Below are 57,671 nucleotides of genomic sequence, written 5' to 3'. Positions count from 1 at the left end.
AGTTAGCTTAGAATTTTATTAAAGGATGTTTAAAATTAATGAATTAACCTTTTAATAGCATTACCTTTGTCAAAATCATTAAAAATACCAACTTTTGACGGCAGAAATTATCACAATTGGCGACGAAATTCTCATAGGCCAGACTATTGATACCAATTCGGCATTTATTGCAAAAGAATTTAATAAAATTGGTATTTCAATTTTCCAGATTACCACGGTTCAAGACGATAAGGAACATATATTAAAAGCATTAAAAGAAGCAGAAGATAATGCCGATATTGTTATTATTACCGGAGGCCTAGGACCAACTAAAGACGATATTACTAAGCGCACTTTATGTGAATATTTTAATGATGTTCTAGTGGAGGATAAGGCCGTCCTACAAAATGTAGAATACTTATTCTCAAAATATATAAAAACACCAATTTCAGATATTAATAGGCATCAGGCTTTGGTACCTTCCAAATGCAAAGTACTAATGAACAGATATGGCACTGCACCAGGCATGTGGATGGAGAAAAATGGAAGGGTATTTGTTTCTCTTCCTGGAGTACCTTATGAGATGAAGGCATTGATAGAGAATGAGGTCATTCCGTTATTGAGAAAAACCTATAGTTTTCCATATATAAAGCATAAGACACTACTAACTTATGGCTTAGGAGAAAGTGCTATAGCAGGCAGAATTGAAGATTTTGAGGATAGTTTACCAGACTTTATAAAATTGGCCTATTTACCAAGTTTAGGACGCGTAAAATTACGTTTGTCTGCTAAATCCATGGATGAAAAATTGGTTGAATATGAAATGGAAAAACAGGTGGATAAACTTATTCCCTTAGTAGAGGATATTTTTGTTGGTTTTGAAGATGATATGTCTATTGAGCAAATAATTGGCTCGCGATTAACTGATGTCGGTGAAACACTGTCCATTGCAGAAAGTTGTACGGGAGGGAGAATTGCCCAAGCTTTCACAGCTAATTCAGGCGCATCTCAATACTTTAAGGGTAGTTTAGTTACCTATGCAACCGAAGCTAAAATCAATGTTTTAAAACTTTCCGAAGAAGAAATAGAACAGAATTCCGTTGTAAGCCGTCAGGTTGCTGAAGCTATGGCCAATAATGTACGGAAACTTTTTAATACAGATTATGGATTAAGTACGACAGGAAACGCTGGCCCAACTAAAGGTGATTCTCATGCTGAAGTCGGTACAGTTTGGATTGCTATTGCAACTAAAGACAAGGTCATATCTAAGGTTTTTAATTTTAGTAATCATAGGGAGAAAGTAATAATGAAGGCAACCAACAAAGCCTTTGAAATGTTGCTCAAAGAAATTTCAAAAAAGTAACACTTTATGTTTGTTGAAACGTAAAGATTTACTAAATTTGCACCCTGTTAAAAATTAACGTACCTAAAGAAAGAATACAATGTCAAGAGTTTGTGAACTTACCGGGAAGAAAGCAATGGTTGGGAACAACGTATCTCACGCCATGAATAAAACAAAACGCAAGTTTAACGCAAACTTGATTAAGAAGCGTTTTTATATTCCTGAAGAAGACAAATGGGTAACACTCAAAGTATCTACTTCAGCTTTAAAAACTATAAACAAAATTGGTATTTCTGCTGCAATTAAAGAAGCAAGGGCAAAAGGTTTTTATAAATAATAGCAAACGCTAAAGTCAATAACCATGGCAAAAAAAGGAAATAGAATACAAGTAATCTTAGAGTGCACGGAGCACAAGGCTTCTGGTATGCCAGGAACTTCAAGATATATTACAACAAAAAATAAAAAGAATACGCCAGACAGAATGGAGATTAAAAAATTCAATCCAATTTTAAAGCGTATGACAGTTCACAAAGAGATAAAATAATTGAATCATGGCAAAGAAATCAGTAGCAACCTTACAGACAGGATCTAAGCGTTTGACAAAAGCTATAAAAATGGTAAAATCACCTAAGACTGGTGCTTACATGTTTGTAGAATCGGTTATGGCACCAGAACTAGTCAACGACTTTTTGAACAAGAAATAATTCGTTTTTAAAATATAGATTCATAAAACTGCTTTCGTTTGAAAGCAGTTTTTTTATGGCTATATTTGATCGCATCATGACAACTTTGCATTTATACCACAAAGGCAAGGTTGTTGCTATTTAATCAGCAAATTGATATTTAATGAGTTTATTTAAAAAAATATTTTCTTCTGAAAAGAAGGAAACACTGGATAAAGGGCTTGAAAAATCCAAAACATCATTCTTTACTAAGTTAAATAAGGCAGTAGCAGGTAAATCTAAAGTAGATGATGATGTTTTAGATAATCTTGAAGAAGTGCTAGTAACGAGTGATGTAGGTGTTGATACAACTTTGAAGGTAATCGAGCGCATTGAGGAGCGTGTAGCGCGTGATAAATATTTAGGCACTTCAGAATTAAATCAAATTCTTAGAGAAGAAATTGCATCATTGCTGTCTGAAACCAATGTTGGTGAGGCAACGGAATTTTCGGTACCTCAAGATAAAAGACCTTTTGTTATTATGGTCGTTGGTGTAAATGGTGTTGGTAAAACTACGACCATTGGTAAATTGGCGTACCAATTCAAAAAACAAGGACTTAAAGTAGTACTTGGTGCCGCAGATACTTTTAGAGCTGCTGCTATAGATCAATTACAAGTTTGGGCAGATAGAGTAGAGGTTCCTATAGTAAAACAACAAATGGGAAGTGATCCTGCTTCGGTAGCTTTTGATACATTGCAAAGTGCAGTTAACCAAGATGCAGATGTGGTAATTATTGATACTGCTGGTAGGCTACACAATAAGGTTAATCTTATGAATGAACTTACAAAAGTGAAACGGGTTATGCAAAAGGTTGTAGGTGAAGCGCCTCACGATGTACTTTTGGTACTTGATGGTTCAACTGGTCAAAATGCGTTTGAACAAGCTAAGCAGTTTACCGCTGCAACTGAAGTTACCTCATTAGCCGTTACTAAATTAGATGGCACGGCAAAAGGCGGTGTTGTTATAGGTATTAGTGATCAGTTTAAAGTTCCTGTAAAATATATTGGTGTGGGAGAGGGAATAGAGGATTTACAGGTTTTTAATAAGTTCGAATTTGTAGATTCCTTTTTTAAGTAGGCAAAGAAAATAAATATTGAAACCTGATTTACTCATGGCTTTTGAGTTTTTTTACTTTTCACTAAACGGCCTTTAATTCTAATTTTTATGAAAAAATCAACTATGCGAATTACCATACTTTTTTTGTTTCTATTTGCTTTTACTTCTTGTAAGAATGATAAAAATTCTGATCAATCTAAAACCGAGGCGTCTCAAGTCAATGACAATTCAGAATCTAAAGAAGAGGATTTAGACCTAAAAGCTATTTCTACTAAAGATTTCACTGAGTTTAAGGTTTTGGATTCCAAGATTATTACCAAAAAAGAAATCTGGGAAAGCATTAATCCTCAATTAGAAGATTTTTCAGAGGAAAATTATGATCGTTTAAAGCCCCTCATATTAGAACAAGATATTCCTAGTCTTCAAAAGCATATTTATGAAGGTAAATTTAACTATGAAGAACTGACCAAGTTTTATTTGTATAGAATTAGAAAATACAATAGAGAAAATCCGCTTTCGCTTAATTCAGTTATTTCTGTTAACCCTAAAGCAATTGAAAAAGCCAAACAACTCGATAATGAAAAAAGTCTAAAGGCTCATCCCATTTACGGCATGCCTATCTTGTTAAAAGATAACATAAATGCTTCTGGTATGGCAACTACGGCAGGAGCTGTAGCGTTGCAAGATAATCTAACCGAAGATGCTTTTATTGTTGAAAAACTTAAAGATAAAGGTGCCATAATTCTTGGTAAGGCAAATTTGAGTGAATGGGCATACTTTTTCTGCGGAGACTGCCCAAGTGGATATAGTGCAATAGGAGGACAGACCTTAAATCCTTATGGTAGACGTATTTTTGATACGGGAGGTTCAAGTTCGGGAAGTGGTGTTTCGGTATCGGTCAATTTTGCGGCTGTAACCTTGGGAAGCGAGACTTCAGGATCAATACTATCACCAGCGAGTCAAAATTCAGCCGTAGGATTAAAACCAACCATAGGATTGGTAAGTCGTTCAGGTATTGTACCCATCTCATCAACTTTAGATACAGCAGGTCCAATTACACGCACTGTTATTGATAATGCTATTGTATTAGATGCCATTTTTGGAGAAGATAAAGCGGATGGCAAATCTTTTATGATGATGTGGGAACCTGGATTTTACACTAAGAATTTAACAGAGGGTAGTATTGAAGGAAAACGATTTGGAGCTCCAAAACGATTGATGGAAGATACGTTATTTGTAAATGCTTTAGAAGTTTTGAAAGCGCAGGGTGCTGAAATTGTAGAAATTGAGGAAGAAGAACTTGGACTTCCTAACTTTTTACGTCTTTTAAATCTTGATATGAAAAAAGATTTACCAGCCTACATGGAGAACTATGCCAATACGGATATTGAACTTAGAACTGTAGCAGATATGATGGCATTTAACCTTAAGGATTCAGCTAATACAATGCCTTATGGGCAAAAGTTATTCAAGGGTATTGTTGAAGATGAAGGCGATGCTATTTTTCTAGAAAAAATAATCGATACCTTGCAGACCAACGGAAAGCAATATTTTGATGTCCCTATGGAAGAACACAATCTCGATGGGTTTTTATCCATAAATAACTATCATGCTGGTTTTGCTGCAGTGGCTGAATATCCTGCTATTACGGTTCCTATGGGTTACACTGAAGAAGGTAAACCAAAAGGACTTACCTTTATTGGAAAACGACTTCAAGAAAAGTTGTTGTTGGAATGGGCATATATTTACGAACAAGCTTCAAAAGCAAGAAAAGCTCCAGAAAACTACAATTAGTCAATAAATGCACTGAGCTTTTCCCAAAGTAGGTTGTCGTAACCTGAGGGCCCAAGTTGTCCCTCTCCACCATTGTCTCCTAGTCTTATAATAACTAGATTTCGACTTGGAACCACATATAATTTCTGGTCATTGGCGCCTAGTCCTGCGATTAAATCATTAGGTGCATTAGGGATAAGTTTACCAGTGAAATTTTCTGTAGAACCTGGCAAACGGTAAGACTCTTTGCCGTTGAGCCACCATAAATAACCATAGGCTTTGTTCAAATTTTGTGAAGTGTTAACCATAGCTTGAAAATAGTTCGTATCATTAAGTATTACCTCATTATTCCAAGTACCATTATTCAAACACAATAATCCAAATCGTGCCATACTACGTGCATCACTTCTGTAAATATTATTGTAGCCATTTTGCAACCAAAATCCACGCATGCCAATTTTGTCTCTGATTTTTTCGGCAAAATAATCTTCAAAATCCATAGCAACAGCTCCAGTTATGACATTATCCAGTAACGTATAAGGAGCATTATGATAATACCAGAATTCTCCGGGTTCATTTAAATAAAAAAGACAATCAGGGTCAGTACAAAACTGATTAAAGAAATCTGTAAAGTCTAAACCTGTTGTCATGGTTAAGTGATGAATTACTTTGATGTTAATTTCCTGCTCCGTTGTTAGACTAGACCAACCACTTCCTAAGTAATTTAACGATGAATCTTCCAAATCTAAATATCCTTCTTCTTGAGCTATACCAAGTGTCAATGCTGTAAGTGTTTTACCAGCTGAAGCCCAGTACCAAATATCATTTTGAGAGAAGTTGTTCATGTACCATTCTATCACAATTTTACCGTCTTTCAATATTAAGAAAGCGTTGGTATCAGAAGCTTCAAGAAAATTATAAAGTGCTTGTTCTTCAGAAATATTCCAATCCAGACTTTCAACTGTAAGGGTTTCCCACTCCTCAGAATCTGTTGGTGGAAAGTATAGTTCTTCGTTTACGGATGGATTTCCAGTATTTGAGTCATCTGATGAGCATGACAAACTGATTATGATGGTCATAATGATTAGAACTAATCTCATGTTTTTCATATTTCGATTTTCGAATTAAGACTTTTAAATATACTAAAGGTTTAATTTACATTGTATCTTTGCCAACTGATTCATAAACTGATGAGAACAAAGACGCTAAAGAAAAATAGAATCAATGTTGTAACCCTTGGCTGTAGTAAAAACGTTTACGACAGTGAAGTGTTAATGGGACAACTTAAAGCGAGCGGTAAGGATGTGGTCCACGAGCAAGAAGGTAATGTGGTGGTGATTAACACTTGCGGCTTTATCAATAACGCTAAAGAGGAAAGTATTAATACGATTCTTGAGTTTATGCAAAAGAAAGAAGCTGGAGAGGTTGACAAGGTGTTTGTTACTGGTTGCCTCAGTGAGCGCTATAAACCAGATTTGCAAAAGGAAATACCAAACGTAGATCAATATTTCGGTACAACTGAACTTCCAAGTTTGCTTAAGGCTCTTGGAGCGGATTATAAACACGAGTTAATAGGTGAACGCTTAACCACAACTCCTAAAAATTATGCATATTTAAAAATAGCCGAAGGTTGTGATAGACCATGTAGCTTTTGTGCCATTCCGTTAATGCGAGGTAAGCATAAAAGTACACCAATTGAAAAGTTGGTTACTGAGGCTGAGAAATTGGCTGCCAATGGTGTTAAGGAGCTTATTTTAATTGCTCAAGATTTGACCTATTATGGACTAGATCTTTATAAGAAACGCAATTTGGCTGAACTATTAGAGCAATTGGTAAAGGTTGAAGGGATTGATTGGATTCGCTTGCATTATGCATTTCCAACAGGTTTTCCTATGAATGTTTTGGAGGTTATGAAGAGAGAACCAAAAATCTGTAATTATCTTGATATTCCATTACAGCACATATCAGATGCTATTTTAAAGAGTATGCGCAGAGGTACTACCAAGGAGAAAACTACAAAACTATTGAAGGAATTTAGAGTTGCCGTACCAGAAATGGCGATTAGAACTACCTTAATAGTGGGTTATCCTGGTGAGACGGAAGAAGATTTCCAAACCTTGAAAGAATGGGTTGCAGCCATGCGTTTTGAGCGTTTGGGTTGTTTTACCTATTCACACGAAGAAAACACCCATGCCTATAATTTAGAAGATGATGTTCCTGAGGACGTGAAAATGCAACGCGCTAATGAGATCATGGAAATACAATCACAAATTTCTTGGGAGTTGAATCAAGCTAAAATAGGGCAGGAGTTTAAAGTAGTTATTGACCGTAAAGAAGGCAATTATTTCGTGGGACGTACCGAATTTGATTCACCAGACGTAGATAACGAAGTTTTAATTAATGCATCAAATACTTACTTGAAAACAGGAGAATTTACCAGAGTTAAAATTATTGATGCTGAAGATTTTGATCTCTATGCAGAAGTCGTTTAGATTTTAAAATGAATTAAATCACCTTTAATTTCAAATGGGTGGAAACGTGCAAAAAGTTCTTCTGAGTACCAACCCAATTCACGTGTTTTTTTTACCATATCTGCATGCTTTTTATTTTTATATGCATAGCTCATCATATCATCTCCATTGTTCCACAATGAAAATGTTGCCTGCATAAATATGGGCCATTCACCAATACCTTTTGAAAATATTAAACCTTTATGACCATCCATAGATTTTGAAACAGATGGAACGTATTTCCAAAACTTATGAGTGAGTTTTGGTTTTATCGTGGCCCTTGTAATTACACCTAAAGGTTTATTAGCATTATATTCAGTAGATTTCACAAATGGTTCTTCATCGCTCCATTTACCATGTGCTTTCACACCATGCATTAAGATATGGCTAAAGGCTTTTGCAGTATTGGTATATTCTTGAACTATTTTTGATTCCAAATAGTTTGTTGCATCAGCTTCTGATTTAAATACAGTAAGTAGTCCGAAAGTCGAAAAATCTGGCCAGATAGAAAATCCATTGCCACTGCCACTACCAAAAGATTTCCAAAAGGTTAGACCATCAATTGAAGCATTTAGTAAGGGCGGTCTTCCCATACGACCTAAGGCATCCCATTTGTGGCGAATACCTTTGTATTTAAAAAAGGAGATGACCGTTGTTTGTGGCATTAATTCTTTTCCGTTGCTTTTTACAAAGATAACGCCTACAGGATGGTATTTAAGTTATAAAAAAACTAAAATGTGACCTTTTTGAAAAGAAGGGTCTTAATTATAAATGGTGTAATACACTAATTATGAGAAATTCAGAAAAAAAGAATCAAACAAAGATAGTATTGCTTTCAATCTACACAATTATAAGTGTGTTTATTTGGAACATGTTACTGTAAACTACCTACTACTTGGATGGTTAACTATTTACGTAATTAAAACTACGTTTCAAATATTTTACCATCAGCCCTAAAGCCTCCCAAAACGACTCTGGAATCCAGCCATTGTCTCTCACTTATTGGAGTCTATGAATAAAAGTGACCAGTTTCGCAATCTTCCATAAACTTGACCGCTTTTTCTTTAAGTGATCTAAAGCCAATAAAAGTTGCCTTCCTTATTTATGATTAGACATGCTGATCTACTAGAATGGCATTTCCATCAGGATCTAGTATCACAAAACTTGCTGGACCAGAATCTGGCGCATCAATTTCGCTAGCGAAGGTAACATTTTTTGATTTTAAATGTTTTTGAATTTCTCTGACGTCGTCAAAATTGTCTAGGGTATTTGCATCTTGATCCCAACCTGGATTAAAGGTGAGGATATTATTTTCGAACATACCCTGAAATAAACCAATCAGTGTTGATTCTTTTTTCATTATGAGATAATTACTTTTTAAATCTCCAGCAAAAACAGAAAATCCCAAGTCTTCATAAAAGGATTTCGAAGCCTTTAAATTTTTCACGGCAAGACTAACAGAAAAAGCACCTAGTTTCATTTTAATTGATTTTAATTAGTACTTAAAGTTAATAAAATCAAATAAATAGAGTCAAGTAGAATCTTTAATTCTCCAAATTCAACAAAATAGGTTTGCCAAATCCGAGTGCTTCTAATCTATCTAATTGTGTCGCTGCATCACCAACAATTAAATAAATCATTTGATTTGGTTTTATGTATTTTTCAATAAGTGACTTTACATCGTCTACAGTCATATTTTTTACCAATGACTCACGCTGTTTTGCATAATCATCTTGTAATCCATAATTGCTAATATTGGTTAGCATGTTTAGTTTAGCACCTAAAGTTTCAAATGCTCTCGCTGTACTCTTAATGGTATAGCCCTTGGTCACCTCAAGATCTTCATCTTTGTAGTTTTTACCGTAGTCTTCAAGTATCTGTTTAACTAGACTAGCAGATTCATAAGTTACATTTGTCCTAACGCCACTGCTTATAGAAAACTCACCAGTGTAATTTGATCCTGAAAATCTAGAACGAATACCGTAGGTATAGCCTTTTCCTTCCCGCAGTTGTTGTGTAAGTTGCGATGCAAATCCGCCTCCTCCTAAACGATAATTCATAACGGTAGAAGCATAGAAATCTTTATCAGTGGCCTTTAAAGATGGATAACCAAAACGGATAACAGATTGTTTTGCGCCAGGCATATCATAGAAATACACCTGTGAAGTCTCAGGTATTAATGGCAGAGGTAATTCTGGTATGTCAACCTGTTTTGATTCCCATTGACTATTTAGTGTATGTAATGAGGCCATTACTTGAGATTTTGAAATGGCACCCACCACGTGCATTAGCACTAATTGAGGTGTAAGGTTTTTATTGTAATAATCTTGAAGATCTATCATTGAAATTAATTCAACCGATTCTTCGGTACCACTATTACTGTTAGCCAGGATGTTATTACCACCATAAAGCAGTTTTGCAAATTCATTAGATGCAATACTATTAGGATTACCCTTACGTCTTTTAATACTGCTCTTGGTACTTGCTTTAAGAAGCTCAAATTCATTCTCATCCCAACGCGGTTCTAAAAGAATTTCATTTACCAAAGCCATAGTTGCATCAAAATGCTTAGAAAGTGTGTTGCCTGAAATGATAATATTAGTATCTGTAGCATAGGCATTTATACTAGCACCTAAACTTTGAATGGCATTTTCTAGTTCTTCAGGTGTTTTGTTTTTAGTACCTTTAGTAAGCATGTTTGCTAAAAGATTTGAAACACCAATTTTTTCTTTATTTTCCAATAATAAACCACCTTCAATCTGCAATTCAAACTGTACTAAAGGAACTTCGTAATTCTCAATTCCAAATACCTTAATACCTGAATCTAGATTCTCCTTCCAGACTTCTGGAATATTTAATTCTGGACTTTCTCCATAAGGCGGTTCCATACTACGATCAAAACTGCTTGGCGTTTTTTCGTAAGAAGCTGCAACACTGGTGTCAAATGTCTCTTCGGCACCTTGAACTATCTTCTCCTCTACGACATTTGCTAGTATTGAATTGTCTAATACCAGATCAATTTGACCTTTAGGCACAAAACTTGTTGCGACATAGTTTTTGTCTTTGATATATTTATTATAAACATTCATAACATCCTCTGGTGTAACAGCCAAGATGTTTTTTACGTCTTGATTTATAAATGCTGGATCACCTGCAAAAATCTCATATTGCGCGAGTTGAAAGCCTTTACCGAGCACACTAGATAATCCATTATAAAAATCGGTTTCTTGGCCAGCTTTAATTTTATTAAGATCAGTTTCAGAAATTCCGTTTAATTCAAAGTCTTTAAAACCATCGTTTATAGCATTAGCCACTACGTTTAAATCGGTTTGGTTAAATGCGGTAACTGATAACATTATTTGTCCAGCTATTTCAGAATTGTATTGATAGAAACCTACATTATCCGTCAGTTTCTCCTGATCAATCAATATTTTATTAAGTGGTGCTTTTTTGCCTTTAGATAAGTACTCAATCAACACGCTCAAAGCATATGAATCTTCGTGATATTGGGGAACGCCTGGCCATGTCATGGATAATCGTGGCAATCTTGCAAAGTTATCTTCATAAAACAGTCGCTTTGAAGATTTTAGAATAACAGGTTGCTTTTCAATTTCTGGAATGTCTTCACCACGAGGTATTTCATCAAAATATTTTTTAACCCATTTCTTGGTTTGTGCTACATCCAAATCTCCAGCAATTGTAAGTGTAACATTATTTGGAACATACCAACGATTGTAAAATTCCTTGACATCATTTAAAGTAGCATTTTGAAGGTCCTCCAAGGAACCAATGACTTCCCAACTGTATGGATGGCCCTCTGGATATAAATTAGTATTTATCACATACGAGTTATGTCCATAAGGTTGATTGTCTACGCGTTGCCGTTTTTCGTTTTTTACGACTTGTTTCTCTTTTGCTAACACAGGTTCTGTTACTGTATTGATGAAAAAACCTAGTTTATCAGCTTCAGCCCAAATCATTTTTTCCAAGGCATCTTTGGGAACAGTTTGAAAGTAGTTTGTGCGATCTCTACTCGTTGAGCCATTTGCGCCAGAGCCACCAATTCTTGCACTCATTTGATCCAGACCACCTTTGCCTAAATTCTCTGATTCTAGAAACAATAAATGTTCAAACAAATGCGCAAACCCAGTACGTCCTTCTTTCTCCCTAGCAGAGCCAACATGTGCAGTGAGTGCTACAGCAACTACAGGATCTGATTTGTCTACATGCAATATAACCTGAAGTCCATTATCTAAAGTAAATTTTTCAAAATCAACTTTAAATTCAGTTGATTCTTTCGTTTCATTTTGCTGGCAAGCTGTTAAAAATGTAATACAACTAAAAACAAAGATTAAGGATTTTAAAGTTTTCATATTTTGGGTTTGATTGATATTTAAAATTCAAAAGCATTTATGTTTACAAAGAAAATGGAATTTACAAAAAAGAGTTTACCGTTATCCCAGAAATTCCTGAACAGTACATTATCTACAAAGTATATGATACTTCCATTGCCTTTGCGTTCTTCACCAAAAACTAAAGTATTTCGTAGTTTTTCAATTGTGTTTTTACCTGCAAATCCTGAAAATACTTTTGGTTCACTTATGTGTGCAATATTGAAACCACCATCAAGCAAATCATAGGTAGAGCTATTCAATTTTAATGTAAAATAGTGTTTGTTGTAACCAAATGCCAAAGGGTGCGTATTGTCTACCTTAGCCTTAAATATAGCTCCAGTTATCATATTATTCGTGTATTGACGCTCTCGATCTGCATATGGAATGAGGTTATTGTCCTCTCCCAAACTTTCTGAAACTTTGTATTTTAGGCTAAAACCTTCTTTTCCAGCCATGCTGCGCAAGGCACCATCAATTGCAATTAACGTGCCACCTGATTTTACCCAGTCATTAATTTTGCTAAAGTTGGATTCATTCAAAACCCTTCCATAATAGCCATTAGGTAAAATAAGAACATTGAATTTATCAAGATTTGTACGTCCTAAATCATCCGTATTAATAGAGGTCAATGGATACTCTAATTGATTTTCAAAAAAGTTCCAAATTTCACCATAATTCAAAGAAGAGGTACCATCACCAGATAATACAGCTACTTTTTGTTTATTGATTAGTTTAATATCTGGCGAACCAATATCTGGTGTGTTTTGTGAAAACCCAGAGAAGAAAGGTGTAAGTTCTTGACCATGATTCTTCATTATCTCGTTTAATAAAGTTGTGAAGTTCTCTAAGTGCTTATTGTCACCCTTGGTAATAATTAATGAACCACGTTCAAAATTTGTTCCGTTTGTGTTTAAAGGCTTTTCAGTAAATCTTACTTTAATATTGTTTTTTAATAGTGAAGCTAGGAACTTTGCGTCTTCCATAGAGTTCCACTTACTAATATATCCATAAGCCTCCGCAAGTGATACGTCTACCTTATTTTCAGATATAATCTCACTGTTCACTTTAGTAGTTGTAGCTATCCCTTGTAATCCATAAGCATATGGTAATGACCAAGCGGTGATGTCATAAGTTAGTGAATCAACCAATTTAGTATTTGGTTCAAATAAGACCTTTACCATTTTACCCTTTGGTTGATCGGAATGGACAACTAAATCCTCGTCAGAAAGCGACATGTTAGATTGTCTTCCTAAGGTATAATCATAACCAGAAACACGCGTACCTATTGGGCGCTCATATGTTATTTCGTGTTTATCCAATAAGGTCTTGAGTCTGTCCAATTTATCAGATTCCCCTTTGAGTACGTAGCTTTTGTATTTCAAATCCTCATTTTTGAAAAACTTCGAAAATTCTGTATTAAGCTTATTTGCATTAAAGGAGGCAATTTCTACGGTAGATAAACTTGTAGTGGTATGGTGTGTTAATCGTTCAATTAACGTTAAAACATGTCCTTCATCATTCAAAACACCTAAGCCAGCCATGCCATGACCTCCTTGTTCATAAGTCATTCCAATTGCTCCCATAAAAGTTGGATAGGTGTCGCCATAGCTTGGATAGAGTAAATCAAAGCGTTCACGTGTAAAAAACAGCCAACCATTAGCATCAAAATATTTTGCATGATTTTTTCCAATTTCAGTTTGGAACTCGCGTTGCCAATCTGTGATAATTTCGTGATAAGGTTCAGCTGCTGGAGCGAAATAATAAGGTTCATTCATGCCTTGTTCATGAAAATCGACATGAATATGAGGCATCCATTTGTTATATACTTTTAAACGATTTTGAGTTTCAATTTGGGTGGCCCAAACCCAATCTCTATTTAAATCAAAAAGATAATGATTTGCACGCCCTCCAGGCCATGGTTCATTATGCTCACTAGCTTGTCTGTCTATATCGTATGGTTTACTTGCGGTTTCATTATACCAATTTACATATCGGTCCCTGCCATCTGGATTTACACAAGGATCAATTATCACGATAGTATTTTCCAATAATTGGTTTTTCTCCGTAAGCAATTTGTATAGTGTGAGCATGGCGGCTTCTGAACTTGAGGCCTCATTACCATGAACGTTGTAACTCAACCAAACTATGGCTACGTCATTCTTGTTTGCTGTACCCCTTAATAAATCCGCTTGCCTAAGGTTGTTTTCTCTAATAGCATTCAGATTTTTAAGATTTTGTTCACTAGAAACAAATGCCAAAAAAAGAGGACGTCTTTCATTGGTTTCTCCATATTGTTCTAGTTTTACTTGAGAGGGAATGGCATTGGCCACATGTTTAAAATAATCAATAACCTGATGATGTCGGCTAAATTGAGTTCCGATTTCATAGCCAAGAAAATCAGTTGGTGTTTGTAAGGATTGTGAATTTATTAAAGAAAAAGAACTCAGCGCAATGAGTAACTGGCAAATAAATTGGCGCATAATTTAGTTGGATTTATATCAAAACCAGTAAATATAAATACTGTAATTTAGAATATTTGATTTGTGATTTTGAATTAACTAAAAATTAGCAGTTGCAAAATCCAAGAGCCTTATATTTATGGCATAATTATTTATTGTATGCCAACTAACTACATACCCTTTAGGGAAACCAACTATTTCTCTAAGTTTATTTGTGATTATGTGGAAGAAAAACCAGAATTGGCTCAGTTTTACAATCGCTTCCCAACTCTCAACAACTTCAAGAATCAGATTAAGGAGAAACAAGGCAATTACAATCAAGATAACAGAAAAGTTTTGGTTGATGTTCTATATAAGCAATACGGTGCTTTAGATACCTCAAAGGCAACAAGAAAAAACATAGCATCCTTGTTAGATAAGGACACATTTACTATAACTACAGGACATCAGCTGAATTTATTTACCGGTCCACTGTATTTTCTATATAAGATTATTTCTACAATTAATCTATGTAAAGAATTATCAAAAGCTTATCCCAACAAAAACTTTGTTCCTGTTTTTTGGATGGCTTCAGAGGACCACGATTTTGCCGAAATTAATTATTTTAATTTTAAGGGGAAAAAGATACAATGGAACAGTCAACAATCAGGCGCTGTTGGACGATTTAAAACAGAAGGCTTAGACGAGGTTTTTAAAGTTATAAAGGCAGAATTTGGATCTGGAAAACACGCAGAACAACTAAGTGGTTGGTTTTCAAAAGCATATCTTAAACACAATAATCTGGCAGACGCAACCAGATACATAGCAAATGCCTTATTTAGTGAATACGGGCTTGTAATAATTGATGCAGATCATTCGGATTTAAAAAGACTTTATATTCCACAAATGAAGGCTGAAATTCTGAAAAATTTGGCCTTTAAAAATGTCTCAAATACAAATTCTGAATTAGAAAAACTCAATCTAAAAATACAGGTTAACCCAAGAGAGATAAATCTTTTTTATATCAAAGGCAATGTACGTGAACGCATAATTGAAATAGACGGATTTTATTCAGTAATAAATACAGACCTAAAATGGAGCAAAACCGAATTACTAGATGAGCTTAACACATTTCCTGAGCGTTTTTCTCCAAATGTAATTTTGAGACCACTATATCAAGAAGTGATATTACCCAATCTTTGCTACATAGGCGGAGGAGGCGAAATGATTTATTGGCTACAATTAAAATCTAATTTTAAGGCTAACAATGTGGTATTTCCCTTGTTGTTATTAAGAAATTCGGTATTAATAAAAATGACTAAACAAGCTGACAAATTAAATAGGCTTAATATTTCAGACTTAGATTTATTTCTTGATCGAAATACTTATATTAATAAACGCGTTCGAACAATTTCAAATATTGACATTGATTTTTCAGATCAAATAAAGCATTTAGAAAAACAGTTTGAGGCGTTGCACAACCTTGCCCAACAAACCGATAAATCGTTTTTAGGAGCAGTAAAAGCTCAAGAAATGAAGCAAACAAAAGGCTTAAAACATCTAGAAAAGCGATTGTTGAAAGCTCAAAAGCGTAAATTAAAAGATCAAATTGAGCGTTGTACGGATTTGCAAGAACAATTGTTCCCCAATCAAAGTCTTCAGGAACGCAACTTGAACTTTTCAGAATTATATCTTGAATTTGGTTCGAGGCTTATTCCCAACCTAGTAAAAACTTTAGAGCCTTTAAAGAGTGAATTTATTGTGTTAACAATTTGAGGTAAATTTTATTAACACGTCTTTTAATATGATTTGCAATTATTACTTTTGCACATGCAACATAATAAAGTCCTTATTTTAGATTTCGGTTCGCAATATACACAGCTTATAGCGCGCCGTGTTAGAGAATTAAACATCTACTGCGAAATCCACCCTTTTAACAAAATTCCAACTGAAATTGATTCCTATAATGCCGTAGTGCTTTCAGGTAGTCCCGTTTCCGTCAGGTCAGAAGATGCGCTTCATCCAGATTTATCACTTATAAGAGGTAAAAAACCAATTTTAGCTGTTTGCTACGGAGCACAATATTTGGCACATTTTTCTGGTGGTGAAGTGGCAGAATCAAACACAAGAGAATACGGTAGGGCAAAACTAGCCTATATTAAGGAAGGTGAAGATTTTTTTGAAAATATCCATGAAGATAGCCAGGTGTGGATGAGCCATAGTGATACTATAAAAAAATTACCAGAAAATGGTGTTTTACTTGCTAGTACACATGATGTACAAAACGCTGCCTATAAAATTGAAGGTGAAGATATTTATGCCATACAATTTCACCCAGAAGTATACCATACCACAGATGGGCACCAATTACTGCATAACTTCTTGGTTAAAATAGCAAAAGTAAAACAAGACTGGACGCCAAGTGCCTTTGTTGAGGAAACGGTGGAGGATCTCAAAAATAAATTGGGTGATGATAAGGTTGTACTAGGTTTATCAGGTGGTGTTGATTCTTCTGTTGCGGCTATGTTATTACATAGAGCGATTGGTAAAAATTTGTATTGCATTTTTGTGAATAACGGTTTATTGCGCAAAAATGAGTTTGAAGATGTATTACATCAATATGCAGATATGGGTCTTAATGTAAAAGGTGTAGATGCTTCGGCACGCTTTTTGGATGCTTTAGCAGGAAAGAGCGACCCAGAAGAAAAACGAAAGATAATTGGTCGTGTCTTTATTGAAGTTTTTGATGATGAAGCACATCTTATAAAAAATGTTAAATGGCTTGCACAAGGGACCATATATCCAGATGTAATTGAGAGTGTTTCCGCTACCGGTGGACCAAGTGCAACTATAAAAAGCCATCATAATGTTGGTGGTTTACCAGACTTTATGAAGCTTAAAGTGGTTGAGCCTTTAAAAGCCTTATTTAAAGATGAGGTTAGGCGGGTTGGTACCTCAATGAATATGGATTCCCACTTGCTAGGAAGGCATCCATTTCCTGGACCTGGATTGGCAATTCGTATTCTTGGAGATCTAACACCAGAGAAAGTGCGTATATTACAAGAGGTAGATGCAATTTTCATTAATAACCTACGTTCTTGGAATTTATATGATAAGGTCTGGCAAGCAGGCGCAATGTTATTGCCTGTAAATAGTGTAGGTGTAATGGGAGATGAGCGTACTTACGAAAAATGTGTAGCGTTGCGTGCAGTAGAAAGCACAGATGGGATGACTGCAGATTGGGTTAATCTACCTTATGAATTTTTGCAGAAGACTTCGAATGAAATTATTAATAAAGTGAAAGGTGTAAATAGAGTTGTTTATGATATTAGCTCAAAACCACCTGCTACTATAGAATGGGAATAGATTGTGACCTTAGGTCTAAATATGTCTCTAATATCATATAGTCACGAGTATAATATGAAGAAAATTTTATCCCTCTTATTGTTTGTTTTTACAATTAGTCTTTTTGGTCAAAATTATAAGACTCACAAAGTATTGAAAGGTGAAACGATTGAAAGTATTGCAAAGCAGTACTTAGTAACACCATTTGATATTTATGCACTTAACCCAGATATTAAGTCACGCTTAAAACCAGACACCATTATAATAATCCCGGACTCTAAGGTTAAAAACGAACCTCAAAAAGAAGAATCACGCGATCTCATAGGGTATAAAAGTCATAAGGTTAAACGCAAGGAGACATTATACAGTATTTCAAAAAAATACAATGTATCTATAGAAGAAATAAAAAAAGCCAATAGATTTTTATACTCAGAAAACTTAAAAAAAGGAGATAAGCTTAGAATTCCAAAATTCAAAACAGTTATTTATAAAAAAACGTTTCGTAATACGGTTAAAAAATACGTTGTTCAACCTAAGGAAGGCAAATGGCGTATTGCATATAAATTTGGTATTACTGTTGATGAGTTAGAAGCTCTAAATCCCAATATGAAGGACGTGTTGCAACCAGGTGACGAACTTAATGTCCCTAATATCGCCAATAATGAAGAAAAGGTAATTGAGGAAGCCTTCAACTATTACGAAGTACTTCCGCAAGAGGGTTTTTACAGGCTTAAAATCAAGACAGGGTTAACTCAAGAGGAACTTGAAGAATTGAACCCAGGATTAAAGGAAATGGGGCTAAAGGCAGGTATGGTATTAAAATTACCAGCTAAACTCAATGCTGAAGCTGAGCTAACTGAGGTTGAGACTACAGCCTTGTACTCTAGACTGTCCAATTTCAAGACCAAGAAAATTGCCTTAATGTTGCCGTACCGTTTAAATAGGGTAGATACAGACTCTGTATCAGAGACTAAGGAAATGATAAAAAACAGTAGGCTTATGTCTGTCGTTTTGGATTTCCATGCAGGCGTCCTTATTGCTATGGATTCTGCGAAGCAACTAGGTATTTCTACCGATTTAAAAGTGCTGGATACACAATATCAAATTTCCAAAACCAGAGAATTATTAGAAGAAAATAGTTTCGAAGATTATGATGCTGTTATTGGACCGATGAATGCTGATTGTTTTGATAGAGTTGCCACAACATTGAGACGTGATGGTGTGCCTGTTATCGCGGCGATGACCAAACCTAAGGAGATATATTCTAACGTGTTTCAAACCATACCAGATGACAAACTTTTGCAACAAGCAATGATTGACTTTATCAAAGCAGATAGTTTGAAACGTCAAGTTGTGATCATATCAGATTTATCAAAATCGACAAGGAGTGAAATGCTCAAAAGCGAATTTCCAACAGCAAAACTTATTTATTCACGTAAAAACAGTAAAACAGGTAAAGACGGATTTTACATAAACCCTACAGATTTAGAAAATGTATTTCCAAAAGGCAGATCAATTGTCTTCTTAGAGACAGAAAGTAATGCTCTCGCCTCTAGTGTTATAAGCCTGCTTAACGGATTAAATAATGAAAATGAACAAATTGTCCTTGTAACATTAGATAAAAATAGTGCTTTTGAGGGTAAGAATATAGACAACTATCACCTGTCAAATCTTAATTTTCATTACCCATCGGTAAACAAGAATTTTGAAGATCAAAGTAATTCCTACTTTGTAAAAACTTATAGAAAACTTTATGGTGTCTCACCGAGTAAGTATGCCTCAAGAGGGTTTGATGTGACACTTGACCTTTTATTGCGTTTAGCTTCAGGAAAGGATTTGTATGAAGCATCAGCAGATGATATTGAGACGGAGTATATCGAAAATAAGTTTAGGTATAAGAAAGCAATGTTTAGTGGTTATGTTAATGAAGCATTATATATTGTTAGGTATCAAGATTTAAGAATTGTAGAAGTAGATTAATGACATCAAAAGTTATTTATCTTGGCGATTTAAGGACCAAGAGCACACATATAAAATCCAATGATACATTCCTTACGGACGCTCCTTTAGACAATAACGGTAAAGGAGAAGCGTTTTCACCAACAGATACGGTTGCAACAGGATTGGCAAGCTGTATGTTAACGGTTATGGGTATTAAAGCAAGAGACATGGGTGTAGATATGTCCGGAACGACAGCTGAGGTGACAAAAACCATGGCGAGCAATCCAAGACGGATTTCTAAAATTGAAATTGCCATAAATTTTTCATTTGATTCTGATAAAAAAACAAGAAAAATTCTTGAGCACACGGCAAATACCTGTCCTGTTCACTACAGTTTACATCCTGATATCATTAGAGATATCACCTTTAATTGGTAGTACATGCAACTAAAGCATTTTATACTTTGTTTCCTGTTTTTCCTATTGGGTCAAAACCCTGACGAGGAGACCATCACATGGAATGAGTCGCACAAACTTACTTGGGCAGATTTTAAGGGACCGATTAATCCTAGTTCAGATGCTATAGCCCTAACAGCTTCGGGAATAACATTTGGATTTTCAATTTCAACATCTGGTTCGAAAATTGTGGATTATGATACAACTGTTGAGGCACATTTTTACCCTAATAAATCTTGGTGCAATAAAAAAAAAGCCAATCAGTATATTCTTGGGCATGAACAATTGCATTTTGATATAACCGAATTATATGCACGCATATTCAGACAAAGGCTGACAAAGCTTAGGGTAAATCAGAATATAAAAAAACAATTAAAAACACTCCATAATGCTATTAATAGCGAACTCAACGAAACCCAAAAAAGATATGACGCACAAAGTGTACATTCCATAAATACAGAGGTGCAACACCAATGGCAAACTTTTATACAAGTTGAGCTCGAAAAACTCAAAGAATTTAAATCCTTTTGAATATGAAAGGCAGTAAAGAGTCGCTTATTGAGTTGGCACATTACAAAATGCCATTCGGTAAATATAAAGGTGAGTTTTTAATTGACATCCCAGAATACTATTATACTTGGTTCCTCCAAAAAGGTTTTCCAGAAGGAAAACTTGGTATGATGATGCAACAAATGCACGAGATAAAAATTAATGGCTTGGAAGATTTGATAAAGAAAGTAAAACGTGAATTTCCACGCTGAATTTTGGTTAAACAAAACATATAAACAAACCTTCAACAAATCGGCAAATACTCGTTTTATTTTGTAAATTTGCCTGCGTTTAACAGCGCAACATGACCGAAAACCCTAAGTATATTTTTGTAACAGGAGGTGTGTCTTCTTCTTTAGGAAAGGGCATTATCGCAGCTTCACTGGCTAAACTCCTGCAAGCACAAGGTTATAGAACAACCATCCAAAAGTTAGATCCTTACATTAATATAGATCCAGGAACACTAAATCCATACGAACATGGTGAATGTTATGTTACTGACGACGGTGCAGAAACGGATCTTGATCTTGGTCACTACGAACGCTTTTTAAACGTGCCCACTTCTCAGGCCAATAATGTAACCACAGGAAGAATATACCAAAGTGTAATTGATAAAGAAAGACGAGGTGAGTTTCTTGGTAAAACGGTTCAAGTCATTCCACATATTACAGATGAAATAAAGGGCCGTATCCAAATTTTAGGTAATTCTGGGGACTATGATATTGTTATTACTGAGATTGGCGGAACAGTTGGTGATATAGAATCACTTCCATACATTGAGGCTGTGCGTCAGTTACAATGGGAGCTTGGGGAGAATAATGCGTTGGTAATTCATCTTACACTTATTCCATATCTTTCTGCTGCAGGAGAGTTAAAAACAAAGCCCACGCAACATAGTGTGAAAACACTTATGGAGAGTGGTGTCCACGCAGATATTTTAGTTTGTCGTACAGAACATGAATTGAGTGAAAGCATAAAAGCAAAATTAGCGCGGTTTTGTAATGTGAGGCAAGAAGCGGTTATACAATCTATAGATGCCTCAACCATTTATGATGTTCCAAATTTAATGCTTGAGGAAGGCTTAGATAAGGTAGTCCTTGAAAAATTAAAATTGAAGAGCGTCACACCAGATTTAGATCAGTGGAACGAATTTCTAAAACGGCACAAAAACCCTAAAAGTACTGTCACTATAGGACTAATTGGGAAGTATGTAGAACTTCAAGATTCTTATAAGTCTATACTCGAAGCTTTTATTCATGCTGGAGCAGAAAATGAGGTAAACGTTAATGTAGAACCGATACATTCAGAATATCTAACACCAGGGAATATAGAATTCAAGTTGCAACACTTGGATGGTGTTCTTGTGGCTCCTGGTTTTGGCGAACGTGGACTAGAAGGGAAGATTGAAGCAGTTCATTTTGTAAGGGAAAATGACATACCTTTTTTAGGCATTTGTTTAGGTATGCAAATGGCTGTAATTGAATTTGCCAGAAATGTGGTAGGGATCAAAAATGCCAATTCTGTTGAAATGGACGAAAATGCAATGCATCCTGTAATATCCCTTATGGAATCCCAAAAAAATGTGGTTAATAAAGGCGGTACAATGCGTTTGGGTGCTTGGGACTGTAATATCGTTAAGGACAGTATTGCGTATAAGGTTTATAAGAAAGAAAACATAAAAGAAAGGCACAGGCATCGTTTTGAATTTAATAACGATTATAAGGAACAAATCGAAAAGGCTGGTATGAAGGCTACAGGTTTTAACCCTGAAACTGGATTGGTAGAAATAGTTGAAATACCAGCACATCCATGGTTTGTTGGTGTTCAGTACCATCCTGAATATAAAAGTACGGTTGCTAATCCACATCCTTTGTTTGTTGCATTTGTGAACGCTGCATTACAACATAATAAGAAAAAATAGTATCTGCCACTTTGACGTAAAGTGAAATTTGGATAGCTTTTTGGGACAAGCCTTACAACTAATCAAGATTACCGTAAATAGCGGATTAAAATATGGAAGAAAAGAAGTTAGATATTAATTCAATAATAGGATTCATCTTAATTTTTGGAATTCTCTTATACATCATGTATCAGAATCAACCTACTCCAGAGGAAATTGAAGCACAAAAGAAAGCGGAGCAGGAGCAGGTAGAAGCCGAGCCTAAATCAAGTAGTAAGCAGAACGAAGCAATCGTTACGACAGCTGAAGATTACACAAACACTCAAAATTTAGATTCTACACAACGCGTAGCATTACATAATAAATTAGGCGCATTCTCATATGCATTAACCCAATCAACTAATCTAGAGAAAACAAAGGTTGAAACCGATGTTTTTAAACTTACTTTCAATAATACTGGCGGTCATTTGGCCGAGGTAGAGCTGAAAAATTTTGTAGACTATGATTCTGTACCAATTTATTTGGTTAAGGACAATAACAGTAACTTTAATATTACTTTTGGTACTTCAGATAATCGAATTTTTAATACTCAGGATCTGCCCTTTCAACCATTTGTAACAAAAAGTGGTGAGAATACAATTGTATCTATGAAACTTAAGGTTTCAGAAAGTGCGTTTCTCGAGTATCGTTACGAGCTGAAACCCGATGACTACATGATTGATTTCTCCATTCGATCACAAGGTTTAAGTGGCGTCTTCAATACTTCCCAGCCTATTAATCTAGATTGGAGACAAAAAAATATTCGCCATGCTAAAAGTATTAGTTACGAGAACAGGTATACACGTTTAACTTACATGTATGATGGTGATAAGGTTGATAAGTTATCCCAGATGGGAGATGATGATGAAACTGTTAATGATTTATCTTGGTTATCCTACAGACAGCACTTTTTCAGTACCATACTAGTAGCTGGAGAGGGTACATTTAATGATGTAGCTATAACTTCTACTGACTTGGTGGAGGATGAAGAAGTTGATACACTTTTTACAAAAAAATATACGGCAAAAATGCCTTTGGCATTCAAAGGTGGCGAACTTAATGAGAGTTTTGGCCTTTACTATGGGCCAACAGACAGTAAGGTTTTAAAAACCTACGGTAAGAATCTTGAAGATAGTATACCTTTTGGTTGGGGAATTTTTGGCTGGATAAACAAGGCATTATTTATACCATTATTTGGTTGGTTAAGTGGTTTCTTACCCTACGGTATCGCCATTATTGTTATGACCATTTTGGTTAAAATATTATTGTCTTTCGTGCAGTATAAGCAATTCCTCTCTCAGGCTAAAATGAAAATATTAAAACCAGAACTCGATGCCATAAGACAAAAGTATAAGGACAATAAATTAAAGGCACAGCAAGAAACGATGGCTTTACAAAGTAAAGCTGGTGCAAGTCCACTAAGTGGTTGTTTGCCTGGTTTAATGCAAATACCAGTATTTTATGCCTTATTTATGTTTTTTCCAACTGCCTTTGATTTGAGACAAAAAAGCTTTTTGTGGGCAGACGATTTAAGTTCTTATGACTCTATTTTCGACTTACCATTTAATATACCATTTTACGGTGATCATGTAAGCTTATTCCCAATTTTGGCGGCAATAGCGATTTTCTTTTATATGAAAATGACTACTGGCCAACAAATGGCAACTCAGGCCCCTCAACAAGAGGGAATGCCAGACATGGGTAAAATGATGAAGTATATGATTTATTTCTCACCTTTGTTAATGTTAGTGTTCTTCAACAATTACGCCTCAGGACTAAGTTTATATTATTTTATTTCTAACTTAATTAGTATCGGTATAATGTTGGTAATAAAGAACTACATTATAGATGAAGATAAAGTACTTGCTAAAATAGAGGTAAGTAAGAGCAAGCCTAAGAAGGAAAACAGATTCCAAAGAAAGATGAAAGAAATGATGGAGCAAGCGGAGCAACAGAAGCAAATACAACAGCGTAAAAAGAAAAAATAGTATAATTAATTATTTTATAAACGACCTCAACAGAAATGTTGAGGTTTTTTTAGTCGTATGAATAGGCTTTATATAAGAAAACAGACACATCAAGCTTATATTATAAACGCGTATACAACTTAGAAAAGGATTGAAAATCATTGCTATGAACCACCAGCTAACTATGACGATTTAAAAGTCCTATCCTTTACATTTCGATATGGATGGGAGAAAAGTCATCGGTTTGCAATAGGACCTTAGAACGCATGTATGGTTATACACACCAGTTCAACAAAAAGGGATAATATAGGGATTGTGATAATGTTGGAGCGACGTTAATTACTGGCAATGAACATGGTGATAAAAATTGTGCTATGAACATATTATTTTTCTTATAAAATATTGGTTATACAATTCCACCACAGCCAGACGGTAGTTGGATAGGAGAAGCTAACCCAGGGCCATCAAATAGTGATGAAGGATCAGGGGTCCAGAAAATTATTTTACAAATAGAAATACCACATTTTTAGTTTGGAATTGTTTGCATTTAGCGAGAATGCTCAAATATAATGGTGGTGTACCTGCTTATGGGAACTTACCAGATGAATGGCAGGCAGGTTGCAGAGCTGGTTTTGATAGTCCAGAACATAAGAGATAGTTAGTAGAGCGTATCTTTTAAAAAAAGCAAACCCGGACTTTTGTCCGGGTTTCACTACTAACTAAATCAATCAATATAAAAATGAGGTAATCAGCCTCGACTTTCCTTAATTATAGACTTGGTAATATCACTCTATCAACAACGTGTACTACACCATTAATCCCTTGTATGTTTACTAATGTTGTTACGATATTAGTTACTCTGTCATTAGGGTCTGTTAATGTAAACGCACTGTTGTCTACTATTAAGTCTGTTCCACCAATTGTTGAAACAGTACCGTTTGGTAAACCTGAAGATTGTACATTTCCGCTTACTATATGTGCTAATAATACAGCATCAGTTGTTGCTGCATTTAATTCGCCTTGACCTTCACCGAAGCCAGTTAAGTTCAATTCTGCTAGTACATTTACAAATGCATCATTAGTTGGAGCAAATACAGTTAAAGGTGCACCTTCTTCGTCAAAAACAGTATCCACATATGGTACGGTTGGTGTTCCTTCATCATCAGCATAGATTAACGCATCTACCAAAATAGATAGAGCCGGATTTGACGTTGCAAATGTCCCTATGGTTGGTAATTCAATTACGTCATCAACAATGTGTATTACTCCGTTTGTAGCCGTATTATCAGCGTCTGTTACTTCTGAGTCGCCATTTATAACTACTCCATTTGTTGTTGAAAAATATAAGCTTAAGTTTTCTCCATTTGGTCCAGTCGCACCTGTATTCGTATATCCAGATCCTGCGGCAACTAAATCAGTAGATAATAAATTATCACCGATGATGACATGGTTTAATAAAATATTAGTTACAACTGCTTCTTGTTCCGTTGTTAAATTATCTAAATCAATGCCTTCTTCGGTTAAGAATGCTGTAAATGCGTCATTAGATGGAGCAAATACTGTAAATGGTCCAGTTCCTTGTAAAGTACTTACTAATCCTGTTGCTTCTAAAGCAGCAGCTAAAGAGGTTAAGTTGTTTTCTAAAGCAACATCAACTACTGTAGTAGCCTGTACACCGTTACCGTTATTGTCGTCGTCGTCACTGCATGCAGTAAGACCAAATACCAAAAATAATACTGGTATTAATTTGATTGTTTTTGAAATAAATTTCATTTTTTTAAGTTTTTAAATTTGTTCAACATTGCACAAACGTTTGTTACATTTGTTTAACAAAAATATAAAATGATTAAACAAACAATAATATTCACGTTAATTTTTACAATAACTTTAACAACTTGTTTAGGACAACAATCCGTCAATCAGTACGATAAAAACGGTGAACGCCACGGATACTGGACTAAAAACTATGATGGGACAGATCAGAAACGGTATGAAGGTAATTTTATAAACGGTAAGGAAGTAGGTACTTTTAAGTTTTATAAACTCAAAGATGGTAAAAGTGTGCTTAGTGCAACAAAAGAATTCAATGAAAGCGACGATATTGCCAAGGTAACATTTTACACTTCTGCAAAAAAGATTGTAAGTCATGGTAAAATGATCAGAAAGAATTTTATTGGTAAATGGATTTATTATCATAATAATTCTGATGCAATTATGATCGAAGAGCATTACAATGACAAAGGTTTGCTAGATGGGAAACGATTGGTTTATTATGAAAATGGCAACATTGCAGAAGACACGTATTACAAGAATGGAAAACTAAATGGGGAAGCGCAATGGTATACTAAAGCCAAGCAATATATCAGGACCGTAGAATATCTAAATGGTGAGCGCCATGGACAAACAATAAATTACGACGGTAAGGGCAATAGGGCTTCTGAAGGGATGTTTCAAAAAGACCAAAAGGTTGGTGTTTGGAAATATTATAAAGATGGTGTACTTTCCAAAGAAATAGATCATACTATAAATAAAGTGGTCTATGATAAGGATTAATAATGAAAAATTTCCTAAAAGCTTTTTGTATAATTTTTTTGTGTTTGTCTTGCGCAAAGAAGAATGTGAACCTAAAATCAAGTCAAATCACAAAAATTGATAGCATATCAAATTTAAAGGAACTACAAGATTTTGTAAAAACCGTGGACTCCTCGTTAATTGGATTTATCTGTATTCCACCACATGAGTACAAAAAAGTAGAACTTGCAAATTCAACTTTAAAACAACAATTAGATTCTTTAATACCAAAAACTGACTACATTAAGGCAGATTTTGATGGCAATGGGTTAAATGATTTGGTAATAACAGGAACATCTAATTTTTCCTTCAATGCCTTGGCAATTTTAGACCAAGGGGCTAACAATTATAAAGTCTTATCCTTAGTACCGTCCCACAGCATTGAACAATTTCCAATCTACACAAAATTGCTTCAAAAAAATGATTTATCCTTAGTAGAAATATATCGGAAAAATTCAGTTTTTGGAGGAAAGGAATTCATTAAATCAACTATGGTTTTTAAAAGCGGTAGTTTTATTGAATATGTGGAACGAACAGCAGATTACCAGATTGAAAAAATTGAATTTGGGACTACCGGCTGTTTTGGTACTTGCCCAGTTTTTGATTTAATCTTATTTCCTCGTGAAAAATCCAAATTTCACGCTAAATATTACAATTTTAAAAACACTCCTCAAAACGAAGATAAGGAGGAGGGTGTTTTTGAAACTGTCCTTAATCCTTCAGATTTCGAAGCTATTGTAAAATTGATGAATGAAGTTAATATCAAAGAACTCGAAAATAGTTATAAGGTTGGATGGACGGACGACCAAACCTCAGTGCTAAAAGTCTATTTTTCTGATGGTTCTTTTAAGTTCATTCAAGATTATGGCATGCGCGGCACACTTGGTTTACAATTACTTTACGAGAAACTACTAGCACTGCGCTTTAATCAAGATTGGAAGCCTTTGTAGTACTACTTTTTTTGATAATTACTGTCTTTTAAAGTGTATTTAATTTCGGTTTAGTATGCTGATATAAAATGCTTTTTTTATTTGTAATTTTGCTTCGGTTTTTGAGACAAAGTAGACATGAAACGCGTTATTGTTGGACTTTCTGGTGGTGTTGACTCTAGTGTTGCGGCCTATTTATTAAAGGAGCAAGGTTATGAGGTTATTGGATTATTTATGAAAAACTGGCATGATGACTCTGTGACAATATCAGACGAATGCCCTTGGTTAGAAGATAGTAACGATGCCATGCTGGTTGCCGATAAATTGGGTATTCCTTTTCAAACTGTAGATTTAAGCGTCCAATACAAAGAACGGATTGTAGATTATATGTTTAGCGAGTACGAGAAAGGACGTACACCTAATCCAGATGTATTATGTAACCGTGAAATTAAGTTCGATGTCTTTATGGACATTGCTATGGAACTCGGAGCCGATTATGTTGCTACCGGTCATTATTGCCGAAAGGGTTCTATTAATAAGGATGGCGAAACCATATACCAATTACTATCTGGAGTGGATGGTAATAAAGATCAATCGTATTTTCTTTGTCAATTATCACAGACGCAATTGGCAAAAGCTTTATTTCCGATTGGTGAATTGACAAAACCAGAAGTTAGGGAAATCGCTAAGAACCAAGACTTAATTACGGCTGAAAAGAAAGATTCTCAAGGTCTTTGTTTCATAGGAAAGGTACGTTTACCTGAATTTTTACAACAGCAATTAAAACCCAAAGAGGGTGTTATTGTTGAAGTGGACGAATCATTTCCAGCATATCAGCAAAAAATTCCACAGTTTGAAACCAAAGAGAACGAATTGGCTTACTTTTCAACCAAACCATCGTATAGCTTATCTGATGGAAAAATAGTTGGGAAGCACCAAGGTGCACACTATTTTACTAAAGGTCAACGCAAAGGCCTAGCTGTAGGTGGAACTAAAGAACCCTTGTTTGTTATTGAAACTGATGTAGATGAAAACGTCATTTACACTGGCCAAGGTAAAAACCATCCAGGTTTGTTAAGAAATGTTCTTTTTGTCACGAATGATGAATTACATTGGATTAGAGAAGATTTAGCATTGAACAACGGTGAAACCATGGCGGTTAAAGCACGAATTAGATACAGACAACCCTTGGAAGAGGCTACCTTACATAAGGTGCATAATGGACTTTATGTAGAATTTAAAAACAAACAATCTGCCATAACCGAAGGTCAGTTCGTTGCTTGGTACATTGAGGAAGAATTAGTCGGTTCAGGCGTAATTTCTTAACTTGCAATAAAAGAAAAGCCATGTTTAGAAATATATGCATGCTTTTATTGCTTCAAATTTCAATAACTGCAACAGCGCAACAAGATGCTTGGGTTTATTTGACCGACAAAGCAAATGTTGCTTCATCTTTGGCAAATCCAATTACTATTCTTACCCAAAAAGCAATCGACCGCAAACAACAGTACAGTATTGCGATTGATGAGCGTGATGTACCTGTTAACGAAGTCTATATTAGCAATCTAAAAACACAGACAGGAATAACCGTTATGGCTAAATCCAAATGGTTTAATGCAGTTCATGTCAGAGGAACAGAAGCAGATATTAATGCGCTTAATGCGTTATCTTATGTAGATAGTATTGATTTTGCAGACAAAAGTCTCAATTCTGGATCTCGTGACTACCACGCACAGGATAAATACGACAGTGTCGAAGTGCAAGAAGTTTTTACTTATGGTAGTACCCAGAATCAAGTAGAAATGATTAATGCTGATAATCTTCACCTAGAGGACTTTACAGGTGAAGGTATAACTATCGCTGTTATGGATTCTGGTTTTCCAAATGTAAATACTTTGGGTGCCTTTCAGCGTTTACGTGATAATGGTCATTTGCTAGATGGCTATGATTTTGTAACAAGAAATACAGATGTGTATGCGAATACCACAAGTTCGCATGGAACACGTGTGCTGAGTGATATGGCAGGTTTTATACAAGACCAATTTGTGGGTACCGCTCCTGATGCATCGTATTATTTGTTCTTAACTGAAGATGTGTCTAGCGAAAATCCTGTTGAGGAAAGTTACTGGGTAGAAGCCGCAGAACGTGCTGATAGTCTCGGTGTTGATATAATAAATACCTCATTAGGCTATCGCGTCTTTGATAATAGTAATTATGATTACACACCTGCTGATATGAATGGTCAAGTGGCCTTTATATCTAAAGGTGCTTCTATAGCAGTTGAAAAAGGAATCTTAGTGGTGGTTAGTGCTGGTAATGCTGGAGCAACAACATGGCAAACGGTTGGTGCTCCTGCTGATTCGCCAGACGTGCTTTCTGTTGGTGCAGTTGATGCAAATGGTAATTATGTTGCTTTTAGTAGCCAAGGTGGTGCAGCACAAGTGGGTTACCAAAAGCCAGATGTCGTCGCTAGAGGAGGAGCTGCATTTGTGGTAGATCAAAATAATACTATAACACAAAATAATGGTACTTCGTTTAGTAGTCCTATACTTTGTGGTGGTATTGCATCTCTATGGCAAGCCATTCCAGATGCTTCACCAACCGAAGTTATGGATTATGTAAGGCAATCTGCGTCTCAGTACACTGCACCAGATGATTTATTGGGTTACGGAATTCCGGATTTAGACCTGGCAAGAAGTATTGCCTTATCTGTGGATGAAGATCTCATACCAGAGTTTTCAGTTTATCCAAATCCAGTTGGAGATGAATTAAATATTCAATTCCCAGTGGATGATATTAGTGCTGAACTTAATATCTACAACCAACTAGGACAACGAATTTTAAATACAAACGTAGCCAACAATTTTAATACGGTTGATGTTTCGTTTATGGCTCCAGGACTCTTTATTTTAGAACTTAATTCTGAAGGAACTACGAAAACCTACAAGTTCATCAAGCGATAGCGATAAAAATTTTAGGAAGACGACCTAGGACAATTTTATGTGAAAAATAAATTGAAGATTGCCATCTGTTCGAGTGTCCCAATTGTTCTTGGGATGTATCGAGAACCCTTTGCACTTTAATTCTAATTCTCGATAAAATTTCTCTCATTTACATTCGTGAAATTCACTCGAATTGACGAATTTTATGACCAAATGAAATGTCATTACGAGGATTTCGATAATAATCGAGAGACGTGGCAATCTCATTTTACATGAAGCAAATACCTATGAAAAACAGAATAACCCAACTTTTCAATATTGATCACCCAATAATACAAGCTGGAATGATCTGGAATAGTGGATGGCGCTTAGCATCGGCTTCGAGTAATGCAGGAATTCTTGGGCTTATTGGTGCAGGATCTATGTATCCAGAAGTATTACGAGAGCATATTCAGAAATGCAAAAATGCTACAGAAAAACCCTTTGGTGTTAATGTACCGATGCTATATCCCAATATTAAGGAGATTATGGACATCATTGTTGAGGAAGGCGTAAAAATTGTCTTTACTTCTGCAGGAAATCCAAAAACTTGGACGAAATGGTTACAAGATAAAGGTATTAAGGTTGTTCATGTTGTGAGTAGTGTTAAGTTTGCTTTAAAAGCTCAAGATGCTGGTGTAGATGCTGTGGTTGCTGAAGGCTTTGAAGCAGGTGGTCATAATGGGCGTGACGAAACAACTACCTTAACTTTGATTCCTATGGTAAAGGAACATCTCAAAATTCCATTAATTGCTGCTGGTGGTATTGCAACAGGAAGAGCCATGCTCGCCTGTATGGTTTTAGGTGCAGATGGTGTGCAGGTTGGAAGCCGATTTGTAGCAAGCGAGGAATCTTCTGCACATCCCGATTTTAAAAAGGTTGTAGTTGATGCGAAAGAAGGGGATACACAACTCACCTTAAAGGAATTGGCACCAGTACGCTTAATAAAAAATAAGTTTTACAACCAAGTGCAAGAACTCTACAAAACCGCACCAACACTAGAGCAGTTAAAAGAACTTTTGGGTAGAGCACGAGCCAAGCGTGGTATGTTTGAAGGTGATTTGGATGATGGCGAACTCGAAATAGGCCAAATCTCGGGATTGATTCACGACATTAAACCAGTAGCGACCATTGTAAACGATATGCTGACCGAGTTTGAACTTGCTAAAAATGACTTGTCCAAACTTTGATAGAATGAAACAGTTACTTCTATGTTTGTGTGTTCTAATAAGCAGCTTAGTTTTTAGCCAAGAGCAATTTGTAATTACAGAAGACGGTCTATCACCACGCTTTATAGCAATAGATGTTGAAAGTAACACCTACACAAAAGTGCTAGATTGGCTTGTAGCCAACATGGAAAACTACGACATTACTATTGTTGAGACTATTGAAAACAAAAGCATACAATTTACTAGCGAAAAAGGCAATGCTACCAATTTAGACAAGCAATATTTTAATGCCAAGTATGGCATCATACTACATTTTACGACTAACCAATTTACATTTGAACCAACAGCCATAGACCTAAAGCAGAATAGCAAATACGACATGGGTTGGAAACCAATTGACCTGAACGCTGGAGCACCATACTTTAAAAACGGAAAACCCATTAGAAAGTTTAGAGCCTATCTCTATGGAATAGTGGCTCCGCTAAATAGCCTATCTTTAAAATTAATGACTAATTAAATAGGGTACCAAAGCGTTTATAAACTTAGTATAAGCAGGAAAAATTGCTTTTGTTTTTGTACCTTCTTAGCTACAATTAACAACTAATCTCTAAGCTAATGCATAGGTTTGTAGCGCAGTGTTTTATAATTCTTTTATGTTTAGGCTGTCAATCGGAAAAGACATTAAAGACCTTAGATGAAGAAGATACCAATAACTGGGCCTTTCCCTATTTTGAGAAAGTAGATAGTTTAAATCCAATTTTAAAGCCATCGGCATTTTTACAGTTTCAGGATCCAATTAGCTTAGATACGGTGAATTGGGAAGAGCGCAATGTACTTAATCCTACTGCTGTTGTAAAAAATGATACTGTATTTTTAATGTATAGAGCACAAGACAAACTAGGTACCTCAAGAATTGGTATGGCCGTGAGTACAGACGGTCTTAACTTTACGAAAATGCCAGAACCCGTGTTTTACCCGGACAAGGATGCCATGAAGGTCTATGAGTGGAATTACAAAAAGGACGCCAGCCAACAGAATAATACAGAAGATTGCTATTTCTGTTATTTTGATGGTGTGGAAGACCCAAGAATTGTAGAAAGCGAGGATGGCAACTATTTTATGACCTACACGGCTTACGATGGTAAAACGGCAAGACTCTCCATAGCCTCTTCCAAAGATTTAAAGATTTGGACCAAACACGGTTTGGTAATGAAAACCGACGCATACAAAGATGTATGGTCTAAGGCCGGAGCCATTGTGGGTGAACTCAAAGGCGACAAAATAGTAGCCAAAAAAATAAACGGAAAGTATTGGATGTATTTTGGTGATACCAATATATTCATGGCCAATTCTAATGACCTTAGAGATTGGGAGGTGGTTGAAAATGAGGAGTACCAAAGACGAATTTCTGTACTACACCCAAGACCAGGCTATTTTGATAGTAGATTGGTAGAACCAGGACCTTATGCACTTTATAAAGACAGTGGTATTTTGCTTATTTATAATGCCAGTAATGCTAATAGTAATAATGATAGTAATTTACCAGATTTTACATATGCGGCGGGACAAGCCTTATTCGATAAAAACGAACCTTACAAGTTAATAGACAGAACAGAGAGTTACTTTATCTATCCTGATAAGGACTATGAAAAGGTGGGAGAGGTCAATGAAGTTTGCTTTGTTGAAGGTCTTGTATATTTTAAAGAAAAATGGTTTTTGTACTATGGAACCGCAGATTCTAAAATTGCTGTTGCTGTCTACGAATAACTCATATCAATACCATGTTTCCTAGTTCAAAACCACTACTTTTGCGCCATGGTTTTGAGAAACTATACCAAAGAGTTTAAATATAATCTTAGGCTAGCATCTCCAGTTATTTTGGGTATGCTTGGGCACACCTTTGTTAGCTTTATAGATAACGTTATGGTAGGGCAACTCGGTGCGGCAGAGTTGGCTGCTGTATCATTGGGCAATAGCTTTATTTTTATTGCCATGTCGCTAGGTATTGGCTTTTCTACAGCCATAACACCATTAGTAGCAGAAGCAGATGCAGAAAATAATTTTGGTAAGGGGAAGTCCGTATTTAAGCATGGCTTTTTTCTCTGCTCTGTTTTGGGTTTTGTATTGTTTTTATTACTTCTATTGGCCAAACCTTTAATGACTGTTATGGATCAGCCAGAGGAAGTGGTTACTCTTGCTATTCCATATTTGGATTTGGTGGCTTTTTCATTGGTGCCTTTAATTATGTTTCAGGCTTTTAAACAGTTTAGTGATGGTATGTCACTTACCAAATACCCAATGTATGCGACCTTATTGGCTAATGTGCTTAATGTGATCATAAACTATGTTCTCATCTTTGGTAAGTTCGGCTTTCCGCAATTGGGTATTGTTGGTGCAGCAGTTGGTACCTTGGTATCACGCATAGTCATGCTGTTCTTTTTATGGTGGTTATTGGCCAAACGTGATAAGTCCAGAAACTATGTTACCAATATCAAATACTTTAAACTTAGTAGTCAGCCAATAAAGAAATTGATCAATCTTGGTTTGCCTTCTGCCATGCAGATGTTCTTTGAAGTGGCCATTTTTACGGTTGCTATTTGGCTTTCAGGCATATTGGGCAAAAACGCTCAAGCGGCTAATCAGATTGCACTTAACTTGGCCTCCATGACCTTTATGGTGGCTATGGGATTAAGTGTGGCTTCCATGATTCGAGTAGGCAATCAAAAAGGACTTAAGGATTTTGTGAACCTACGACGTATAGCGGAGTCCATCTTTTTTGTAGGGACCATCTTTGCTGTAATATTTGCCCTATTCTTTGTAGTCTTCCACCAATACCTGCCACATCTTTATGTGAACTTGGATGATGCTACGGAACTAAACGATATCACTGAGGTAATCGAGATCGCTTCAAACTTGTTATTGGCAGCAGCTGTCTTTCAAATTAGTGACAGTTTACAGGTCATCGTTTTGGGTGCTTTACGTGGCTTACAGGATGTTAAGATTCCAACCTTAATTACATTTATTGCCTATTGGGTGATTGGATTCCCAATTAGCTATTTCTTAGGTAAGGAAGACGCCTACGGTAGTTTGGGTATTTGGATTGGTCTTATAGCAGGACTTACCTCTGCGGCAATTTTATTGTTTTTAAGGTTTAATTATCTCACAAAGCGTTTAATTTTGCAAAAAGACAATAACTAACATGGAATTACCAAAGTTTATTTTAGGCGACAATACGGATTATCCTGATGCGATTTTTATCATCCATACAGAGTTTCCTAGATTCATTCTTAATTTACAAAACGATGAGGTAGAGTGGTTCGAAGAGTTTGATCAACATGATCAAAAAGAGCTCGAAACCGAAGCTGAAAATTATATAATACAAGCCACAGCGTTTTACGATAGGGAGGTACAACGCTACGAAGACTAATGATAGACCAACTACTAGAACTAGATAAAGAATTATTTTTATTTCTTAACAATTTAGGGAGTGAGACCTGGGATACACTTTGGCTGGTCATCACAAACAAACTAACCTTTATTCCGCTCTATGCTATTTTACTATTTCTTATTTTCAAAAAGTATGGGTTAAAACCATTCCTCATGATGATTTTGGTTATTGCAGTAATGATAACGTTCACTGATCAAATTACCAACGTATTTAAGGATGGTTTTATGCGCGCTAGGCCTTGTAGAGCAGATGGCGTTTCCGATTTTGCACGTTTTGTGGCAGAGCGTTGTGGCAAATATGGTTTCTTTTCTGGCCATTCGTCCAACTCTATGGCAGCGGCTGTTTTCGGTGGTCTTGTCCTCAGACCCTTTTTTAAAAAGCTGATTTTCGTTTTACTCTTCTGGAGTTTCATTGTTGCATACAGCAGAATTTATGTAGGTGTGCACTATCCTTTGGATATTATTTGTGGTATGGCATTTGGTGCACTTTCAGGGTTTATGTTTTATAAACTCAATGGTTATCTCCAAAAGCGCTTTATTCCTTCCGAGTAAGTTTGTAAACGTTATTTACTAATCGGCTTTTATGGGATTTTGAACCCTCCTCAGTGAAATTAGTATCGTAAGTTTTAATATATTCTATATTGTAAAGTTTATCTAGAGTCTCAATGGAGATAGGATTAGTTTTGGTTGCAATGACATAAAATTGGGATTCATCCGGAATTAAAACACCATCTTCCTTACTGATACTGGGAATCTTATCGCCATAGTTATAAATGACCTCAGGAGCAATATAATTTAAGCTGTACAAAGGCAGGGAATTATTGGCCAATTCTGAAACAGGATTGTAATTTTCCTGAATTTTTAATTGTGCTAATGGAAGCGCAAATAGACCCAGACTGAGCATAAATAAGATGGTCAAATAAAAAACTGTCTTAATCTTCTTTTGTTTCAGTCTAACAAGAATAAGTACGCCTATAATAGCTAAAACTACTGCGCAAATAATAAACTTAACTAACATTAGACCACTGTTAAATGGTCCCAAAAAGAAAGCCAATGTACCAAATAGAAGTGCAACCGTTGCTATTAATCCAAACTGAAAGTAAACTACAAAGGTCTCTTTTTTGTCTTTAAGTGATTTAAACTCACGAATTAAATAATCAAGATAAAACCCAATATTTATGGCTAAAGGAATAAGTACTGGCATTAAATAACGTGATTTTTTTTCTGGAATGATAGATAATAAGATTACCGCTATAATGGTCCAAAAGAAACTAAATCTATAGGCTTTAAGGTTAGTAACCCGAGTTTTCATGTAAGGGTATAGCAAACTCATAAGTGCTGGTATAGTCCAGATGCCGCTTTGTGCAAAAAAGCTCCAATAATAATAAAATGGTCTTACGTTATAACTACTCCAGTTTGAGGTTTCACGAGTTGCAATAGCAGTAAATGTCTCAGGATCGGCAATACGGACATGAAAATACCACCACCCTCCAAGAGCAATTCCAAATATTAGCAAACTAAATAGTTTTAAGAAATGTGAAATACTACCTATTAACCTATAAGCTATTCCATATGCCATAATAAAAGATAAAAGGAGCACATATAAGGGCACAGGGCCTTTAGACAAAATTGAACATGCTAAAAAGACAATAAACAAAATACTATTTAATAATGTTGTTTTTTGATTTTTAAACAGTTGAAACAGATTAAACAAAGCTAAAAGCATAAAACCATGTGCATAAATATCCCAAGGTCCTTCAATTGTGATTCCAATCACATAAAATGATGTGATGACAATAAAACCATTGATTAGGCTATGGGATTTATTTAGTTCCATTTTCGTTGATAACTTATAGATAGAAATACCAACAATAGCAACAAAAAGAAGTGCTGGCCAACGTAGCGCTAGGACAGATTTAATACCAAACAAAAATCCAAAAAAAGCTGTTATCCACGTTGGAAGAGGTGGCTTTTCGTAACGTGCTTCGCCATTCATGGTGGTTAGTATCCAATTACCATCAGTAAGCATTTCTCTGGCACTTATAAAATTTCTAGCTTCCATAATGCTCACCGGAAGGTTATCAACAGTAAAACCAAGCATTACTATGACAAAAAGGAGTAAACTCAAAACCGGATATTTCTCAACCTGTCTAATCATTAGTCTTACGGATAAGATAGGCATTACGCGAGTAAATGAGTAGTCCAAACAAATGCCCTACAAATAGAACTGGATCTTCACGTATAATGGCGTAGGTTAAGATTAATCCAGCACCTATTAAGCTCAATACCCAAAAGCCCATAGGTAGCGTTGATTCCTTTTGCCTTTCTGAGTGAATCCATTGGTATATAAAACGAAGCGTAAAAATTATCTGTGCTATGATACCCAGGATCAGCAACCACAGTGGAATTGCTTCATTCTTAAACAGTAGCTCAATATCAATTTTATTATTGTTGTAATAATAGATAACTATACCCGCAGGAACAACCAGCAAAAACCAACGTGCCACTTTAGGAAATTTTTGCCACTGCCCTTGCAACTGCAAATTTCTTATGTAGACAAAATAAGTGATACTTTGCCCTAGCATAATAGCAAAGTCTAGTCTCAAATAACCGTATACAAAAAGTAAGAAGGATGCTATCAGACTTAACGTCCAAAAGATGCTCGGCGTAATAACTTTACGCTGTTTTTCTGACGTGATCCATTGTATGATTAATCGAGAGGAAAAAAGTATCTGAGCTAAAAATCCAATGCTGTAAATAATCCAGTCTTTCAAATTGAAGGTTTTATTTACTCGATTTTTCGATCTCGTAGTTAATATACTTTTTCTTCATCCATAAATAGGCAAAACAATCCATCAACGGACCAAGAAGACGATTCCAAAGTCCAAATTTGGCCTTGCCTGCGAGTCTTGGAAAATGTCTAACAGGAATCTGTATAATTCGTCCATTTTGTAAAAGTATCATCGCTGGTAAAAAGCGATGTAGTCCTCTAAACATTGGAATGCGTTTTGCATTAGCTGTTCGTATTACTTTTAGAGGACAACCTGTATCATCCATACCATCGTGAGTGAAAGCGCGCCTTATACCATTTGCGATTTTAGACGAAACATTTTTCACAAACGAATCTTTACGATTAGAACGTACACCTGTGACGAGTTCAAAGGAATCAATATGTTCTAAAAGTAAATTGAAATCTTCTGGTGCTGTTTGGAGATCGGAATCTATATAGCCCACTAATTCGCTATTTGCATGGTCAAATCCAGCTTTAATAGCTGCACTTAAGCCACAATTCTTTTTAAAAGAAATAAAATCAAAATGTTCATTTCGCTCACAAATAGATTGTATTAAAGCCTTACTATTATCTGATGAACCGTCATTGACAAAAAGTACCGAAGTGGGTACTGACGCAATTTTTAAATAATTTTTGAGCTCAGTCTCTAGGCGCTCTAAGTTATCCTCTTCATTATAGACTGGAACAATAATTGTAAATTTATACGTCATGAATGTCTTGGCTTACAAGGCGTAAAAATATAGATTTTTTACAACTCGGTGGGAACCATTTTTCGGAAGTCTCAAATAGACTAGCTTTTTTACAGTTGAAGTAAATATTCTGCTGCCACAAAAGGAGTTGTTTTACCTGCTTCGACAAGAGCAAGTTGCTTGTCTAATTCAGTTTTTATCTTTTTAGAATTATAGAAGTTAGACTTTAAGCGTTCGTCTATAGTTTGTAACAGCCAAAACTTATTTTGGTTGTTTCTATTATGTTCAAAATAGTTAGTAGACTTTGTTTTCTCTAGGTATTCTGAAATAAGTTCCCAAATCTCAGAAATTCCGCTTTGATTTAATGCACTGCAAAGCGATACTTTTGGCAACCAACCGGAATCCTTTTCTGGATAAAGGTGTAACGCCCTATTAAATTCTACTTTGGCTGCTTTGGCTGCTTTTAAGTTATCACCATCAGCTTTATTGATAACTATAGCATCTGCCATTTCGATTATGCCACGTTTAATACCTTGGAGTTCGTCACCCGCTCCAGCAAGTTTCAATAACAGGAAAAAGTCTACCATGCTATGTACGGCTGTTTCGCTCTGGCCAACACCTACGGTTTCTATCATAATGGTATCAAATCCTGCTGCTTCACATAGAATAATGGTTTCGCGTGTTTTTCGCGCAACACCACCAAGCGAATTACCAGAAGGCGAAGGTCTAATAAAGGCATTTTGGTTTTTTACCAAGTCTTCCATACGGGTTTTATCACCCAGTATACTGCCTTTACTAAGGGTGCTACTAGGGTCAACAGCTAGAACTGCAATTTTTTTTCCAAGATTCGTCAAATGGGTGCCGAAAGCTTCAATAAAGGTACTTTTGCCTACACCTGGTACACCTGTAATTCCTATTCTTATAGATTTGTTGGCATATGGTAAACATGCTGTAATGATTTCGTTGGCTTTTTGGTTATGAGTAGGGTTGGTACTTTCTACTAATGTAATAGCACGGCTCAGAGCCGTAATATCGCTTTTAATTATTCCTTCAACTAAAGATGCTACAGATGGTTGCTTTTGGCGTTTGGCTTTTATGGATTTTGCAGATACACTATTAAGAACTTCTGGAGGTATAATACCCTTTTGTTCTTGCAAAGCAGATTTATATTTTGGATTTTTTTTTGACAAAACAGTTTAATTTAGGACTTTCTTGTCCAAGGCTTCAATAGGAATTTCAATTAAGGTCTTATCCCAAGCCATGGTTAGTTTGAGTTTGCCTGTGGTGTTATCAAAAGCAATGGTAAATTTCTCAACAGTGTCTTCTAATTCCTTGACCTGTGTCTCTAGCTCAATTGCATCATAATTTGGGTCCCACATGGGCTCCATTTTTTCATTGACGCCCCATTCATACTGGCGAGTGTTAAACATGACTTTCCAAGAGGTCTCCATGGGTACCGTCCAAACAGTATATTTGCCTTTAGCTAGTCGCATCCCATTAATCTCCAAATCTTTATTTGTCTCAAAAGTAGTTGCTTCGTTAGCTCCTGTACGCCAAACCTTGTTAAATGGCACAAGTGCTCCGAAAATCTCACGTTCACGTTTGGAGGGACGGTTATACTCTACTTTTAGGTTTAAATCGTTCAACTCGATTTTTGCAGTATCCTTTGGACTTAGACGCGGAGAAAAGATATTTTCTACAAATGCTGAATACAAAAGCAGACCAATTGCCACAATGGCTAGAAAAATAAGTAGGCGCTTAAGAAAATTGTTCATTAATAGGAGTTTTAATATTAAGTTAAAGATAAATCAATTGCATAAATTTATAAGGTTCAAACGCCTAATTTTAAGCAAATCTTATAATTTCTAAAAAATTTAATTTTTTTTGCAACACTTAATTTTTTGTCTCGTCTTTAAAATGAAATTAGTTTGAAAACGTAATTATAGTTCAACAAATTTGTCTCGATTGTCGAGAGCATCAACCAAAACCAAAAAAAATCAACACGTTTCAGATTCATATTGTTGAAAAATGTAAACAGAATGATCGGCAAGCTCAAATGCAACTATACAATCAGTATTGCAATGGCATGCTAGCAGTAGCGCTGCGTTTTGTAGGCGATACTATGGAAGCTGAGGATATTGTACAAGAGGCATTTATCAGAGCATTTGCAAAATTAGAACAGTACAAAGCCGAGGTAAGTTTTGGAGCGTGGTTAAAGCGTATTGTTGTAAACAGATGTATTGATGTGCTTAAATCCAAAAAACAGCGTCTGGTTGAACTTGAAGAGCATCAATTAAATATTGTTGATGCAAGTTATGAAGGCGAATGGTTGGTTGAAGATAACATTACCATTGATGATGTAAAGGATGCAATTGAGCAATTACCCGAAAAGTATAAATATGTCGTAATGCTATACTTAATTGAGGGATACGATCATCAAGAAATTTCGGAAATACTAAACATATCCGAAGTCGCATCTCGGACCCAATTGTCGAGAGGCAAACAAAAATTACAGGTTGTTTTAAAATCAGATAAAAATGGCACAAGATCTTAGAGAACTATTTAAAAAAGAAGAAGGCAAAAAATTGGTACAGATGTCTGAAGGTCACGAGGCGCGTTTTTTGAACCTTTTAGATAAGGAGCTTCCGAATAAGAAAAAATCGAGTCATTTTGGATTCTTAAATATGGCAGCAAGTGTTATAATATTATTAGGACTTAGTTACGGTGCATTTCAGTTTATGAAATCAACCTCCACTGACAATTCGGTTGAAGAAACTGTAGTTGATAACATAAAATCCCTAGGCGATGTGTCGCCAGATCTAAAAAAAGTTGAGGATTATTATTTAGCAAGTATTAACCTAGAGTTGTCTAAAGTTAAACTAACAAGTGAAAATAAGGATTTAGTGGATGGTTACATTGAGCGCCTTAAAGAACTAAATGAGGAATATAATTTGCTAACCAAGGAGTTAAATGATAATGGCCCTAATGAAGAAACGTTAGATGCCTTAATTTCCAATTTAAAATTTAGATTAAATCTGGTAATGCGCCTTAAGGATAAGCTGAGTGAATATAACAAAGACGTCTTTATACAGGAAAGTATATAATCAATTAAATAAAATCAAAAAACGAACAGTTAAATTAAAAATCATGAACACAATTAAAATTTTAGCATTGTGCTTAATAACCAGTATTGGGTTTGCACAGAACAAAATGACTAAAACTTCACAGTCTATTAAGGTAAATAAAGATGTAGTCGTTGACCTTAATACTAATTACGTTGAAATTGAAATCGATACTTGGAATAGAGATATTGTTGAGATTGAAGCTTATATTGAGAGTAATGTACTATCTGATGAAGATTTAGAGCGCGCATTAGAAGCTTGGAATTTAGATATTAGCGGAACCAACGATAAAGTGGTTATTACCTCTACAGGAGGAAAATCAGTGGGTCTTTTTGGTGAGGCAGATTATGCCGATTTACTAAAAGATCTTGAATATCGATTAGCTGACCTTCCGGAAATTCCTGAGTTAGCCAGCCTACCAAATATTCCAGAAATGGAAGATATGCCACCATTACCTAAAATACCTGAGATGCCAGAATTTCCTGAACTTCCAGAAATACCAAACGCTATTACAACAATTAAGTTTGACTATGACAGGTACAAGAAGGAGGGTGAAAAGTATTTACAGGAGTGGAGCAAGAAATATGAGAAAGAAGGTGGTAAAGAACTTAGAGATAAAATGGAACAATGGGCAAAGGACTTTGCAGATTCTGGATTCAAGGAAAAGATGGAAAAGTGGGGTGAGGAATATGGAATGCGCTTTGATAAGGAATGGGCAAAGGATATGGAGAAATGGGGAGAGAAATTTGGAGAAAAGTATGCTAAGGATATGGAAAAGTGGAGCGAGGAGTTTGGTGAAAAACTTGGAAAGGAATGGGCCGAAAAAATGGAAGCTTGGGGTGAACGATTTGGAAAAGAATGGGAGAGAAAAGCACAACAAATAGAGCGAGATGCAGAACGTCAGGCAAGATTGGCTGAGCGAGAAGCTACAATCGCTGAGCGAACAGCAGAACGTGCAACACAAATAGCAGAGCGTAAAGCAGAAATGGAAGAAAGAAGAAAGGAGATGAAAGAAAGGCGTGAAGTTATTTTCGCTAAGCGTTTTGATAGTGGAAGCAACAGTAAAATAAAGAAGGTGATTAAAATTAAAATCCCGAAAAAAGCGAAGCTAAAGACCAATATAAGGCATGGCGAATTAAAACTATCATCTGTTATACATAATATGAGTGGTGATATATCACATTCTTTTTTAGTAGCAGAAAACATTGATGGAGGAGATACCTCCATCAATGTATCCTATTCACCAGTGATAATAGATAGTTGGAATGTAGGTACATTAACGCTAAACTTTGTAGATAAAGCTCAAATAAAAAATGTGAATGATTTAATTTTAAATGCAAAGTCTTCAAATATTAATATTGAACAACTTTCAAATACTGGTATTATTGACGGTAGTTTTGGAGACTTGACTATTTCTAATTTATCGGAGACCTTTAGAAATCTCAATTTAGTTTTGGAAAACAGTGACGCCTATGTGAACTTGCCAAAAAACACTAGTTATAGTTTGCATTATAAGGGCAATAGATCTAAATACAATAATGAACCTACCAACCAAAAAACAATTAGAAACTATCCTGAAGGTAGTAGCACTGATAAAACCATAATTGTAAATGCTAAGTATAGCAATGTTATTATAGATTAAATCCCTTTAGCGTTCTAATGTTAAAGGGTTAATTCTAACATTTTTTTGATGTTTTCCATGAAATAGATACCTATTTTTATGGAAATTTTTGTTTTTATGGCCCTTAATGAATTTCAAGATTTATTAAAATCAATTGTGCCTCATTCTTTATTGCCTTCCTATATTACTCCTACAGATTATGTTCCGTTGAATTTATCAGTTGAAAACAAAGAATTAAAATCTGTAAATGTTGGTTCTGTACAAGATTTACAGAACTATGTTTGGCATATTATGGCAAAGAATACTGGTAAAGTTGCTTATGGTGGTTATTTAGAAAAGCGCGGTATATACAAACGTAGCGATTATTTTAATCAAGAGGACCCAAATACTGAGCGAAACATTCACTTAGGCATTGATTTATGGATAGATGCAGGTACACCAATTTATGCTCCTCTATCTGGAACACTACACAGTTTTAATAATAACACCAATTTTGGAGACTATGGTCCTTGTATAATCCTTAAACATCAGATTAAAGAATTAGAATTTTTTACGCTTTATGGTCATTTAAGCCTAGAATCCCTTAGTAATAAAGAAATTGGAAAACAGATTGAAAAAGGTGAGCCATTTGCTACATTGGGTACTGCTGAAGTTAATGGTACGTATCCACCACATTTACATTTTCAGATAATAAAGGATATCCAAGATTATAAAGGTGATTACCCAGGAGTTTCAAATATTTTAAATCTACAATTCTATAAAGACAATTGTCCCGATCCTAATCTCCTCCTAAAAATCAACTAAAATTATTTGTATACCACATACTTGTAAACAACGAAGCGAAGCGGCGCCAAAATGCCTATGGTAATTACTGTGGCAATCAAATAATTGATTCTTAAGTAGATTCCAATGTTATACAAAAGATTGGCCAGAACATAAAACGTGAAAATTGTTGCGACGAAGCTGACTAATTTTCTCTTGCTGTGAGTGGTGTTAAATAAATATTTCATTTGTATGAAGTAGAGCAAAACATATAAAACTCCATAGACGATAAAGAAAGAAACAGATTCGTTAAACTTGAAGTAATCAACCAGGATGTAAAGGCTGATAAATACGTAAGAATAACTTATTAAGCTAATTTTCACATACTTAATAAGCTGAATAATTGTAGCCTTAGTTATCTTTTTCAAAATATTGTTTCTTTTGGTAATAAAGAATTTTCTCTTGATTTTTTCTAATCCTTCCTAACATGTCCGCCATAAGAGCATAAACAGCCAATAAGAGCGACATCCCAACAAGGGCTAGTCCGATAATCCCTAAACTTTTGTAAGGTGTAATATTCCCTGTTTGTATCCAATGTATAAGTACAAAACCACCAAATATTAATCCTACAAAAAGAATAGCCATCGCAATGGAACCAAAAAAATACAGTGGTTTATAATCTTTAAGGCATTTAAATATTATAGAGGAGGTTTTAAACGCATATTTTGTTAGGCTATTTGCTACCCTAGATACTCTATTATCAAAATAGGTTACGTTTACGGGAATTTGCGCCAAACGGTATCCTTTATTGGCAAGGTCTAAAATCGTTTCGTGTGTATATGTAAAGCTACCATCTAAATTTAGATTGAGTAAGCAATCTTTACTATAAGCCCTAAATCCGCAAGACGCATCCTTTATTTTAGTTCTGCTAACAAAGCTCACTATTTTACTTATGCCTTTATTACCCCAATATTTTAGTTTTGGCATGCCATTAGGCCTTCCATTACTAAATCGATTTCCTATTGTGAAATCAACTTCGTTAGTAATAATTGGCGCTATCATTTCTTGAATTTGACAGGCATCAAATTGCCCATCTGCATCTACACTTACTAATATCTCGACACCTTGTTTTAGAGTATAGTCTACTGCAGTATGAAAAGCGCTTCCAACCCCTTTATTATAATTATGACTTATAACTGATGCACCTGCTTCTAAAGCCTCAGATTCAGTATTATCTGAACTCCCATCATTGATAACCAATAGTTCAATTTCAGTAACCATATCTAATTGTTTTGGAACTGATTTTAAAACCGCTTTGATTGTTTTTCCCTCATTAAGGGCTGGCATGTAAATAATTACCTTTGTTTCGCTCATTAAACTTAAAGATATCGGTTTAGTATTAAATAATCGAGTCTAAATTCATTGATTATATAAATTATACATAAGGTATATATTCCATATATAATCCACTTTTCTGAAATCTCAAATTTTTGGATGAGGTAATAAAAGCCTAGTAAATATCCTGGAAGAAGAATAAGCCAATATCTGCTAAATCCTGTACCTGCAAATATTAACCCCAACATTGTGAGTATAATGGCTGTTGCAAGAATTTTTTCTCCAAGCATTAGTTTTCTACTGAAGTACCCTGCTAAAAAAGCAAAAACCAGTCCAATGCTCAACCAGTAATTTCTGTAGCTATCAATTGGAACGAACAACGATGCAAAAGCAGGAATACCATTGACTTTTCTTACCTCCTCATGTTTTATTAAACCTAATCCTGCCTTAATGTTATAGACTATAGGATTTTCACTTTTAAACCTTTTAAAATAACTGACTTCTTCAGAAGTTACTTCTTGTTCTATAATGTAAACATATTTAGCCCAAAATAAAACAGGTATGCTAAAAACAACGCAATAAAGCCCTAGTTTATATATTGACTTAGCACCTTGAGCTTTATAATAACGATAAAGGTTGTAAACTATAATAACACCTAATACAGCATAGAGGTATCTTGTTAAAACTAAAATCACAAAAAACAGCAACATTTTAATAAAATGGCCTGTTTTTATGTTTGCTGTGGCATAGTACATAAAACCCCAAAAACTGAACATTAAAATTCCTTCAGGATACAATCTACCGTAAAAAGCAATACCTATTGGATTAACTGCAGACAAGGCAACTAGAGCAAAAACTATTTTTTGGCCTAGTTCCAAATTTGAAAGAAACAAAAACAAATATCTAAAGCCTAGTATTGCAAAGACAACATGTAATATTTTGTGTAATATTATACCAATAATTGGGCTAGCAGTTGTTTTAAAAAATGCAACAATAAAAGGAATAGTAGGTGTGACAGTTGAAGGGTAATCTTTTAGATAATATTTTCCATTTAATAAATTAGAAGCTATTTTGTAATAGGTATTCTCATCTGCAATTAAAGGCATTATTAAGGATCTAAGTGATGAGAGGATACTTAGAAAAATGATTAAGGAAAATAACTTATGATTTTTTATAAATGAAATAACCTTCACTACGAGTTAATACAATTGATGAAATCTTTTCAAGGGAGCAAACACGGTAGAAAGATAGTAAATAAACAAAGTAAAGCTTATCCCTGTTTAATAAACTTATCAATATCGTTCATGGCATAAGCTTTCTCAAAGTCTTTCAAGCCAATAGAACCACCTTCAATAGAGTCGTAATCCATGGTAATAAGCCATTCGCCATCAATTTTTTTGAACAATACATAAAACTGTCCACAATAGTTTTGTTTGTCTGGTTTTCCTTTATTAACAGTTAACTGATAAATACCGCGCTAACTTGCAGAATCATCATTATTAATTCGTTCAAAAAACCTAAGCTCAATCGTGTTAGAAATTCCAGTTTCTTTATTTCGCCTAAATCTATTCTTGTAATTATTTATAAAAGTATCATAATCAAAAATAGATTTACCACCCGAAATTCTCATTAAATCTTTACTGTGGATTTATGCCATTAACGTATAATCTAATGTATCAAAGGCCTCATAAAATTTATTCCAAGTTTTATTTATTTCTATCAGATTCTGATTTGATTGTCCAAAACATAAATAGGAAAACAAAACAAGCCACAAAAAGTTTAGAAGCTTTGTCATTTTAACTCAGGTCCCTTTATATTTGGTTTTTGCCAAGTTGTCTGCCTAAAAGAAACCCTGCAATAGCAAATAATCCGTCGGATAGTGTAAACCATAACTCTTTTGGAAGCATCACTATATTAAACATCGTTGCGGCCAACATTAAAGCACCAACAATATAACTTGGCACCAATGATTTTTTCGATATCATTGCTGCAACCAGCATACCAACAACGATACCTGCAAAATGGGCAATCACAACAAATATCTTAGAACCCATCGGAATTTGATCCATGTTATTTTTTATCCACTCCATGTCCATTGGATTTCCACCTTCAGGGAGAGGAAAAAGACTGTGGCCAATTAAAGTTTCAAAGATGTAAACGGTAATCGAGGCAACGATAAAGCCAACAATAGTAGCAAGGATATTTTTCATGTTTAATTGATTTAGTTAGTGCCCTTAAATTAATAAAAATTACCTTGATAAGGTTTTAGGCAAGATACTTGATAAGGTTTTAGGCAAGATATTAGAGCCATAAAACTAGCTGAAATGTGACTTTTATATAGTTTTAGTGTCTTATTATTAGAGGATGCAAAAATCATCCTTAATTAATGAAACATAAAGTAAATCCTTAAACGCGGATCACTAAAAAGAAACATTAATTCCGAATATAAAATATTAACGGTCAATAGACCATGATAAAAAAATCCTGACGAAACTCATCAGGATTTTATTCTTTGTAATAGATGTTTAAAAATATTATTCATCAACCAATACCCATTCACCCTTATCAATTAGAGGTATAGCTTGCTTGTATTTTACAACTTTATTTTCGCCACTCATCACATGTTTAATGGTAACTCTATCATTTCGTCCAATTTTTGGTTTGTCTCTAACAATTGTTTCAACGACTTGTTGCTGTCTTGATGTATTGGCTCCCGCAGCTCTATTTTGTGCCGCACGTTCGTCCATATTAGGGATTTCCTCTTTTTGGGTTTCAAGTTTTTCTTGTTTACGCTTTTTCGCTTCTTGAATAGTATTTGCGGTTTCTTGAGGAATTTCACCTTTAAACAAGAAGGAAATAACGTCTTTGTTAACTTGGTCTATCATTGCTTTAAACAATTCAAAAGCTTCAAACTTATAAATTAGCAATGGATCTTTTTGCTCGTGCACAGCCAATTGTACTGATTGCTTCAATTCATCCATTTTACGGAGATGTGTTTTCCAAGCATCATCTACAATGGCTAGTGTAATATTTTTCTCAAAATCGTTTATAAGTTGTTTTCCTTTAGATTCATAAGCTTTTTCTAAATCGGTAACTACTTGAAGATTTTTTACGCCATCTGTAAATGGTACTACAATACGTTTAAATCTATCGCGTTGCGTATTATAAACATTTTCAATAACCGGATAAGCCAAGTCTGCAGCACGCTGCATTTTATCACGATAATGCTTAAAGGCTTCTTTATAAATTATACCAGAAATTTCTTGAGCACTCATTTTAGCAAACTCGTCTTGGCTAATTGGAGAGGCCATTGAGAAATATCGGATTAATTCAAACTCGAAATTTTTATAATCATTAGCATCCTTATTGGTATGGGTAATGCCTTCTGAAGTGTCAAAAATCATATTTGCAAGATCCACTCTTAAACGTTCACCATGTAAGGCGTGACGCCTACGTTTGTAAACCACTTCACGCTGGGCATTCATTACGTCATCGTATTCCAACAGTCGTTTACGTACACCAAAGTTATTTTCTTCAACTTTTTTCTGAGCACGTTCTATGGATTTTGAAATCATGGAATGCTGAATTACTTCGCCTTCCTTTAGTCCCATTCTGTCCATCATTTTGGCAATACGGTCACTACCAAATAAGCGCATTAAGTTGTCTTCTAACGAAACATAGAATTGTGAGCTTCCAGGATCTCCTTGACGACCAGAACGTCCTCTTAGCTGACGGTCCACACGACGTGAATCGTGACGCTCTGTCCCAATTATAGCTAAACCACCCGCTTCTTTAACTTCGTCACTGAGTTTAATGTCTGTACCACGACCTGCCATATTTGTTGCTATGGTAACTTGTCCCGGATTACCAGCTTGAGCTACGATTTCTGCTTCTTTTTTGTGTTGCTTGGCATTCAGGACATTATGTGAAATTTTTCTAATACTCAGCATTTTACCAAGTAACTCAGAAATTTCAACATTTGTTGTGCCTATAAGAACCGGTCTTCCAGCTTTAGAAAGCTCTGTAACCTCGTCAATAACAGCATTGTATTTTTCGCGCTTAGTTTTGTAAACTAAATCGTCTTTATCATCTCTTGCTATTGGCTTATTGGTTGGTATTTCAACAACATCTAATTTATAGATTTCCCAAAATTCGCCAGCTTCTGTAACCGCTGTACCTGTCATACCAGAAAGTTTGCGGTACATTCTAAAGTAATTTTGAAGTGTTACCGTAGCGAATGTCTGTGTGGCAGCTTCAATTTTTACATTTTCTTTAGCCTCTATTGCTTGGTGTAATCCATCAGAATAGCGACGACCATCCATAATACGACCTGTTTGCTCATCTACAATCATTACCTTGTTATCCATAACAACGTATTGAATATCTTTTTCAAATAAAGCATATGCCTTTAAAAGCTGATTTAAGGTGTGAATCCGTTCAGATTTAATACCGAAATCCCTGAAAAGATCTTCTTTAAGTTCGGCTTCCTCTTCAGAGGATAATCCTTGATTCTCAATTTTGGCAATTTCAGTTCCCATCTCAGGCATAACAAAGAAATTTGGATCGTCTTCACCTGATAGAAAATCAACACCCTTATCAGTCAATTCAACTTGATTGTTCTTTTCGTCAATAACATAATAGAGTTCAGCGTCTACTTTTGGCATTTCTCTATTGTTATCTTGCATATAAAAATTTTCTGTTTTCTGAAGGAGCTGTTTAATACCTTCTTCGCTCAAGAATTTAATCAAGGCTTTATTCTTTGGAATACCTCTATAAACTCTTAATAATTGAAAGCCACCTTCTTTGGTATCGCCTTCTGCTATTAATTTTTTAGCCTCGGCTAGTACGCCAACCAAATATTTACGTTGAACATCTACAATTTGGCTTACTTTAGGTTTAAGCTGATCGAATTCATGTTCATCGCCTTTTGGTACTGGCCCTGATATGATAAGTGGTGTTCTAGCATCATCAATTAAAACTGAATCTACCTCATCTACAATAGCAAAGTGGTGTGGGCGCTGCACTAAATCTTCTGGAGAGTGTGCCATATTATCACGTAGGTAATCAAATCCAAACTCATTATTGGTACCATAGGTAATATCCGCGTTGTAGGCTTTTCTTCTAGCATCTGAATTTGGTTTGTGATGATCAATACAATCAACACTCAACCCATGAAATTCAAATATTGGTGCCATCCAAGCACTATCACGTTTTGCCAAGTAATCATTTACAGTTACAAGATGAACACCACGACCAGCCAATGCATTTAAATATACTGGTAGCGTTGCAACAAGGGTTTTACCCTCACCAGTTTGCATCTCTGCTATTTTACCTTGGTGCATGGCTATACCACCAATTAACTGTACATCATAATGAACCATATCCCAGGTTATAGGCTTACCTGCTGCATCCCAAGAATTAGACCAAATAGCTTTATCGTCTTCTAGAGTAACATAATCTTTTGCACCAGAAACTTCTCTGTCAAAGGCATTTGCCATTACCGCGATTTCTGTATTGTCTACAAAACGTTTTGCGGTTTCTTTTACTACAGCAAATGCTTCCGGTAAAATATCGTCAAGTAATTCTTCTGTGATATTATAGATGTCATCCTCAATTTTATCTGCTTCTAAATACAAGTCCTCTCTTTCATCAATATCTTCCGTTTCTTCTGCTTTAGCTAGTAGTTCATCTTTAGTTTCCTGAAGTGGCTTGCGTACTGCAGCTATTTTATCTTTAAACTCATTTGTTTTTGCTCTTAGCTCGTCGTGCGATAATCCTTCTAAAGCCGATTCATAAGTTTTTATTTTTTCTACTATCGGTGTAATAGCACTAACGTCTTGTTTGGATTTATCTCCAACAAAAACTTTTAATACTTTATCTAATATGCCCATGGTAATTATATTCTGGCAGATTGAAACACTTCAACCCTTTAATTCTATTTTTTGTAATTGTTTAAGCTTCTTTTTAACCTAGAAACGGATTCTAATTACAAGAATCCGAAAATAAAAAAAGTCTCTTACTTAAATTAATGCAAGAGACTTTTTTTGTGATTTAATATCTATTAATATTCGTCCTCGTTCCAGAGGTAATCTTCATCAGTTGGGTAGTCTGGCCAAATCTCTTCGATTGAGTCGTAAGAATCTCCTTCATCTTCAATCGCTTGTAGGTTTTCTACTACTTCTAAAGGCGCACCTGTTCTAATCGCATAATCGATAAGTTCGTCTTTAGTTGCTGGCCAAGGTGCATCACTCAAATAAGATGCTAATTCTAATGTCCAATACATTTGCGTACGTGTTTAATTTTTTGCAAAAATAATTTTTTAGCTGAATAATTCAAGAAAAAATTAAATTAATTAATCATTAATAAAAAGAACGTGTAATCTTCAACTTTTTAAGACCCAAATATTGCGCTATCTGAATCCAAGGCATGTAAGATTAATCTTAAGATTCTTTTTGTGGAATCCATTTTATTTCTTCAGCCTGCAAATCATGTGACAACTTCCGTGCCAACACAAAAAGATAGTCAGAAAGACGATTAATATACTTTAATGTTTCTGGTTGAAACGGTTCTAACTCATTGAGATGAGTAGCCATGCGCTCTGCTCGTCTGCATACTGTTCGTGCAATGTGACAGAATGACACGGTTTGGTGACCTCCAGGTAATACGAAGTGTGTCATTGGAGGAAGGCTTTCTTCCATTTTATCCATCTCACTTTCTAATTGTTCGATATCTTTTTCCGAAATTTTCGGGATATTAAGCCTTGCTTCTCCTGATTTTAATGTTGCCTTTTCAGGGTCTGTGGCAAGAATTGCACCTATTGTAAATAATCTATCTTGAATTTGCATTAATATGCCTTTGAAATGCTCATCTATATTTTGGTCTCGCAGTAATCCAATATGTGAATTGAGTTCATCAATTGTACCGTAACTCTCAATACGTATATGATGTTTAGGTACGCGTGTTCCTCCAAATAAAGCAGTAGTACCCTTATCGCCTGTTTTTGTATAAACTTTCATGATCGTAAAGATAAGGCTTAAACCTAAGTTTTGATTAATCCTTAAGCTTCAACTTAGTAACTTTAACATCGAGTTAGGATTTACTCGTTGTATTTATCGCTGGCAACCATTCCGTCTATTAGACGAATAACCCGTTTTGCGTTGGCAGCAATGTCTTCTTCGTGCGTAACCATTATAACTGTATTGCCTTTGGCGTGGATTTCATTAAAGAGTTCCATAATTTCTAAAGATGTTTTGGAGTCTAAATTACCTGTTGGCTCATCAGCAAGGATTATTGAAGGTTTATTAACCAAAGCTCTGCCAACTGCAACCCGCTGTCTTTGTCCACCAGATAATTGGTTTGGCTTGTGGTCCATTCTGTCGGCCAGGCCAACATCCGTCAATACTTCTGATGCACGCTCAGAGCGTAGCTTTTTAGATGCTCCAGCATATATCATAGGTAGAGCAACATTTTCTAATGCAGTAGTTCTTGGTAGTAGGTTAAATGTTTGGAACACAAAACCGATTTCGGTGTTTCTTATCTCAGCTAGTTCATCGTCTGTCATCTGGCTAACATCCTTTCCGTTTAGGATATAAGTACCAGAAGTTGGTGTATCCAAACAGCCTAAGAGATTCATTAATGTAGACTTACCTGAACCAGAAGGTCCCATTATAGCAACATATTCACCTCTTTTAATATCAAGATCAATACCTTTTAAAACATGGACTGTTTCTTGTCCCAATTTAAAATCTCTGATGATGTTTCTGATTTCTATGACGTTGTCACTCATAATTATAGATCTTGGTTGCCAAATTACCTGCAAGATACAGGATTTTACAGTTAATAAGACGTTAAAGTTGGTTGGTTGTTACACTCTAATTTTAAAATGTTCTTTTGTCTGTTCTTTTCTAAAAAAAACAAAACCAAAATGGAAGATATCCACAGTTACGGTTACAGAGTTATGTGCTTTTATGTGGTTCCAAGCTTCTGTCATTCCTTGTGACCAATAAATATCGTCAAAAATAAATAGCGAATCATTTTTGGCCCTAGAAAGAAGAGCTTCAAAGTAGCTAATCGTAGCGTCTTTATCATGATGACCATCAAAATAGATTAAATCAAAAATAGATGCTTTTATTTTAGGAATATATGAATCAAATTGATTATTTATAAGCTCTATTTTGTTACAATTAGATAATGACTTTTTGGTAAATTCAAAGGTATTTTTGCAACCTTCAATGCTAGTAATTTTCTCTACAAATTTACTAGTTGCCATTGCTTGTGTTGCAATGCCGAGTGATGTGCCTAATTCCAATATATTTTGTGTCTTAAAGTAATTTACAACTCTAAAAAGTAATTTTGATTTTTTAAGTGGTGTGCCTGAATTGGCCGCAATAGCACCTATTTTTCTTCTGTTCGTTCTAAAATACCTTGAACCAGAACCAAAATCGGTTACTGTAATCCTATTATTATTTTTTAACAAGGATTTACGATAGGCTTTAATTAATTGGTATTCTTGGTATTTGGTTTTGTCGTAAAGACACTTGGTAACAAAATTGTAAATAAAAGGCGAATGTACCCCATGTTGGTTTTTCGATGCTTTAAGAAATTTTAAATAGGAGCGTATGCTGTACATTTAGCCTTCTAATTTTTCAGATAACTCAAACCAACGTAATTCTTTTTCTTCTATAGAATCAATAATTCCTTGCAACTCTTCGGAAAGCTTATTAATTTCATCTTGCAATAAATCGGGATTATTAAATTTATTTTCAATTGCGATTTTATCCAATTCCAACGAGCGAATTTTTGATTCTAAATTTTTGTATTCCTTTTGCTCGTTATAGGATAATTTAGTGGCTTCGTTTTGCTTTAATGCTTTTTTAATGTTGGAATTAGAAGCTCTTTCTATTTGCGATGGCTGACTATTGTCATAAGCTCTAAAATCTGAATAATTCCCAGGAAAGTCATCAATAACTCCATCACCTCTAAATACAAATAAATGATCCACAATTTTATCCATAAAATATCTATCATGTGAAACAACCAACAAAACACCTGGAAAATCCAACAAAAAGTTTTCTAATACATTTAGAGTTACGATATCTAAATCATTCGTAGGTTCATCTAAAATGAGAACATTAGGATTTTGTATCAAAACAGTGCAGAGGTAAAGCCGTTTTTGTTCACCACCACTAAGTTTTTCGACAAAATCATATTGTTTTTTTCTATCGAATAAAAACCGTTCCAACAGTTGCTGTGCACTTATTTGCCGGCCTTTTGCAAGGGGTATATAATCGCCATACTGTCTAATTACTTCAATAACTTTTTGATCTGGTTTTACAACAATTCCGCTTTGTGTATAATATCCAAATTTTACAGTTTCTCCAATAACAATTTTACCACTATCGGGTTCTATTGACTGTGTCAAAAGGTTTAAGAATGTAGATTTACCTGTGCCATTTTTACCAATAATTCCAACTCGTTCACCTTTTTTAAAAGTATAGTCAAAACCATTTAGGATTCTTTTTGATTTAAACGCTTTTGAGACATTATGAAACTCGATAATCTTGCTACCAAGGCGCTCCATGTTTATTTCTAACTGAACCACATGGTCCTTTCGCCGTTGGTGCGCTTTCTTTTTTATCTCAGAAAAATCATCAATCCTACTTTTGGATTTTGTCGTTCTTGCCTTTGGTTGCCTGCGCATCCATTCTAATTCCTTTCTAAATAATTGTTTCGCCTTACCAACTTCTGCTAATTCATTGGCAATACGTGCTTCTTTTTTTTCTAAATAATAGGAATAATTGCCTTTGTAAGTATATAATCGCCCATGATCTAGTTCAATTATTTCATTACAAACACGCTCTAAAAAATACCTATCATGTGTAACCATGAAAAGTGTTTGCTGGCTCTTTGTAAAGTAGTCTTCTAGCCATTCTATCATCTCTAAATCTAGGTGGTTGGTTGGTTCGTCTAATATTAAAATATCAGGACGGCTCAAAAGTGCTTTGGCTAAGGCAAGACGTTTTTTTTGACCACCGGAAAGAGTACTTACTTTTTGAATTATATCACTTAATTTAAGTTGAGACAACATCTGTTGGTATTGGGTTTCAAACTCCCACGCATTATTGCGTTCCATGGCTTCAAAAGCCAATTGATATTTTTCGGTATCGTCAGGGTTTTTTAAAGCGCTTTCGTAGTTTTGTATTGTTTTGAGAATAGGGATTTCCGACGCGAAAATAGTTTCTTCGATAGTTAATTCTGAATCTAAACTTGGCTCTTGGTCCAAGAAAGCCAATCGCAGTCCTTTTCTTATTACTACTTGGCCTTCATCGGGAGAATCTTTGCCTGATAAAATGTTTAGAATTGATGTTTTACCACTTCCGTTTTTAGCAATAAATCCAATTTTCTCATCCTTATGAATACTAAAGGACAAATCCTCGAAAAGGACAAGTTCTCCATAGGACTTGGAAATATTTTCTACATTGAGGTAATTCACACTAACTTTTTTACAAAGAACGTAAATAAACCAAAAACAAACTATTAAGTTTTGTTATTGGTATTGATAAGCTATATTTGTGATACAGGAGATCAAAAGCCTAAATGAAAACTAAACTATTGTTTTTTGGATTAGTGTTGTGTATTGGATTATCGTCATGTATACCTCACAAGGATTTGGTATATCTTCAAAATAGAGAGGTAGCACTTGACTCCTTGGCAACAAATAATCTTACTGAAATACAAAAACCCTACAGAATTCAGATTAATGATATACTAAACATTCGTGTTAAAGCTTTGGACCAGGAAAAAGTTTCAATTTATAATCCTGTTGGGAATGAAAATTTAAATGCAGAAAGCCAAGAGCGGGCTTACTTTGACGGATTTACAGTAGATGTCCATGGTAATATCAGAATACCAGTGCTTGGAGAAATTAATGTTTTGGGTTATACAACCGAAGAAATTCAAAATATCCTTGAACAAAAGTTATTAAAAGATCAGTTTAAGGAAACCGCCAATATTTTTGTTACGGTTAAGCTTGCTGGATTACGTTACGTTACTAGTGGTGAAGTTAATAGTCCTGGTACACAAGTTTTATTTCAAGACCGCGTTAATATTTTTGAAGCTATTGCCAATTCAGGTGAAATTACTCAAACTGGCAATAGAAAAGAGGTTATGATCATTCGCCAATATCCACAAGGTCAGCAAATACATAAACTAGATCTTACCGATATAAATGTTATGAAATCACCGTATTACTATATTCAGAATAATGATATGATTTATGTAAAACCGTTAAAACAGAAATCATGGGGTACAGGGGTTACCGGAACCCAAACGATTACAACGCTCATTACGGTGATGGGATTGGTTACGACCAGTATTTTGCTAATTGATAGATTATAAAAATGTCTGATTTTGAATATGAATTAGAGACAAATGAAGGAGGTCAAACCACTTTTGATATCAAAGGATTATTCTTTAAAATCATAAGTTTTTGGCCTTTAATACTTATTTCAATCCTTTTTGCACTTGGTATTGCTTATTATATTAATGTTAGAAAGCAAAACATTTACCGTTTAGAAAGTCTCATCTCTGTAGAAAATGAACAAAGTCCATTTTTTACCACAAATACAAGTATCTCTTTTAATTGGGGAGGCGTTTCTGGTAAAGTTGGTAAGGTTGTTACGGAAGTAAATACAAGAACTCATAATGAATTGGTGGTTGATTCACTGGAGTTTTACAAACAATACCTCAGGGAAGGAAAGTATAATCTAATAGATATCTATAAAAAATCACCTTTCGACGTAGTTATTGACAAAAACAAACTGCAGTTGCTTGGTAGACTTGTA

General features: G+C 35.1%; 53 protein-coding genes (1 of these 53 running past the window's edge). 31 read left to right on the top strand and 22 right to left on the bottom strand.

The annotated features are described in order from the left end of the window. Positions 1 to 94 precede the first annotated feature (94 nt). The 6 genes from LBU54_RS05555 to LBU54_RS05530 all read left to right on the top strand — a co-directional run bounded on the left by LBU54_RS05555 (position 95) and on the right by LBU54_RS05530 (position 4,894). Positions 95 to 1,342 carry a competence/damage-inducible protein A gene (locus tag LBU54_RS05555; protein WP_224526951.1) on the top strand — a complete coding sequence of 416 codons (1,248 nt, stop codon included), beginning with the start codon at positions 95 to 97 and terminating at the stop codon, positions 1,340 to 1,342. Positions 1,343 to 1,421: 79 nt separating this feature from the next. Beyond that, positions 1,422 to 1,658: a 50S ribosomal protein L28 gene (gene rpmB, locus LBU54_RS05550; RefSeq protein WP_111683792.1), complete on the top strand. Its 237-nt coding sequence runs from the start codon at positions 1,422 to 1,424 to the stop codon at positions 1,656 to 1,658. 24 nt (positions 1,659 to 1,682) lie between these two features. Beyond that, the gene (gene rpmG / locus LBU54_RS05545) at positions 1,683 to 1,865 is read left to right on the top strand and encodes a 50S ribosomal protein L33 (protein ID WP_076616981.1); all 183 of its coding nucleotides are present in this window, start codon (positions 1,683 to 1,685) and stop codon (positions 1,863 to 1,865) included. 7 nt (positions 1,866 to 1,872) lie between these two features. Beyond that, positions 1,873 to 2,025, top strand: a complete 153-nt coding sequence (locus LBU54_RS05540; protein ID WP_224526949.1) for a DUF4295 domain-containing protein — start codon at positions 1,873 to 1,875, stop codon at positions 2,023 to 2,025. 142 nt (positions 2,026 to 2,167) lie between these two features. After that, positions 2,168 to 3,121 carry a signal recognition particle-docking protein FtsY gene (ftsY, locus tag LBU54_RS05535; protein WP_224526947.1) on the top strand — a complete coding sequence of 318 codons (954 nt, stop codon included), beginning with the start codon at positions 2,168 to 2,170 and terminating at the stop codon, positions 3,119 to 3,121. An 87-nt stretch (positions 3,122 to 3,208) separates the two neighbouring features. Next, positions 3,209 to 4,894: an amidase family protein gene (locus tag LBU54_RS05530; RefSeq protein ID WP_224526944.1), complete on the top strand. Its 1,686-nt coding sequence runs from the start codon at positions 3,209 to 3,211 to the stop codon at positions 4,892 to 4,894. On the opposite strand, the gene LBU54_RS05525 is transcribed toward LBU54_RS05530, so the two are convergent. Further along, entirely contained in the window at positions 4,891 to 5,973 is a 1,083-nt protein-coding gene (locus LBU54_RS05525) for a serine hydrolase domain-containing protein (RefSeq protein WP_224526941.1), read from the bottom strand. The genes LBU54_RS05530 and LBU54_RS05525 overlap by 4 nt on opposite strands. Before the next feature lie 90 nt (positions 5,974 to 6,063). On the opposite strand from LBU54_RS05525, the gene rimO reads away from it, so the two are divergent. Further along, positions 6,064 to 7,365, top strand: coding sequence for a 30S ribosomal protein S12 methylthiotransferase RimO (gene rimO, locus LBU54_RS05520; RefSeq protein WP_224526938.1), 1,302 nt, complete (start codon positions 6,064 to 6,066; stop codon positions 7,363 to 7,365). On the opposite strand, the gene LBU54_RS05515 is transcribed toward rimO, so the two are convergent. The 4 genes from LBU54_RS05515 to LBU54_RS05500 form a co-directional block, all read right to left on the bottom strand. Beyond that, entirely contained in the window at positions 7,362 to 8,048 is a 687-nt protein-coding gene (locus LBU54_RS05515; protein ID WP_224526935.1) for a hypothetical protein, read from the bottom strand. The genes rimO and LBU54_RS05515 overlap by 4 nt on opposite strands. A gap of 443 nt (positions 8,049 to 8,491) precedes the next feature. Beyond that, entirely contained in the window at positions 8,492 to 8,863 is a 372-nt protein-coding gene (locus LBU54_RS05510; protein WP_224526933.1) for a VOC family protein, read from the bottom strand. Between the two features lie 64 nt (positions 8,864 to 8,927). After that, complete coding sequence (locus tag LBU54_RS05505) at positions 8,928 to 11,756, bottom strand: M16 family metallopeptidase (RefSeq protein ID WP_224526930.1); 2,829 nt, start codon at positions 11,754 to 11,756, stop codon at positions 8,928 to 8,930. A 20-nt stretch (positions 11,757 to 11,776) separates the two neighbouring features. Then, the gene (locus tag LBU54_RS05500; RefSeq protein WP_224526929.1) at positions 11,777 to 14,257 is read right to left on the bottom strand and encodes a M14 metallopeptidase family protein; all 2,481 of its coding nucleotides are present in this window, start codon (positions 14,255 to 14,257) and stop codon (positions 11,777 to 11,779) included. Positions 14,258 to 14,395: 138 nt separating this feature from the next. Here LBU54_RS05500 and bshC point away from each other — a divergent pair, with 138 nt between their 5' ends. From bshC to yidC, 8 genes are all read left to right on the top strand, one after another. Further along, positions 14,396 to 15,991: a bacillithiol biosynthesis cysteine-adding enzyme BshC gene (gene bshC, locus LBU54_RS05495; protein ID WP_224526926.1), complete on the top strand. Its 1,596-nt coding sequence runs from the start codon at positions 14,396 to 14,398 to the stop codon at positions 15,989 to 15,991. 54 nt (positions 15,992 to 16,045) lie between these two features. Next, a complete protein-coding gene (gene guaA, locus LBU54_RS05490; protein WP_224526925.1) occupies positions 16,046 to 17,581 on the top strand; it encodes a glutamine-hydrolyzing GMP synthase in 1,536 nt (511 codons plus the stop codon). 54 nt (positions 17,582 to 17,635) lie between these two features. Then, a complete protein-coding gene (locus tag LBU54_RS05485; protein ID WP_224526923.1) occupies positions 17,636 to 19,540 on the top strand; it encodes a PBP1 and LysM peptidoglycan-binding domain-containing protein in 1,905 nt (634 codons plus the stop codon). Beyond that, a complete protein-coding gene (locus LBU54_RS05480; RefSeq protein WP_224526920.1) occupies positions 19,540 to 19,938 on the top strand; it encodes an OsmC family protein in 399 nt (132 codons plus the stop codon). Before LBU54_RS05485 ends, LBU54_RS05480 begins: the two co-directional genes overlap by 1 nt. 3 nt (positions 19,939 to 19,941) lie before the next feature. Then, on the top strand, positions 19,942 to 20,487 hold the full coding sequence (locus tag LBU54_RS05475; protein ID WP_224526918.1) for a DUF922 domain-containing protein: 546 nt from the start codon (positions 19,942 to 19,944) through the stop codon (positions 20,485 to 20,487). A gap of 2 nt (positions 20,488 to 20,489) precedes the next feature. After that, the gene (locus tag LBU54_RS05470; RefSeq protein WP_224526915.1) at positions 20,490 to 20,717 is read left to right on the top strand and encodes a DUF3820 family protein; all 228 of its coding nucleotides are present in this window, start codon (positions 20,490 to 20,492) and stop codon (positions 20,715 to 20,717) included. A gap of 92 nt (positions 20,718 to 20,809) precedes the next feature. Then, entirely contained in the window at positions 20,810 to 22,426 is a 1,617-nt protein-coding gene (locus LBU54_RS05465; protein ID WP_224526913.1) for a CTP synthase, read from the top strand. 92 nt (positions 22,427 to 22,518) lie between these two features. After that, on the top strand, positions 22,519 to 24,432 hold the full coding sequence (yidC, locus tag LBU54_RS05460) for a membrane protein insertase YidC (protein WP_224526910.1): 1,914 nt from the start codon (positions 22,519 to 22,521) through the stop codon (positions 24,430 to 24,432). 747 nt (positions 24,433 to 25,179) lie between these two features. Here the strand turns inward: yidC and LBU54_RS05455 are convergent. Next, positions 25,180 to 26,184 (bottom strand): fasciclin domain-containing protein, encoded by a 1,005-nt coding sequence (locus tag LBU54_RS05455; protein ID WP_224526907.1) that lies wholly within the window; start codon positions 26,182 to 26,184, stop codon positions 25,180 to 25,182. Positions 26,185 to 26,253: 69 nt separating this feature from the next. Between LBU54_RS05455 and LBU54_RS05450 the strand changes: the two genes are divergently transcribed. From LBU54_RS05450 to LBU54_RS05405, 10 genes are all read left to right on the top strand, one after another. Further along, on the top strand, positions 26,254 to 26,964 hold the full coding sequence (locus tag LBU54_RS05450; RefSeq protein ID WP_224526905.1) for a toxin-antitoxin system YwqK family antitoxin: 711 nt from the start codon (positions 26,254 to 26,256) through the stop codon (positions 26,962 to 26,964). A 2-nt stretch (positions 26,965 to 26,966) separates the two neighbouring features. Continuing rightward, positions 26,967 to 27,932 carry a DUF6438 domain-containing protein gene (locus LBU54_RS05445; RefSeq protein WP_224526902.1) on the top strand — a complete coding sequence of 322 codons (966 nt, stop codon included), beginning with the start codon at positions 26,967 to 26,969 and terminating at the stop codon, positions 27,930 to 27,932. Between the two features lie 117 nt (positions 27,933 to 28,049). Then, complete coding sequence (gene mnmA, locus LBU54_RS05440; RefSeq protein WP_224526899.1) at positions 28,050 to 29,237, top strand: tRNA 2-thiouridine(34) synthase MnmA; 1,188 nt, start codon at positions 28,050 to 28,052, stop codon at positions 29,235 to 29,237. A gap of 20 nt (positions 29,238 to 29,257) precedes the next feature. Next, a complete protein-coding gene (locus tag LBU54_RS05435) occupies positions 29,258 to 30,874 on the top strand; it encodes a S8 family serine peptidase (protein WP_224526896.1) in 1,617 nt (538 codons plus the stop codon). 251 nt (positions 30,875 to 31,125) lie between these two features. Continuing rightward, the gene (locus tag LBU54_RS05430) at positions 31,126 to 32,082 is read left to right on the top strand and encodes an NAD(P)H-dependent flavin oxidoreductase (RefSeq protein ID WP_224526893.1); all 957 of its coding nucleotides are present in this window, start codon (positions 31,126 to 31,128) and stop codon (positions 32,080 to 32,082) included. A 4-nt stretch (positions 32,083 to 32,086) separates the two neighbouring features. After that, entirely contained in the window at positions 32,087 to 32,578 is a 492-nt protein-coding gene (locus LBU54_RS05425; protein WP_224526889.1) for a hypothetical protein, read from the top strand. 98 nt (positions 32,579 to 32,676) lie between these two features. Continuing rightward, positions 32,677 to 33,828, top strand: coding sequence for a glycoside hydrolase family 130 protein (locus tag LBU54_RS05420; RefSeq protein WP_224526887.1), 1,152 nt, complete (start codon positions 32,677 to 32,679; stop codon positions 33,826 to 33,828). 48 nt (positions 33,829 to 33,876) lie between these two features. After that, a complete protein-coding gene (locus tag LBU54_RS05415) occupies positions 33,877 to 35,259 on the top strand; it encodes an MATE family efflux transporter (protein ID WP_224526884.1) in 1,383 nt (460 codons plus the stop codon). A gap of 1 nt (position 35,260) precedes the next feature. Then, positions 35,261 to 35,488: a hypothetical protein gene (locus LBU54_RS05410; protein WP_224526881.1), complete on the top strand. Its 228-nt coding sequence runs from the start codon at positions 35,261 to 35,263 to the stop codon at positions 35,486 to 35,488. Next, positions 35,488 to 36,060: a phosphatase PAP2 family protein gene (locus LBU54_RS05405; protein WP_224526878.1), complete on the top strand. Its 573-nt coding sequence runs from the start codon at positions 35,488 to 35,490 to the stop codon at positions 36,058 to 36,060. The genes LBU54_RS05410 and LBU54_RS05405 overlap by 1 nt, the downstream gene beginning before the upstream one ends. Here LBU54_RS05405 and LBU54_RS05400 read toward each other — a convergent pair. The 5 genes from LBU54_RS05400 to LBU54_RS05380 all read right to left on the bottom strand — a co-directional run bounded on the left by LBU54_RS05400 (position 36,044) and on the right by LBU54_RS05380 (position 40,763). Continuing rightward, positions 36,044 to 37,666 (bottom strand): ArnT family glycosyltransferase, encoded by a 1,623-nt coding sequence (locus LBU54_RS05400; RefSeq protein WP_224526875.1) that lies wholly within the window; start codon positions 37,664 to 37,666, stop codon positions 36,044 to 36,046. The two genes, LBU54_RS05405 and LBU54_RS05400, sit on opposite strands and share 17 nt — an antisense overlap. Next, positions 37,659 to 38,282, bottom strand: a complete 624-nt coding sequence (locus tag LBU54_RS05395; protein ID WP_224526873.1) for a lipid-A-disaccharide synthase N-terminal domain-containing protein — start codon at positions 38,280 to 38,282, stop codon at positions 37,659 to 37,661. The genes LBU54_RS05400 and LBU54_RS05395 overlap by 8 nt, the downstream gene beginning before the upstream one ends. 10 nt (positions 38,283 to 38,292) lie before the next feature. Continuing rightward, positions 38,293 to 39,009: a glycosyltransferase family 2 protein gene (locus LBU54_RS05390; protein ID WP_224526871.1), complete on the bottom strand. Its 717-nt coding sequence runs from the start codon at positions 39,007 to 39,009 to the stop codon at positions 38,293 to 38,295. A gap of 89 nt (positions 39,010 to 39,098) precedes the next feature. Further along, positions 39,099 to 40,178, bottom strand: coding sequence for a methylmalonyl Co-A mutase-associated GTPase MeaB (meaB, locus tag LBU54_RS05385; protein WP_224526869.1), 1,080 nt, complete (start codon positions 40,176 to 40,178; stop codon positions 39,099 to 39,101). A gap of 6 nt (positions 40,179 to 40,184) precedes the next feature. Beyond that, positions 40,185 to 40,763, bottom strand: coding sequence for a DUF2911 domain-containing protein (locus LBU54_RS05380; protein ID WP_224526867.1), 579 nt, complete (start codon positions 40,761 to 40,763; stop codon positions 40,185 to 40,187). 221 nt (positions 40,764 to 40,984) lie between these two features. On the opposite strand from LBU54_RS05380, the gene LBU54_RS05375 reads away from it, so the two are divergent. The 4 genes from LBU54_RS05375 (at position 40,985) to LBU54_RS05360 (ending at position 44,535) form a co-directional block, all read left to right on the top strand. Further along, positions 40,985 to 41,542, top strand: a complete 558-nt coding sequence (locus LBU54_RS05375; RefSeq protein ID WP_224527065.1) for an RNA polymerase sigma factor — start codon at positions 40,985 to 40,987, stop codon at positions 41,540 to 41,542. Further along, the gene (locus LBU54_RS05370) at positions 41,526 to 42,092 is read left to right on the top strand and encodes a hypothetical protein (RefSeq protein ID WP_224526865.1); all 567 of its coding nucleotides are present in this window, start codon (positions 41,526 to 41,528) and stop codon (positions 42,090 to 42,092) included. The genes LBU54_RS05375 and LBU54_RS05370 overlap by 17 nt, the downstream gene beginning before the upstream one ends. 43 nt (positions 42,093 to 42,135) lie before the next feature. Continuing rightward, positions 42,136 to 43,752: a CCDC174 family protein gene (locus LBU54_RS05365; RefSeq protein ID WP_224526864.1), complete on the top strand. Its 1,617-nt coding sequence runs from the start codon at positions 42,136 to 42,138 to the stop codon at positions 43,750 to 43,752. A 78-nt stretch (positions 43,753 to 43,830) separates the two neighbouring features. After that, complete coding sequence (locus LBU54_RS05360) at positions 43,831 to 44,535, top strand: peptidoglycan DD-metalloendopeptidase family protein (RefSeq protein ID WP_224526862.1); 705 nt, start codon at positions 43,831 to 43,833, stop codon at positions 44,533 to 44,535. Positions 44,536 to 44,904: 369 nt separating this feature from the next. On the opposite strand, the gene LBU54_RS05355 is transcribed toward LBU54_RS05360, so the two are convergent. From LBU54_RS05355 to LBU54_RS05310, 11 genes are all read right to left on the bottom strand, one after another. Next, complete coding sequence (locus LBU54_RS05355; RefSeq protein ID WP_224526860.1) at positions 44,905 to 45,867, bottom strand: glycosyltransferase family 2 protein; 963 nt, start codon at positions 45,865 to 45,867, stop codon at positions 44,905 to 44,907. A gap of 5 nt (positions 45,868 to 45,872) precedes the next feature. Continuing rightward, positions 45,873 to 46,934 carry a hypothetical protein gene (locus LBU54_RS05350; RefSeq protein WP_224526859.1) on the bottom strand — a complete coding sequence of 354 codons (1,062 nt, stop codon included), beginning with the start codon at positions 46,932 to 46,934 and terminating at the stop codon, positions 45,873 to 45,875. A 164-nt stretch (positions 46,935 to 47,098) separates the two neighbouring features. Next, positions 47,099 to 47,233, bottom strand: coding sequence for a hypothetical protein (locus LBU54_RS15375; protein ID WP_262899729.1), 135 nt, complete (start codon positions 47,231 to 47,233; stop codon positions 47,099 to 47,101). A 72-nt stretch (positions 47,234 to 47,305) separates the two neighbouring features. Next, entirely contained in the window at positions 47,306 to 47,458 is a 153-nt protein-coding gene (locus LBU54_RS05345; RefSeq protein ID WP_224526855.1) for a hypothetical protein, read from the bottom strand. A 181-nt stretch (positions 47,459 to 47,639) separates the two neighbouring features. Continuing rightward, positions 47,640 to 48,038, bottom strand: coding sequence for a hypothetical protein (locus LBU54_RS05340; RefSeq protein ID WP_224526852.1), 399 nt, complete (start codon positions 48,036 to 48,038; stop codon positions 47,640 to 47,642). A 324-nt stretch (positions 48,039 to 48,362) separates the two neighbouring features. Next, positions 48,363 to 51,719: a preprotein translocase subunit SecA gene (gene secA / locus LBU54_RS05335; protein ID WP_224526850.1), complete on the bottom strand. Its 3,357-nt coding sequence runs from the start codon at positions 51,717 to 51,719 to the stop codon at positions 48,363 to 48,365. A 170-nt stretch (positions 51,720 to 51,889) separates the two neighbouring features. Next, the gene (locus tag LBU54_RS05330; protein WP_008272287.1) at positions 51,890 to 52,111 is read right to left on the bottom strand and encodes a DUF2795 domain-containing protein; all 222 of its coding nucleotides are present in this window, start codon (positions 52,109 to 52,111) and stop codon (positions 51,890 to 51,892) included. Positions 52,112 to 52,268: 157 nt separating this feature from the next. Continuing rightward, positions 52,269 to 52,844: a cob(I)yrinic acid a,c-diamide adenosyltransferase gene (locus LBU54_RS05325; protein ID WP_224526847.1), complete on the bottom strand. Its 576-nt coding sequence runs from the start codon at positions 52,842 to 52,844 to the stop codon at positions 52,269 to 52,271. 80 nt (positions 52,845 to 52,924) lie between these two features. Continuing rightward, a complete protein-coding gene (locus LBU54_RS05320) occupies positions 52,925 to 53,614 on the bottom strand; it encodes an ABC transporter ATP-binding protein (RefSeq protein ID WP_224526846.1) in 690 nt (229 codons plus the stop codon). 78 nt (positions 53,615 to 53,692) lie between these two features. Beyond that, on the bottom strand, positions 53,693 to 54,457 hold the full coding sequence (locus LBU54_RS05315; protein WP_224526843.1) for an O-methyltransferase: 765 nt from the start codon (positions 54,455 to 54,457) through the stop codon (positions 53,693 to 53,695). Next, complete coding sequence (locus LBU54_RS05310; protein WP_224526840.1) at positions 54,458 to 56,320, bottom strand: ABC-F family ATP-binding cassette domain-containing protein; 1,863 nt, start codon at positions 56,318 to 56,320, stop codon at positions 54,458 to 54,460. Between the two features lie 104 nt (positions 56,321 to 56,424). Here LBU54_RS05310 and LBU54_RS05305 point away from each other — a divergent pair, with 104 nt between their 5' ends. Both LBU54_RS05305 and LBU54_RS05300 read left to right on the top strand, forming a co-directional pair. Further along, positions 56,425 to 57,225, top strand: coding sequence for a polysaccharide biosynthesis/export family protein (locus LBU54_RS05305; RefSeq protein WP_224526836.1), 801 nt, complete (start codon positions 56,425 to 56,427; stop codon positions 57,223 to 57,225). Positions 57,226 to 57,227: 2 nt separating this feature from the next. Then, positions 57,228 to 57,671, top strand: the 5' portion of a protein-coding gene (locus LBU54_RS05300) for an exopolysaccharide transport family protein (protein WP_224526833.1). Its footprint extends 2,037 nt past the window's final position; 444 of the gene's 2,481 nt are visible here — the first part of the coding sequence; it begins with the start codon at positions 57,228 to 57,230; its stop codon lies beyond the right edge, outside the window.

It is taken from the genome of Winogradskyella alexanderae, assembly GCF_020166335.1.
GTDB lineage: Bacteria > Bacteroidota > Bacteroidia > Flavobacteriales > Flavobacteriaceae > Winogradskyella > Winogradskyella alexanderae.
The sequence above is the reverse complement of the archived record's forward strand: the minus strand, read 5'-3'. Positions and strand labels throughout refer to the sequence as shown.

Excerpts from the sequence above, each read along its gene's own strand:
- rpmB (WP_111683792.1), top strand. The coding sequence starts at position 1,422 with ATGTCAAGAGTTTGTGAACTTACCGGGAAGAAAGCAATGGTTGGGAAC.
- rpmG (WP_076616981.1), top strand. The coding sequence starts at position 1,683 with ATGGCAAAAAAAGGAAATAGAATACAAGTAATCTTAGAGTGCACGGAG.
- LBU54_RS05540 (WP_224526949.1), top strand. The coding sequence starts at position 1,873 with ATGGCAAAGAAATCAGTAGCAACCTTACAGACAGGATCTAAGCGTTTG.
- ftsY (WP_224526947.1), top strand. The coding sequence starts at position 2,168 with ATGAGTTTATTTAAAAAAATATTTTCTTCTGAAAAGAAGGAAACACTG.
- LBU54_RS05530 (WP_224526944.1), top strand. The coding sequence starts at position 3,209 with ATGAAAAAATCAACTATGCGAATTACCATACTTTTTTTGTTTCTATTT.
- LBU54_RS05525 (WP_224526941.1), bottom strand. The coding sequence starts at position 5,973 with ATGAGATTAGTTCTAATCATTATGACCATCATAATCAGTTTGTCATGC.
- rimO (WP_224526938.1), top strand. The coding sequence starts at position 6,064 with ATGAGAACAAAGACGCTAAAGAAAAATAGAATCAATGTTGTAACCCTT.
- LBU54_RS05515 (WP_224526935.1), bottom strand. The coding sequence starts at position 8,048 with ATGCCACAAACAACGGTCATCTCCTTTTTTAAATACAAAGGTATTCGC.
- LBU54_RS05510 (WP_224526933.1), bottom strand. The coding sequence starts at position 8,863 with ATGAAACTAGGTGCTTTTTCTGTTAGTCTTGCCGTGAAAAATTTAAAG.
- LBU54_RS05505 (WP_224526930.1), bottom strand. The coding sequence starts at position 11,756 with ATGAAAACTTTAAAATCCTTAATCTTTGTTTTTAGTTGTATTACATTT.
- LBU54_RS05500 (WP_224526929.1), bottom strand. The coding sequence starts at position 14,257 with ATGCGCCAATTTATTTGCCAGTTACTCATTGCGCTGAGTTCTTTTTCT.
- bshC (WP_224526926.1), top strand. The coding sequence starts at position 14,396 with ATGCCAACTAACTACATACCCTTTAGGGAAACCAACTATTTCTCTAAG.
- guaA (WP_224526925.1), top strand. The coding sequence starts at position 16,046 with ATGCAACATAATAAAGTCCTTATTTTAGATTTCGGTTCGCAATATACA.
- LBU54_RS05485 (WP_224526923.1), top strand. The coding sequence starts at position 17,636 with ATGAAGAAAATTTTATCCCTCTTATTGTTTGTTTTTACAATTAGTCTT.
- LBU54_RS05480 (WP_224526920.1), top strand. The coding sequence starts at position 19,540 with ATGACATCAAAAGTTATTTATCTTGGCGATTTAAGGACCAAGAGCACA.
- LBU54_RS05475 (WP_224526918.1), top strand. The coding sequence starts at position 19,942 with ATGCAACTAAAGCATTTTATACTTTGTTTCCTGTTTTTCCTATTGGGT.
- LBU54_RS05470 (WP_224526915.1), top strand. The coding sequence starts at position 20,490 with ATGAAAGGCAGTAAAGAGTCGCTTATTGAGTTGGCACATTACAAAATG.
- LBU54_RS05465 (WP_224526913.1), top strand. The coding sequence starts at position 20,810 with ATGACCGAAAACCCTAAGTATATTTTTGTAACAGGAGGTGTGTCTTCT.
- yidC (WP_224526910.1), top strand. The coding sequence starts at position 22,519 with ATGGAAGAAAAGAAGTTAGATATTAATTCAATAATAGGATTCATCTTA.
- LBU54_RS05455 (WP_224526907.1), bottom strand. The coding sequence starts at position 26,184 with ATGAAATTTATTTCAAAAACAATCAAATTAATACCAGTATTATTTTTG.
- LBU54_RS05450 (WP_224526905.1), top strand. The coding sequence starts at position 26,254 with ATGATTAAACAAACAATAATATTCACGTTAATTTTTACAATAACTTTA.
- LBU54_RS05445 (WP_224526902.1), top strand. The coding sequence starts at position 26,967 with ATGAAAAATTTCCTAAAAGCTTTTTGTATAATTTTTTTGTGTTTGTCT.
- mnmA (WP_224526899.1), top strand. The coding sequence starts at position 28,050 with ATGAAACGCGTTATTGTTGGACTTTCTGGTGGTGTTGACTCTAGTGTT.
- LBU54_RS05435 (WP_224526896.1), top strand. The coding sequence starts at position 29,258 with ATGTTTAGAAATATATGCATGCTTTTATTGCTTCAAATTTCAATAACT.
- LBU54_RS05430 (WP_224526893.1), top strand. The coding sequence starts at position 31,126 with ATGAAGCAAATACCTATGAAAAACAGAATAACCCAACTTTTCAATATT.
- LBU54_RS05425 (WP_224526889.1), top strand. The coding sequence starts at position 32,087 with ATGAAACAGTTACTTCTATGTTTGTGTGTTCTAATAAGCAGCTTAGTT.
- LBU54_RS05420 (WP_224526887.1), top strand. The coding sequence starts at position 32,677 with ATGCATAGGTTTGTAGCGCAGTGTTTTATAATTCTTTTATGTTTAGGC.
- LBU54_RS05415 (WP_224526884.1), top strand. The coding sequence starts at position 33,877 with ATGGTTTTGAGAAACTATACCAAAGAGTTTAAATATAATCTTAGGCTA.
- LBU54_RS05410 (WP_224526881.1), top strand. The coding sequence starts at position 35,261 with ATGGAATTACCAAAGTTTATTTTAGGCGACAATACGGATTATCCTGAT.
- LBU54_RS05405 (WP_224526878.1), top strand. The coding sequence starts at position 35,488 with ATGATAGACCAACTACTAGAACTAGATAAAGAATTATTTTTATTTCTT.
- LBU54_RS05400 (WP_224526875.1), bottom strand. The coding sequence starts at position 37,666 with ATGATTAGACAGGTTGAGAAATATCCGGTTTTGAGTTTACTCCTTTTT.
- LBU54_RS05390 (WP_224526871.1), bottom strand. The coding sequence starts at position 39,009 with ATGACGTATAAATTTACAATTATTGTTCCAGTCTATAATGAAGAGGAT.
- LBU54_RS05380 (WP_224526867.1), bottom strand. The coding sequence starts at position 40,763 with ATGAACAATTTTCTTAAGCGCCTACTTATTTTTCTAGCCATTGTGGCA.
- LBU54_RS05370 (WP_224526865.1), top strand. The coding sequence starts at position 41,526 with ATGGCACAAGATCTTAGAGAACTATTTAAAAAAGAAGAAGGCAAAAAA.
- LBU54_RS05365 (WP_224526864.1), top strand. The coding sequence starts at position 42,136 with ATGAACACAATTAAAATTTTAGCATTGTGCTTAATAACCAGTATTGGG.
- LBU54_RS05360 (WP_224526862.1), top strand. The coding sequence starts at position 43,831 with ATGGAAATTTTTGTTTTTATGGCCCTTAATGAATTTCAAGATTTATTA.
- LBU54_RS05355 (WP_224526860.1), bottom strand. The coding sequence starts at position 45,867 with ATGAGCGAAACAAAGGTAATTATTTACATGCCAGCCCTTAATGAGGGA.
- LBU54_RS05350 (WP_224526859.1), bottom strand. The coding sequence starts at position 46,934 with ATGCCTTTAATTGCAGATGAGAATACCTATTACAAAATAGCTTCTAAT.
- LBU54_RS05345 (WP_224526855.1), bottom strand. The coding sequence starts at position 47,458 with ATGAGAATTTCGGGTGGTAAATCTATTTTTGATTATGATACTTTTATA.
- LBU54_RS05340 (WP_224526852.1), bottom strand. The coding sequence starts at position 48,038 with ATGAAAAATATCCTTGCTACTATTGTTGGCTTTATCGTTGCCTCGATT.
- secA (WP_224526850.1), bottom strand. The coding sequence starts at position 51,719 with ATGGGCATATTAGATAAAGTATTAAAAGTTTTTGTTGGAGATAAATCC.
- LBU54_RS05330 (WP_008272287.1), bottom strand. The coding sequence starts at position 52,111 with ATGTATTGGACATTAGAATTAGCATCTTATTTGAGTGATGCACCTTGG.
- LBU54_RS05325 (WP_224526847.1), bottom strand. The coding sequence starts at position 52,844 with ATGAAAGTTTATACAAAAACAGGCGATAAGGGTACTACTGCTTTATTT.
- LBU54_RS05320 (WP_224526846.1), bottom strand. The coding sequence starts at position 53,614 with ATGAGTGACAACGTCATAGAAATCAGAAACATCATCAGAGATTTTAAA.
- LBU54_RS05315 (WP_224526843.1), bottom strand. The coding sequence starts at position 54,457 with ATGTACAGCATACGCTCCTATTTAAAATTTCTTAAAGCATCGAAAAAC.
- LBU54_RS05305 (WP_224526836.1), top strand. The coding sequence starts at position 56,425 with ATGAAAACTAAACTATTGTTTTTTGGATTAGTGTTGTGTATTGGATTA.